Raw genomic sequence first — 47,020 nt, 5'->3', positions numbered from 1 at the left:
CTTGCATGTATTAGGCACGCCGCCAGCGTTCATCCTGAGCCAGGATCAAACTCTCATTAAAATAATTGTTTGTCTTAAACTCATTCTGTCACTGACAGATTTATTGTTTTTTATTGTTCAGTTACTATAACTTTCGTTATAGCGCCCTGCACATTGGTTCGTCTTGTTCAGTTTTCAAAGGTCTTTGTCGCTCTCGCGCGACAACTATATTAGTATATCATGACCTACCCTTACTGTCAACACTTTTTCTCAAAAAAATTTATTTTTTTGAAAGTTTTTTTGAAATAAAAAAATAGAGAGGGAATCCTCTCTATTTATATTCTTGTCTGTATTTGTTTTCTTCAGCTTTGTTAGCCCATACATAATGACCTGGTTTAATTTCAACCATTTGTGGTTTATCTTCAGAGTAATCATGTTGTTCTGGATCGTAGATTTTTAGAACTTTTTTACGTTCTAGAATTGGATCTGGAATTGGGACTGCTGAAAGTAGGGATTGGGTGTATGGATGGATTGGGTGATTAAATAGCTCTTCAGTTTCTGCTACTTCTACAATAACCCCTTTATAGATAACTGCAATACGGTCAGAAATGAAGCGCACAACTGACAAGTCATGGGCGATAAAGAGATAGGTCAAGCCTAATTCTCTTTGGAATTTTTTCAAAAGGTTCAAGACCTGTGCACGTACTGAAACGTCAAGGGCTGAGATTGGTTCATCCGCAATGACAAATTCTGGTTCCATGACAAGAGCACGGGCAATACCGATCCGTTGACGTTGACCACCTGAGAATTCGTGAGGATAACGTGTCAAATGTTCTGCTAGAAGCCCAACTTCATGCATAATATTTTTTACTTTTTCCTGACGTTCTTCTTCGCTGTTAAACAAATGGTGGTTGATCAAACCTTCGGAGATAATATAATCAACTGTAGCACGTTCATTCAAACTTGCTGCTGGGTCTTGGAAGATCATTTGAATTTTACGGATCAACTCTGATTTTTCACTATGAGAGTTTTTTCCGTTGATCTTGCGACCGTCATAAATAATTTCTCCAGCACTTGTATCATTCAGACCGATGATCGCACGTCCAATTGTTGTCTTCCCACTTCCTGATTCACCAACAAGAGAGAAAGTTTCTCCCTTATTAATGAAAAAGTTGGCGTTCTTTACAGCAACGAATTTTTTACTTCCTTCACCGAAGGAAATTTCTAAATCTTTAATTTCAACTAATTTTTCAGTCATTTCCTTCCTCCTATTCTGTAATGTGAGTGAAGCCCATTTTTGAGCCAATCTTTTCGTGAAGGTTTTCGATTACTTCTGGTTTATGAACTGTTGGTGCATCTGGATGGAGCAACCATGTCTTAGCCCAGTGAGTATCGGTTACTTTGAAAGCAGGTGCCTCTTCTTCAAAATCAATCTGCATCGCATAGTCTGAACGAAGTGCAAAAGCATCTCCTTTAATCGGAGCATACAATGAAGGCGGAGTTCCTGGAATAGAGTAAAGATCACCATCTGAGGTTGACAATTGAGGCAAGCTTGAAAGCAAGCTCCATGTGTAGGGATGTTTTGGATCGTAGAAAATTTCTTCTACTTTACCAAACTCAACAATTTCTCCAGCATACATAACGGCTACTTTATCTGCAATACTTGCAACCACACCTAAGTCGTGGGTGATAAAGATAACTGTAAATTGGTATTCTTTTTGAAGGGATTTCAACAAATCAATGATTTGCGCTTGAATGGTTACGTCAAGGGCTGTTGTTGGTTCGTCACAGATTAAAATATCTGGACGGCAGGCCAAGGCGATGGCAATAACGATCCGTTGACGCATCCCACCTGAATATTGGAATGGATACTCATCAAAACGACGTTCAGCATCTGGAATTCCAACTTTCTCCATATAGTCCAAAGCCATTTCTTTGGCTTCTTTAGCTGTTTTCCCTTGGTGTTTGATAATGACTTCTGTAATTTGTGAACCAATTGTGTTGATTGGGTCCAAACTTGTCATTGGGTCTTGGAAAATTGTAGCGATCTTAGATCCACGAATATTTTCCCAATCTTTATTCGATTTCAAATCTGTCAATTCTTGACCACGGTATTTAATCGAACCTTGAGCAATACGGCCGTTATCTTCTAACATTCCGGTGAACGTTTTTGTCAAAACTGATTTCCCTGAACCTGACTCACCAACTAAGGCAAGAACTTCACCTTCTTCTAGCTCAAGCGATACGCCACGAATAGCTGTCAATACGCGATCGCGCACGTCAAATTCCACTACGATATCTTGAGCAGATAAAATAATATTGTTATTTGATGTCATATCTACTCCTCCTATCTATGTGTACGTGGGTCGCTGGCATCGGCCAAGTTTTGTCCGACGATAAAGAATGACAAGGATACTAAAATCAAAACGGTAAGCGGAATCCAGAATAGGTAGGCATTTGTAGTTACGTTTTGAGAATAGTCAGAAATCAACCGTCCCAAACTTGGAACTGTAATTGGAAGACCAAGTCCGAAGAAGGAAAGGAAAGCTTCGTAAGAAATAAAACTTGGTAACATTTGTGATGTTTGGGTCACGATAACAGATACCAATTGAGGTAAAATATTTTTCGTAACAATTTTCATTGTTGGTGTTCCTAATGTTCGGCTGGCAAGGTTGTACTCCAAATCACGGTAACGCATGATTTGGACACGAATGGTATAAGCAATTCCGATCCATCCTGTTAAGGACATGGCAAGAATTAAGTTCCAGAAACCAGATCCCATTGAGTAAGTCAAGACGATAACGATCAACATAAATGGAATGTTTGAAATAACGTTATAAACTTCCATCATGATACGGTCGATAGATTTTGAGATCCCCCAAATTCCACCAACGATAACTCCGACTACCACGTTAATAACAGTTGCGATGAAGGAAATGATAATTGAATTCCGAGCACCAAACCAAACTCCATCAAAGAGGGATTTACCGTTATTATCTGTACCAAAGAAAGCTTTGGCACTTGGTGGATTCAAACGTGCTGAAAAGTCATTTACCTTACTTACGTCGTTGTAATCAAAATTTGAAAACATAGGATAGACAAAACTCATCAAGAGAATCCCAATCAAAATAGCAAGCATAATGATAGTGGTTCTTTTTTTCAAGAATTGTCTGAATACAGATTTCCAGTATGAATACGCTGGAGCATCGATTACTTCAGAGGCAAAGTCATCGCGTTTTACAAACTGAAATTTATTTTTATCGATTGTAGCCATTATTTGCCTCCTTTCGTATTCGTTAATTTAATCCGTGGATCAAGCACTGTCATCAAGATATCACCTAACATGGCAGCAAAGATACCAAGTGATGTGAAGATGAAGACAAGTCCGATGACCATGGTGTTGTTTGATGCCTTAATAGAGTCAATCAACATTTTACCCATACCTGGGAAAGCGAAGACTGTTTCAGTAAGTGTCGCACCTGAGATAACTCCAATGATAGAACCTGGAATACCAGATACCAATGGAACCATCGCATTTTTGAAGATGTGTTTTCTTGAGATCTCACGTTCTGACAATCCTTTTGAACGAGCAAAACGGACGAAATCTTGCGAATGGATATCGATCATGTAACGACGAATCCAAACTGCGATAAATGGCGCACTCAACAAACCAAGAATCAGAGACGGCAATACATATGAACGCCAGTCCTGTGCTCCAAGTACTGGGAATGAGTCTGGAAGTCCAACAAATGAACCTGCTAGACGCACAATGTAAACAAGGGCAATAGTTGGAAGAGACATCATAAATGTCAAGGTTGCTGTTGAGATGCTATCAAACCATGAGTTCTTGAACAGAGCCATGTAAGACCCTAATGGGATCGCAATCAAGTAGGCAATCGCAATACCAATCAAACCAATGATTGAAGAAGATGCAATCATGGATGGATTCTCATAGTTGCTCAACGTTGCTGTATAGGCATCCCCTTTACCAAATCGACTGATATCTTGTGAGTCTGCCTTACTTGGTGATTTGTAGGTACGTGAGTAGATATCGATGGAAGATGTCTTTTTACCTGTTGGGAAGTTCACTTCACTCTTCTTAGTGGTTCCTTGTCCTTGGGTAATAACTTGAAGAACAGGGGTATTTGAATAAGTTGGATATGAATTTCCAAGGTTTAAGGTCACAAAGTTTTGGTGTACATATGGGAATTGACCATTAAAGTACAAGAGGTATTTGTGTTTCGTACCAGAACCTACTACTGACCAACCAATAGATGGATCATTTTCAATTCGGATATAGCGTTTGAGGTTTGGATTTGAGGCATCTTTCACCCAACCTGGATGATCAAATTGAATCAAATTCGCATAGAAACTGATGACACGTTCAAAAACCGGAATTTCACGCACCGCATAGAAAGACTTACTTTCTGGGAAACGTTTCAACTGCCAACCATGACCTAATTTGTTAATGTATTCTTTATAGATCTTTTCATTAGCAGTCGTCGCATCAACTGTTACAGAAGAATCTTCTTTACTTGCTTTTTGTTGCAAGCTCTTTGAATCCATGTATTCCAAATAACCCATGCGATCGTAGACAGTATTTTCGTAGTTGATCTTCGAATCTTTTGTCTTCGCTACTTTATTGTAGTTGGGGTCATTTTTAAAGATGAGATTTCTCGGTGTTAGCGTATAGATAATCATGTAGGTTAATGTCGTGACGAGAAAGATCGACACTAACGAACGCAAAATACGCATAAAAACATATTTTTTCATATTTCATTCCTTTAATGTCCAAAAGAACTTTCTCCCCTAGAAGAGAAAGTTCTAATGAAAAGCAATAATTTAATTATTTAACGTGTTTTTCAAGATCTTGTTGAGCTTTTTTGTTTGACTCAGCTTTTTCTTTTTGCCATTTTTCACGTGCTTGTTCGTATTGTTTCTTAGTAACAGGTTCATCTTGAACTTCTACATATTTGAAGTATGCTGATCCTTTGTTACCAGCTTGAGCTGAAGCACCAGAGAATGGTACCACTTTAGAGATAACAGTTGCTGCTCCTGATGATGACATTGTAGGTACTACAATTGCGCTATCTGTCAACCAAGCTTGAGCTGCTGCATATTTTTCATAACGTTTCACAACATCTTGTGTTTCGTTGTTTGCATCGTCAAGAAGTTTTGCAAACTCATCCAAACCTACAGCTTTAGCTGATGGGTTATCTACACCACCTGCAAAACCAAGGTAAACTTTTGTTTGATCTTCTGAAGATGGTTGAAGCGTATCAAGGTAAGTTGATGGATCTTGATAGTCTGGGTTCCAACCGACCATACCTTGAAGATCCCAATCTGCATCTGCTGCTGATGGTACGTTCAAAGTAAGGTTCATTACTTCATCTTGGTCCATCATTTGAAGGTCAACAACGACATTGTCTTTACCAAGAGTATCTTCCACTGTTTGTTTCAATGATTGCATACGTGTAACTACACTTGTTGCATTTTGAATAACAGGAACGTCAATATGAATTGGGAATTGAACGCCGTCTTTTTGAAGTTCAGCTTTGGCTTTTTCAAGTTGTGCTTTGGCTTTATCTTTGTTGTAAAGACCATCTTGACCATCTGCAAGGTTGATACCCTTCCATTGGTCTCCATAAGTAGTCAACTTATCTGCAACTACATTTCCGAAGTCTTTTCCATCTACTTGTACGAATGCAGGTGCAACATATGTATTACGGATAGCTGGTTTAGCAAATTCTTTACCATTGACTTGTGCTGAGTAGTTTTCACGGTTCAAGGCAAAAGTGATGGCTTGACGGAAATCTTTGTTCAAGATTGCTTTCTTAGTAGAAGATTTTTCAGCATCTGATTTCTTAGCAGTGTGTTTGTAAGATTGACGATCGATGTTGAAACCAAGGATTGCTACACCTGAACCAGCTGGTGTGTTATAGATATTGTCCTTGTATTTTTTCTCTACTGTTGCAAAGTTTGAGCTTGATGGGAAAAGACGAGCAGCTGTATAAGCTCCATCAGAGAAACCACGTGCCAATGAATCTTGGTCTGATCCATCGTAATAAGTAAGTTTTACTTCCTTGACGTGAACGTTTTTCTTATCCCAGTAGTTGTCATTCTTTTCAAATACAACAGATGATTTTGATGTAATAGATTTAAGAAGGAAAGGTCCGTTTGCAAGTACTGATTTCACATCGTTTGGTTGACCAAAATCATCTCCCTTACTCTTCAAGAACTCTGTGCTAATTGGGAACAAGATTCCGTTTGTTGTTTTAGAGTTCCAGAAGGTTTCAGGTTTGTTCAATGTATATTGAAGTGTGTAATCATCAACCGCTTTGACACCAACTTGGCTGAAGTCTGTAGTTTTTCCTTGCACATAATCATCCAAGCCTTTGATTGAGCCTTGAACTAGTGGAAGTTCTTCTGATTTTTTATCAGCAGCGTGTTTCAAACCAGTCACGAAGTCTTTGGCAGTCACTTCACCGCGTTCTTCACCATCTGCATCGTACCATTTAACACCCTTACGAATCTTGTAGGTATAAGTCAAACCATCTTTTGAAACAGACCAATCTTCCGCAAGTGATGGCACAAGATTTCCATACTTGTCATTTTCCATCAAACCGTCTACGATGTTTGTAGTGAGATCTTGAGTGGCAGATTTAGAAGACACAGTATAGTCCAAAGTTGTTGGATCAGTAGTGTAGACATAACCATAGTTTTTGTCTTCGCCTGAGCTTGCTTTGCTAGTATTTGAACTAGAACATGCAGCTAACAATCCAGCTGCAAGGAGTGTTACTCCGGCAACTGCAAATACTTTACCTTTTTTCATAGGAATTCTCCAATAGTTTTTTTAGATTTGTTTAAGATTATATCACAAGTAGAAAAAAAAGTAAACTAAATTTTCTGAATATTCGATTTATCACTATTCAAAAACCTTGCTATGACTGACTTTTTAGGCTAATTGATGATTTTACAATTTTCCATTAATCATTTGTATGATACAATAGAGAGGACTAAGCAACGAGGAAACAACTGTGAAAAAATTATTTCTTTCTTTTTTAACTTTTATCTTGCTGTTATGCAGTTTACCTTATCAAGTCGTTCTAGCAGATGAACTAGATCTTCCTGCTCAAAGTGCTATTGCTGTTGAAGCTGATACAGGTAAAATCCTATATGAAAAGGATTCAGAGAAAAAGCGAGATGTGGGGGGACTTTCTACACTCTTGACCACTTATCTGATTTTCGAAGCCATTCATGAAAAAAAACTTTCTCTGAAAGATCCTATCAAACTGTCTGAGAAAGCTCTGGCCTTAAATGATATCGAAGGTGCTGGTACTCTTCCTATGGAAGCGAACCAATATACGGTTGAACAGTTATTGACGGCTCTTTTAGTTGGAAATTCTAGCACTGCTGCCTTGGCTTTAGCTGAGAAAGTGGGTGGCTCTGAGAAAAGCTTCGTTGAAAAAATGAAGCAGAAACTTGCTGAATGGGGCATTCAATCTCCTCATTTAATCAATGCTACCGGATTAAATACTCAAACCATCAGCGGAGATCCTGACGGGAAAGAAGACGAAAATCAATTGAGTGCTTATGATATTGCTGTTATTGCTAAGCACTTACTCCAGGATTTCCCTGAAGTGACCAAATATACTTCAAAACCCACTGCTCTTTTTTCAAACACGCAGATTGAAAACCCCAACCTGATGCTAGAAGGCATGCCGAATTACCGTTCAGGCGTTGACGGCCTTCGGGTCAGCAACTCTACCAAAGGTGGTATTACCTTTGCTGCATCAACGACGCAAAATGGCATCCATATGATCACGGTTGTCCTAGGAGTGGAGGCCGTTGACGGTGATCCCTATGCACGCTTTGTGGCTACTTCTTCTCTGATGAACTACGTGGTAAGAACCTTTGTTTCTTCCATTGTCGTCAAAGAAGGAGATCCTTACGGGAAAAGTAAGGCAAGTGTTATGGATGGGAAGTCGGAGACTGTTTTAGCTGTTGCAAAAAAAGACTTCTATATCGTCGAAAAACAAGGCAGTCAAGCAGAACCAAAAATTCAATTCAAGAGCACTCAAGAATCATTCAAGGCACCTGTCAAATCAGGCACCACTCTTGGAAAATTACACTATACTGATCCAGATAAAATCGGGCGAGGCTATCTAGAAGATCAGGAGCCAACGGTCGATATGGTAGCGGGAAGAACCATTGAGAAAAGCTTTTTCTTAAAGGTTTGGTGGAATGAATTTGTTCGTTATGTCAACGAAAAGCTATAAGTAAAAAAACACAATGGAGTCAAATCCATTGTGTTTTTTGATTGACAAAAATGAATTACCCTACAGAGCCTTCCATTTCGTAGCTAATGAGTCGGTTTAACTCAACCGCATATTCCATTGGAAGTTCTTTCGTAAAGGGCTCTACAAATCCCATGACAATCATTTCTGTCGCTTCTGATTCAGACAGTCCACGACTCATCAAATAATAAAGTTGCTCTTCTGAGATTTTTGAAACCTTAGCTTCGTGCTCCAAAGCAACTTGTGAGTTGTGGATTTCATTAAATGGAATTGTATCTGATGCAGATAAATCATCCATAATAATGGTGTCACACTCGATGTGAGAAACTGATTTCTTGGAATTTTTGTTAAAGGTTACTTGTCCACGGTAGTCTACCTTTCCGCCACCTTTCGCAATAGATTTCGATACGATAGATGAGCTGGTATGAGGGGCATTGTGGATCATTTTGGCACCTGTATCTTGGTGTTGCCCTGCATTCGCAAAGGCAATGGACAACATGGTACCACGCGCTCCTTCTCCATCTAGATAAACAGATGGGTACTTCATAGTTGTCTTGGCACCTAGGTTTCCGTCGATCCACTCAACTGTGGCATCTTTTTGAGCCTTGGCCCGCTTGGTTACCAAGTTGTAGACATTGTCTGACCAGTTTTGGATGGTCGTATAGCGCATGTAAGCACCATCCAAGGCAAAGATCTCGACAATCGCTGCATGGAGGCTATTACTTGAGTAGGTCGGTGCTGTACAGCCTTCTACATAGTGAACACTTGCTCCCTCGTCCACGATAATCAAAGTGCGTTCAAACTGACCAGTATTTTCATTGTTGATACGGAAGTATGTTTGAAGGGGGACGTCTACTTTTACGCCTTTTGGTACATAAATGAAGGTCCCACCAGACCAGACCGCTGAGTTGAGGGCAGCCAATTTGTTGTCCGTTGGTGGTACTAACTTCGCAAAATACTGTTTGAAAAGGTCTGGATATTCTTTTAGGGCAGAATCCGTATCGGTAAAGATAATCCCCAACTTTTCAAACTCTTCTTTCATATTGTGGTAAACCACTTCTGATTCATACTGAGCAGAAGCTCCCGCTAGGTAAGCACGTTCTGCTTCAGGAATCCCGATACGCTCAAAGGTTTCCTTGATTTTCTCTGGAACTTCGTCCCATGAACGGGCAGGTTTATCCGAAGGTTTTTGATAATAGATCAAATCATCAAAGTCAATCTCTGATAGATCGGCTCCCCAGGTTTGCATGGGCATCTTTTTGAAGGTTTCAAAAGATTTCAAACGGAATTCGAGCATCCATTCTGGTTCATTTTTTGCTGCAGACAATTCACGAATAACCGCTTCATTCAATCCCTTCCCGGTAGAGAGAATGGGTTGAACGTCATCGTGAAATCCAAATTTATATTCACCGAGATCAATTGGTTTCGGTTCGACTCTTTCTTCAGCCATAATTTCCTTTCTTTCTCTGTTTCTTCTTTTAATTATTTGCTACGTTCGATCGCTTTTTTAAGAGCATTCCAGGAGAGGGTCGCACATTTAATCCGTTGTGGAAATTTTGAGACTCCAGATAAAAAGGCTGCGTCTCCTAATTCCCCTTGGCGAGGATCTGACTTCCCTTGGACCATTTCTGAAAAGACCTGCGCCAATTCTTCGACTTCCTCTTTTGTTTTTCCCATTACAGCATCCGTCATCATACTAGCTGAAGCGGTTGAGATCGTACATCCTGAATTAACAAAGGCGATATCTTCCACCCTGTCATTCTCGTCAAATTTCACACTTAACTGGATCACATCTCCACAAGTTGGATTGTTGAGTTGGATCTGATCAACATCTTCAATCTGGCCCTGATGGTGAGGGTGTTTTGAATGGTCAGCTACGACCGCCATGTACAGCGAATCTAATTTAGAAAGTGCCATTGAAAAACTCCTTTGCTTTGACCAATGCCTCAATTAATTTATCACAGTCCGCTTTGGTGTTGTAGATATAAAAACTTGCTCTCGTTGTCGCTGGGACTTGTAGGTATTGAAGAAGCGGTTGTGCACAGTGGTGACCTGCACGAACGGCAATCCCTTCATAATCTAGTGCTGTTGCTAAGTCATGCGGATGGAGATCTCCTAGATTGAAGGAAATGACGCCAGAACGTTGGGCTAAGTCTTGGGAACCATAGATGGTCAAACCTTCGATCGCCTGTAATTTTGGAAACACATAGGCAATCAATTCATGCTCATGCGCTTCTACCTGGTCCATACCCAGCTCTTCTAAGTAATCGATTGCTGCACCAAGACCGATTGCACCAGCCATATTGGGGGTTCCAGCTTCAAATTTCCAAGGTAATTCCTTCCAAGAGGCAGATTGTTCGTAAACAAAGTCAATCATCTCGCCCCCAAACTCGATCGGAGACATTTGCTCTAAGATATCTTCCTTCCCATAGAGGACACCAATCCCTGTTGGTGCAGCCATCTTATGGCCAGAAAAAGCAAAGAAATCCGCATCTAAGCCTTGTACATCAATGGCCATATGAGGGGTTGATTGAGCCCCATCTACGACCATGATCGCTCCAACTTCATGAGCTAATCGAGCAATTTCCTTGATCGGATTGACCACCCCTAAGACATTCGAAGCATGGGTGATGGAGACAAATTTTGTCTTCTCACTAAGCTTGCTCTTTAAGTCCTGCATATCCAGCAAGCCATCTTTTAGATAGACATAGACCAGTTTTGCTCCTGTCTTCTTGCAGGCTTGTTGCCAAGGAATGATGTTGGAGTGATGTTCCATGATGGAAATCAGGACTTCATCCCCTTCCTTTAGGACTTCTTCTGCATAGCGGGCTACCCAGTTGAGTCCAGTCGTTGTCCCTCTTGTAAAGAGCACCTCCTTGGTTGATGAAGCATTGATAAATTTTCTGACTTTCTCACGCGCTGCCTCATAGGCTGCTGTCGCTCGTTCAGCCAAAGTATGGACTCCACGATGAACATTGGCGTTATCTTGCAAATAATAGTGATTAACGGCTTCAAGAACACGGTTAGGTTTTTGCGTCGTCGCTGCATTATCTAGATAAACCAAAGGCTCATCGTGAACTAGTTGATCGAGAATGGGAAAGTCTTGAGCAATCGTATTTTTATCTAGCATTGTTTCTCCTTAGCGTTGAGATAACTTTTCTTCAATGGTGGCAATCATTTCATCACGTACTTCTTTAACTGGGATTTCAACAATCACAGATCCCAAGAAACCACGCACCACTAAGCGTTCTGCTGTGTGTTGATCCAGACCACGACTCATGAGGTAATACATATCTTCTGGGTCCACTTGACCGATCGATGCAGCATGGCCAGCTGTGACATCATTTTCATCAATCAAGAGGATTGGGTTGGCATCTGAACGAGCTTGATCCGATAACATTAAGACACGGCTTTCTTGCTGAGCATCTGCTCCTTTAGCCCCCTTGATAATATGACCAATTCCGTTGAAGGTCAAGGTTCCTTTTTCAAGAATAACCCCGTGTTGCAAGATATTTCCGATCGAGTTGCAACCAAAGTTGGTCACGCGGGTGTCAATTCCTTGAACCTGACGACCGCTTGATAAAGCAACGACTTTCAAATCTGCATGACTTCCGTTTCCAACCAAGTCACTGTCAAAGTCTGCAACCACGTTACCTTCGTTCATAACACCGATAGCCCAATCAATGCTGGCATCCTGACCTAGTTTCCCACGTCGACTGATGTAAGCTGTGACATTTTCACCCAGACGGTCAATCGCCGCAAATTTCACTTGGGCACCGGAGCGGGCGATCACCTCAACCGTCACATTCGCAGTTGCTGTTGCTGAGCCTTCACCTTTTGATTCTAGGCGTTCCAAATAGCTAAACTTGCTGTTTTTGCCTGCGATAATCAAAATGTGCTTATTAAAAGGTACATCACTGTCGCTATCCTGGTAGAAAATACCTTCGATGGGTTCTGAAATTTCGACGTTATCTGGAACATATAGCACAGCCCCACTATTAAAATAAGCCGTGTGGTATGCTGCTAGTTTATCATCGTCGTATTTAACCGAAGACATAAAGTAGTCTTCCACTACCTGAGGAATTTCTTCTAGGGCAGTATGGAAATCTGTAAAAAGAACTCCTTGGTCTGCCAAGGCTTGTGGCACCTGTTCAAATACAGTTTGAGTTCCAACTTGGACCAATTTTAAGTTTGAATCGAGGGCTGTAAAATCGGGAACATTGGCAGAAGCCTCGCTTTCTGTGATCGTCCCATCTCCAAGATTCCAGCGGTGAAATTTGACGCGTTCAATGGCTGGCAATTCCAACTGATCGATCTTGTCAAAAGCTTTTTTTCGTAAATCTTGCAGCCAGCTTGGCTCAGCATGCAGTTCCGAAAAGAGGGTAATATTTTCAATACTCATTTTTTTCTCCTAATAAAGATACTATCTGTTTGATTTTATGACAACATTAGATCACTTGTCATCAGGTTATAGTTCTTCTTTATAGTCGTAACCGAGTTCTTCTGCGAGTTGGGCATAGCCTTCACGTTCCAAGCGTGCAGCCAATTCTGGTCCACCTGAAAGCACAACACGACCTTCCATCATCACATGAACGACGTCAGGAGTAATATAGTTCAACAAACGTTGGTAGTGGGTGATGATCATCGCTCCAAAACCTTCACCCCGCATCGCATTAACCCCTTTAGATACGACCTTAAGAGCATCAATATCCAAACCAGAATCAATTTCATCCAAAAGAGCAAATGTTGGCTCCAACATCAATAATTGAAGGATTTCATTCCGTTTTTTCTCACCACCAGAGAATCCTTCATTGAGGTAGCGTTCTGCCATTTCTTCTTTCATGTTGAGCAGTTCCATCTTTTCATCCAATTTTTTGATGAAATCACGAATAGAGATCTTCTCGTCCTCTTCTTTACCAGCATTCATGGCTGCACGTAAAAATTCTGCATTGGTAATTCCTGGGATTTCTGAAGGGTATTGCATGGCAAGGAACAAGCCCATCCGTGCACGTTCGTCCACTTCCAATTCTAAGATGTTGACACCATCAAACAGAATCTCCCCTTTGGTTACTTCATAATTTGGGTTTCCCATAATGGCAGCTGACAGAGTAGATTTCCCTGTTCCGTTTGGTCCCATGATGGCTGCGATCTCACCAGTTTTTAGGGTCAGGTTTACACCTTTTAAAATTTCTTTGCCTTCAATTTCAACGTGAAGGTCTTTAATTTCTAATGTCGACATTGCATTCCCTTTCTTTTTACTTTGAAGTCTAGAAGGTTCTCAAAGCATCGATTCCTTCATCACAAAGTATTTTTTTACCTTTCAAGTATATCAAAAAAAAGCCTAAATGGCTTTTCTTTTGATTAGAACTATTCTTATTTAGTTTTTTCTTTTCGTTTTTGACGAACTTCCTCCCGGTAGGAAGAATTCCCTATATAGCGCAGAACATTTAACAAAGGACTATGATGTGGCCCTAAAACCCCAATCAATTCTGCTAACAACTCTACTCCAAACAAGAGCCCGATCACAAGTAGGACACCTCCAATGCGACTCGAGATGTTGAGCAAGAGAGAAATCAAGGAGAAAATCATCGAAATCCCATAGATCACAAGTACAGTTCCCCGATGTGTCAAGCCCAGAGAAAGAAGTCGGTGGTGCAAGTGATTGCGATCCGGTTTATAAAATTTTTGACCAGATAGGGTCCGACGGATAATGGCTAAAAAGGTATCTGTAATCGGTACTCCGAGGATAATCATTGGTGTGACTACCGCAACAGCTGTCGCATTTTTCAAACCTTGCAAGGACAAGACAGAAATCATGAATCCGATAAACAAGGCACCGGTGTCTCCTAGATAGAGAATGGCTGGATGGTAGTTAAAGGGAAAGAAACCTGCGATGGACGCAACCAAGACAAAAATGGTCATGGTCAGAAAGAGATTGGGGACTGGTAGAAAGAAATAGGACACAATCCCCATTGTCACTAGGGAAATAATAGAGACCCCACTCACCAAGCCATCTAATCCATCAATCAGATTGACTGCATTGGTAATGGCAACAATCCAAATCACTGTCAAAAGATACGATAGCCATGGTTCAAAATGAAGTAAGGGACCACCGAACGGAATCTTGAAATCATTCAGCCGAAAATCTGTCAAAAACCAGACCAGACTCGCTGCCAGCAGGATACCGATCATCTTTTTCTTGGCTGACAACTCTTTTACATCATCGATCAAGCCTGTAAGAGCGATAATCCATCCCGCTCCTACGACCGGCAAGGTATAGGATAGGTAACTTTTGATTGGTGCGGTGGTGGATGTCAGCATAGGAATAAACACGAGAGTCGCAATTGAAAAAGCAATCACGATAGCCAGTCCACCCGCGCTTGGCATGGGCTTGGTATTGATCCGACGCGCATTCGGATAATCTACGGCATCAATCTTAAAGGAGAACAAGCGAACCAAGGGCGTCAATACCAAGGCAATCATAAAAGTCCCAATCAGCACCAGAACAAATTGCAAGGAAAAGGACATCATAAGCTAGCAACTTTCTTCAAATTCTCAATCGCACCAGACACCATTAGTAAGTGGCCGTGTTCCTGCAGAACGGCTCGTGTCACTTCTGAATCATCTGCATACTCCCGAATGATGGCCAGTAACCAGGTCGGATATTGAGTTGGTTGATCCTCTGTATCGATCAAGACGGTTAAATAATAATCGGATCCCATTTTGTATAATTCAGAGGTATCCACTGGAAAACTGACCATTTTTGAAAAGGCAACTGCTTGCTGGATATTTGAAAAACGCAAAATGTAATAAATATACTGACTTACTGGTGCTTCAGATGTAGGAGCTTGTTCTTGATTGTCACGTAACTCTTCTTGTTCCAAATGGTGAATAGCTTCTGCATCCCCTTTTGTCTTATCAGAGATCGTTTTTTCCAAGGTTTTGATAAATTCATCTGGCGTCATGCGCGACAACTCTTCCATATCAGGAAGATCTGACAAATCCTCAAAATCCAATTGTTGATCAATTTTTGATTTGGTAACAAAAACATCCAATTTATCTGGTTTTGGTGTCACACGAAAACTCAGCATCCCGCTATCCAGGAAGCTTTCTGGCATTTCGAGCTCATCCAAAATGGCATAGAAAAATTCTTCTGTTTTTTCTTGTGGGACAAGAAAATCAGCAATTTCCATTCCGCGTTCTTCTAAGTCTTCTAGTTGGATCGTGATCTTAATTGTTGAATCACTAATTTGCTTCATCTTCATAGCATAACCTCATACTTCTAGTCTTACTATTATACTAAAAAAATGGATAGAATTCAAAAAAAGGATGCATAGAAAAGAGGTCGGGACAAAAGTCTCCAACCTCAATAAACAATTTGATAGAGTTCAACCGTTCTCTTAGAAAATTACACGGAAGAGACCATACAATAACAAGATGGAACCAAGAACAATACGGTATTTCCCAAAGACGGTGAAATCATGGTTTTTCACATAATCTGTCAAGAAGCGGATGGCGTACATGCTGACTACGAAGGCCACTCCCATCGCTACCAGTAGAATAAAGAGTTGCCCTAGTGCAAGTGAATGCCCGCTAAGAGCGAATTTCCCAACCTTTAAGAGACTAGCCCCAAACATAGCCGGGATACCCAGATAAAAGGTAAACTCTGTCACCACTGGACGGCTAACACCATTGATCAAGCCCCCTACAATCGTAGCACCTGAACGGCTTGTACCTGGAAATAGCGATAAGACTTGGAAAAGTCCGATATAAAGAGCGGTTCGATAAGGTAGCTTATGCAATTCCGTCACTGCAGGTTCGACTTGTTCCCGTCTTTCCAAATAGATAAAGGCAATCCCGTAGGTGATCAACATAATTGCAACGGAAATCGAATTGTGAAAATGCGCCTCAAACCAATCATCTAATTTAAAAACAAAGACAAGAGGGAGGGTTGCAACTGCAACTTTCGCCCATAATTGCCAGGTCCGACGTACTTCTAGTGGAGATTTACCTGGTTTGAAGGGGTATAATTTATCAAAATAAATTACCACAACCGCTAGGATCGCACCCAATTGAATTACAACATTGAACATCTCCATAAAGGCTGGATCTTGGTTTTTAAACTGCACAAAATCCTGTAGTAGAATCAAGTGACCTGTACTTGAGATCGGTAGCCATTCTGTAATCCCCTCGACAATTCCAAAAAGGATCGCCTTGATTAATTCGATCAGAAACATCTTTTTCTCCTAAACTTACATTTGCTCTATTATATCATAAATCTATGGACTGGACCAGGCCTTCTAAACTAGAAGGGAAAGAGCTACCAAGACCATTCTTAGTGCTACTTAGAAGGCACCAAAGCCTCCTCCGCCTCCTCCGCCAGAGAAACCTCCTCCACTACCAGAGGAAACTGTGAAATGACTAGCTGTCGATGCTGTCGATCCATAAGTAGACATGGCATGACTTGAGTGGGTCACATCATGATAGAACGGGGTGTAAACGAAGGCGTTTAAGGCTTGATTTTCTAAATGAATATTCCGAAGCTTCATGACCTTTGTGACCTGATCAGCTACACCATACAAGGCCGCATAGACCAATAAGCGATTCCATAGGACCAGAGACTGCAACTCTGCATCGTTGAGGTGGGCAATCTCTTTCAACATCCGACCAAAACTATCCCAGTAATAGCGTTGCTCAGCACCCGCAAGATTGACAACACCATCTCGTAGGCAGGCTTTAAAGACACCATTGAAGCGCACTGGCATAAACCAAAGTGTGAGGATCCCTATCAAACAAGGAACAGAGAACCAACCCATCCCAAAGATGGCAAAGATTTCTGCTCCAAGGGCGATAAACCAAGCAGCCCAACCAAAGAAGAGACTTCGTCTAGCTTGCGCTTCTTCTTTTGCTTCTAAAGGGCGATAGTAGCTTGGCAAATGGAGATCTTCCACCTTGCGATGAACATCTCGGGCCACTTGGTTGACAGCCGTATCAAAACGAGCCTGAGCCTTACTTCCTAGTGAACGAATCGCATCTTGATCTGCTTTTTTGGCATGTTTGTATACATCATCACTGAATTCATAATTCTCAAAGAGACGGTTAACAGGACAGGAAACTTGATCCCCAAAAGCCATATTCATAAAGGAGCGTTCAAAATCATCCACATGTCCATGAGACTTTCTGGTCAAAACGACTTCATTTCCTTGTTGCTCATAGACAATCACTCCACGATCCATCAGATCCAGCAAAGTAGCTTGAAGCATTTTTTCAAATGTGAATACTGGCGGAGTCGCCTTCTCTTTATTGGTTGGGGAAGCCTCGTCTAATTCGGCTGAATAAACAACCGAGCTCATAACAAGAGGTGCAATATCCTGTGGAATCTCATAAAGACGAGTATTGGTCGGATAGGTCACACCAGGCCAAATCATTTTTTTGAACCGATTGCGGCCCAAGAGAGCAAGAAGCCAGAGTGCAATAATGAAGGCTGGCAAGATCCAGTTCCAAAACATGCGTGTCCAGTATTTTTCCTGTTCAATTTTAGCTTGGTTCTTGTGAAATTCATCCAATTTGGTTAATCCTGTATTTCGACCAGAATCATACAAAGTAGTTAGATCTGACTTCAACCAGTAACCATACAACTCCACAGCCTTTCCTTTGCCTAGGTTATAGAAAGTGGCAGAATAGATTCCATCTTCTTTCTTTACAGTCACATCCGGTCCCATAAAGGCTGTATGGATATACAGTTCCGATTGGGCATTAGCTGGTGCAAACTTAGGAATAACACGAAATTGAACCTCGTCCACCTTCTGATCACCATCTGTGATCGGTTTCCAGTTCAACTCCAAGATATCCTTGTGTGAATAGAGGAGATTTTTTAATTTCCATGTAACTTTAATTTTGACAGTATCTGTCGCTACACCACTGTTATAAATTTTCACTCGGTAGCCATCACCTAGATTCGTAATCTCAGGTTCTCTTTGAAGCTCACGACCTTCCACCTCAACCTTTGGCGGTATCTCAATCGCAAAGCCTTGTGGCATGTTCCCTGCCGTTCCTAGGCTAACATACTGCCCTCTATAAGAATCTTTGAAATAATAAACCAGTTCTTCCTCATAGGTGGCGTCGTCCCAGGTATCCAAGGTCAAGGTTCCACCATAGTAAAGTACATCATAAGATGGGCTAGATGCATGGACATTCTGACTGACAAAAAGGCAGGCCAGAAAGGCGAAAAAAACATACAAATACTTTTTCATTTGATCACGCTCCTTTGTATTATTATAGCATTTTTTAAATAAAAAGAGGACCATGTTTGAAATGCAGCCTATTTTACTGTACAATAGGAGAAGTTAAAATAAGGAAGAGGAGAAAAAATGAAAAAAACATTATTCGCGCTCTTAACAGGGCTTTTCATTTGCCTGGGGATCACACAGGTTGCTCATGCAGATGACTATTTACGAATCGGAATGGAAGCAGCCTACGCTCCTTTCAACTGGACCCAAGAAGATGATGCAAATGGAGCTGTTAAAATTGACGGTACTAATCAATATGCCAATGGGTACGATGTCCAAATCGCCAAAAAAGTTGCTGAGGAGTTAGGTAAAAAACCTCTGATCGTAAAAACATCTTGGAACGGTTTAATTCCAGCCCTCACTTCTGGTAAAATCGATATGATTATCGCTGGGATGAGTCCAACCGCTGAACGTAAAAAAGAGGTCGCCTTCTCCAAGAGCTACTATACCAGTGAACCGGTCATGCTCGTTCGTAAAGATGGAAAATATGCAAATGCTACTAGCCTAGATGACTTTAAGGATGCAAAGGTAACCTCTCAACAAGGGGTCTACCTCTATTCTCTCATTTCCCAACTCAAGGGTGCGAAACAAGAAACTGCAATGGGTGATTTTGCCCAGATGCGTCAAGCTTTAGAATCGGGTGTTATTGATGCCTATGTTTCTGAACGTCCCGAAGCCCTAACCGCCGAGTCCGCTAATTCTAAATTTAAGATGATTCAATTCAAAAAAGGATTTGAAGTTGGGGAAGAAGATGCGACCATCGCTATCGGGATGAAGAAGGGTGACACTAGAATTGACCAAGTCAATGCCGCACTAGCTAAGATTTCGTCTGAAGACCAAGTCAAACTCATGGATGATATGATTAAGAAGCAACCAGCTTCCAGTGATGCTAGTGATGATAAGCAGACATTCTTTAGCCAAATGATGAAGATTTTAAAGGATAATGGCCCACAGTTCTTACGGGGAACTGGAATGACCCTCTTAATCTCCATGACAGGTACCATTGCTGGGTTGATTATCGGTTTGTTAATCGGTGTCTTCCGGACAGCTCCGAAGGCTAAAAATAAATTCCTTGCTGGATGCCAAACTGCCTTTGGTTGGTTCCTCAATGTCTACATTGAAATTTTCCGTGGAACTCCGATGATCGTTCAATCAATGGTCATTTTCTACGGTTCCGCCCAAGCCTTCAACATTTCCTTGGATCGTACCTGGGCCGCCATCTTTATCGTATCAATCAATACCGGAGCATATATGAGTGAGATTGTTCGTGGTGGGATCTTAGCAGTGGATCCAGGTCAGTTTGAAGCAGCGACTGCTCTAGGAATGACCCATGGACAAACCATGCGCAAGGTCGTCCTTCCACAGGTTGTTCGCAATATCTTACCAGCAACAGGGAATGAATTTGTTATTAACATCAAGGATACATCTGTTTTGAATGTTATCTCTGTAGTTGAACTGTACTTTACAGGAAATACGATCGCAACCCAAAACTATCAATACTTCCCAACCTTTACGATCATCGCTGTGATTTACTTCGTTCTCACCTTTACCATCACACGAATTCTTCGCTACATCGAACGTCGCTTAGATTCTGATACTTATACTACAGGTGCCAATCAAATGCAAGTCAATGAGGTGAAATAATGGCAGAAAAAATTCTTGAAATTCAACATTTAAAAAAATCTTATGGTCAAAATGAAGTCTTGAAAGATATTTCCCTTACGGTTGAAAAAGGAGAGGTGATCTCCATCATCGGGAGCTCTGGTAGCGGAAAATCAACCTTCCTTCGCTCCATCAATCTTCTAGAGACTCCTACTGCTGGAGAGATTCTCTATCGTGGACAAAATGTTCTTGATCCTGAGTATGATCTTACCCACTACCGCGAGAAATTAGGGATGGTTTTCCAAAGCTTTAATCTCTTCGAAAATTTAAACGTCTTGGAAAATACGATCGTTGCACAAACGACCGTCCTCAAGCGCGATCGTGAAACTGCAGAGAAAGTTGCAAAGGAAAACCTTGAAAAAGTTGGTATGGGATCTCAATATTGGGCTGCCCGTCCGAAACAACTTTCAGGTGGTCAAAAGCAACGGGTCGCCATCGCTCGTGCCCTCTCAATGGATCCTGATGCCATTCTCTTCGATGAACCAACTTCTGCCCTAGACCCAGAAATGGTTGGGGAAGTCTTGAAAATCATGCAGGACCTTGCAAAAGAAGGACTTACCATGATTGTCGTCACCCACGAAATGGAATTTGCCCGCGATGTCTCTAGCCGGGTCATCTTCATGGACAAGGGTGTCATCGCTGAGCAAGGAGATCCAAAAGAAATCTTTAGCAATCCAAAAGAAGAACGGACCAAGGAATTCCTTCAACGCTTCTTACATTAATCTCTTGAAACAGTTTGCTTACCAGTATGGAAGCAAGCTGTTTTTTTGTACCGCTTCTGCTTTTGAGGCATAGAAAAAAACCAGAGAGCAAACTCTCTGGTTTTCAATTGGAACAACAAATTAATCTTCGAATTTTTGATGATTTTTGTCATAAAAATCAATCAATCCAAGTGCAGTTTCAAACGAGATATTCTTCACTTTTGCACGTCCTTGAGCCAAGGCAATGATAGACATTTCACGGGCATTTGTTTCTTTGCTGATACGATACCCTGTAATTTTCTTATCGCGTACCCATCCAACAACTGATTCTACTTTTTCAAAGTTCGATTTAGCCATGATCTTTCTCCTATATTATTATTTCCAATACTAATATAAATTGTTTTGCACATTTTGTCAACTAAAATCGCTGAAAATACGAACCTTTTTTAAAAAATGATAAAAAGTTTACTTTGCTTTCAAGGCGGATAATATTTGTGTACGAATGTTTTCGACACCATCTGGGTTTGCTGGTAGGAAAATCGTATTATTCCCTTCTTTATCTGCAAAATTATTTAAGGTATCTAAGTACTGGTTGGTTAAGAGAATTGACATGATTTGTTCTTCGGTCAAGTCTACATTCGCGCCTTTTAACTCTTTAATAGAGTCTGCCAATCCATCGACAATGGCCTTCCGTTGCTCGGCAATACCAACCCCGTGCAAACGGTCTTTTTCCGCCTCAGCTTCGGCAGCAGTAACGATCTTGATCTTGTCTGCTTCTGCCAATTCCTGAGCTGCCACGCGTTTTCTTTGCGCCGCATTGATCTCGTTCATGGATTGTTTCACTTCGGCATCTGGCTCAACTTTGGTGATCAAGGTTTTTACAATAATATATCCATAAGTTGACATCTCTTCTGCCACTTGTTTTTGAACTTCAAGAGCGATTTCATCTTTTTTCTCAAATAATTCATCCAAGGTCAACTTAGGCACAGAAGAACGAAGAGCATCTTCAATGTATGATTTAATCTGTGATTCTGGACGCATCAACTTGTAGTAGGCATCCTTTACGTTGCTTTCGTTCACTCGGTATTGCGTCGCCACATTCATGGTAACGAATACGTTATCCTGAGTTTTTGTTTCAACCACGATCTCGCTCTGCAAGACGCGCAATTGAACTCGCGCTGCAATTTTATCGATACCAAAAGGCGCTCGCATATGAATGCCACTATCGCTAATTTTTTGATAACGTCCGAAACGCTCGATGATGGCAACAGATTGTTGCTTGACCACATATAGTGAGCTGATCACAATGAATCCTGCAACCATTAGCAAGAATAAAATAAAGATAAAAAATCCAGGCATAAAAAGTTCCTCCTTTTAATTTACGCATATCATATCACAAGTCTTCATAAAAAAGCAATATATTCCATAAAAATATATTGCTTAAATAGTTGATTGTTTCTGTATGATACTCAGACCAGCATATTATAGAGAGTTTCATTTCCGTTCAAGTTAATGAAAGACGGATCAAAACGCTCAATACGATTGACCAAACCTGCATAGTCATGCTTATTGGCTAAAGTAACCCCAATCAAGACAGGGCCTGTTCCTTTACTAGCACGCTTGATGTATTCAAAACGTGTAATATCATCATTTGGCCCTAAGATATCATTTACAAATTCTCGAAGGGCCCCTGGTCGTTGTGGGAAGTTGACGATAAAGTAGTGTTTTACGCCATCGTAGATCAAGGCACGCTCTTCCATTTCAGGCATGCGGTTAATGTCATTATTCCCACCTGAGATAATACAACAAATGGTTTTCCCCTTGATGTATTCGCGCAAGATTTCAAGGGATGCTACACTGGCCGCTCCTGCTGGTTCAGCTACGATCCCTTGTTTGGAATAAAGATCAATCAAAGTCTCTGAAATCAAGCCTTCATCGACCCCAACCAAAGTTTCCACATGTTGACGGGTCACTTCATAAGTCAATTGTCCCACTTTTTGCACAGCAATCCCGTCTGCAAACTTATCGATTTCTGGCAATTTGACGGGACCACCTGCTTCAAAAGCAGCCTTCATGGAGCGCGCTCCTTCGGCCTCTACCCCAATGACTTCAATCCGAGGATCCGTTTCTTTGATATAGGTAGAAACACCTGAAATGAGGCCTCCTCCACCTACAGGAACAAGGACAGCATCAAAGGAAATCGATTCTTTTCGAGCTTCCTCAAGAATTTCATAGGCCACTGTTCCTTGGCCAGCCTGTACGTGTGGATCATCAAACGGGTCAATAAAGGTCCGTTTTTCTGCAAGAGTAAATTCTTGAGCTGCCTTAGCTGACGCGTCAAAGGTATCCCCGACCAACTTAATCGTTACATAGTCCCCACCAAAGAATCGGACTTGGCCGATCTTTTGTTGAGGTGTTGTAATCGGCATGAAGATGGTTGCTGGAATCTTCATTTCATTACAAGTATAAGCAACTCCTTGCGCATGGTTTCCCGCAGAAGCACACACTACCCCACGCTCACGCTCTTCTTTTGAGAGTTGAGAAATTGCAAAATACGCTCCACGAATCTTGAACGAACGAACACGTTGGGCGTTTTCTTTTTTCAAATAAATCTTTGCCCCATATTTTTCAGATAAATAGTGGTCGTATTCAAGGGGCGTATTGACAACGACTCCACTTAATATTTTATGGGCCTTGGCCACATCTTTTGCTGTTATCATTTCTTACCTCTGTTGCTGTGTATTGATCAAAAAAGCAAGCTAGGGTGTCCCAACTTGCTTAGTCTTCTACAGACAATTAGTTGTAGATTTTGAAGGCGTCATCGTCGTTTTGACCAACGAATGGCATTGCTTTACGCAATTCAGCACCAACTTTTTCAATTTCAAGTTCTTCAGCTTGTTTGCGGAAGGCTTTCAAACGTGGGAAACCAGCATCGTGGTCTTCAACGAATTCACGCGCAAATTTACCTGATTGGATATCAGCAAGGGCAGCTTTCATGTTTTCTTTTACTTCTGGACCGATAACACGTGGACCAGTTACAAAATCACCAAATTCTGCAGTATTTGAACATGATTGACGCATTTTCTTGAAGCCACCTTCGTAGATCAAGTCAACGATCAATTTCATTTCGTGAAGGACTTCGAAGTAAGCCAATTCAGGTGCATAACCAGCTTCTGTCAAAACTTCAAATCCAGCTTCGATCAAGCTTGTCAAACCACCCATAAGAACGGCTTGTTCACCAAACAAATCTTCTTCTGTTTCTTCTTTGAAGGTTGTTGAAAGAAGACCAACACGTGCTGAACCAACACCTTTTGCCCAGTCCATTGCGATGTCTTTCGCGTTACCAGTAGCATCTTGGTAAACAGCGTAAAGTGCTGGTACACCAAATCCTTCAGTGTAAGTACGACGTACCAAGTGACCTGGTCCTTTTGGTGCAACCATGAAGACATCTACGTCTTCAGGAGCTTTGATGTAACCAAAGTGGATATTGAAACCATGGGCAAAACCAAGAGCTTTACCAGCGCTCAAGTTTGGAGCGATTTCATCTTTGTAGATATCTTTTTGGATTTCGTCTGGTGCCAAGATCATGATGATATCAGCCAATTTAGTTGCTTCTGCAACTGGGTAAGCTTCAAATCCATCTTCTTTTGCTTTATCGAATGATTTACCAGGACGCACACCGATGATGACATCGTGACCTGAATCACGCAAGTTTTGTGCGTGAGCATGACCTTGTGAACCATAACCGATTACGGCGATTTTTTTACCATCAAGTGCTGGTACTTTAACGTCTTTTTCGTATTCCATTTGAACTGCCATAAGTAAAATCTCTTTTCTATTTTATTATTTGCCTTTTTAAGGCGGGGTTAACAATGTTAAGGTGAGAATTAATCTCGAGTAAATCCGGTTGCACCGGTGCGGGCGATGTTTTTAATCCCATAAGGTCGAATAACACGAATGAGGGCTTCGCTCTTTTCTGCATTTCCCGTCATTTGAACGGTGATAGAGCTTGGGGCCACATCGACCACGGTCGCACGGAAAGGTTGAATAATGGCCAAGATTTCCGCCCGCTTCTCAGCAGGTGCAGAAACTTTCACCAGGATCACTTCGCGCTCCAAGTGTGGTTTATCTGTGATATCACGAATGCGAATCACATCAATCTGGCGGTTGAGCTGTTTGATGATTTGCTCTACTTCATCATGCGAAGCAACATCAATGATAATAGTAATCCGCGATACATTAGGGTTTTCTGTTGCGCCAACAGAGATACTTTCGATATTGACTTGACGTCTCGACAAGACTCCAGTAAAGCGGTTCAGAACACCTGATCGGTTTTGAAGTTTGGCTGTTAACATTCTACGCATTAAACTTCACCCCCAACATCTCATGATTACTCTTACCAGCTGGTACCATCGGCAAGACATGCTCTTTCCGAGAAATGTCTACTTCGATGAACATTGGTACATCTTCTGTGATGACTTCCAAATCCTTCTCCAGAGTTTCAGGATTATCAAATTTATAATTCTTGATCCCGTAAGCTTGCGCCATCAATTGGAAATCCGGAAGGCTATCAAAGACTGACTCTGACGTCCGACCATCATAGAAGGCTTCTTGCCATTGACGGACCATCCCAAGCGAGTGGTTGTTGAGCATAACGACCTTGATCGGAACCTTATAAATATTTAAGATCGCCAATTCTTGGTTGGTCATTTGGAAACCACCATCTCCGACAAAGAGAACAACTTCTTTATCTGGATTGGCAATTTTCGCTCCGATAGCTGCAGGAACACCGAATCCCATCGTTCCTAGACCACCAGATGTTACCAATTGGCGCTCATTTTGGTAAGGATAGTATTGAGCCGCCCACATTTGGTGTTGTCCAACGTCTGTGACGACAATAGCGTCACCCTTGGTCAACTCTCCAATGCGTTCGATCACAGCTTGTGGCTGAACAACCCGTTCTTTCTTGTCGTAAGAACGGACCCGGTTCTTATCTTGGGTCACCTTCTCGATCCATTTTTCTGTATTGTTATGAACCGTTGGCTCTGCTAGTAACTGCTGCAAGGCCTTCTTCGCATCGCCGACAACTGGAATGTCAACAGCAATGATTTTGCCAATCTCTGCAGGATCAATATCAATGTGGGCAACCTTAGCATTCTTAGCGAAAGTTTTTGGATTACCTGTTAAACGGTCATCAAATCGACAACCAACACTAATCATGAAATCCGTCTCTGTCATGGCGATATTAGCCGCGAAGGATCCGTGCATCCCTCCCATCCCTAGGAAAAGAGGATGACTGGTCGCAATCGTTCCTTGACCTAACAGACTGGTCACTACTGGAATCTGATAGCGCTCTGCTAGAGCAATCAACTCTTTTGCAGCTCCAGCGTAACTTACCCCACCACCAGCAAGAAGAACTGGTTTTTTAGCCTTACTCAATTGCTTCAAAATCTTTTTGATCTGCAATTCATTAGGTTCAATGGTAGGCTGGTAGCTTGGAAGCTTCACACTTGGTTCATAGATAAAATCTGTCTCTAAAGCAGACACATCCTTTGGAAGGTCAATTACCACAGGGCCAGGGCGGCCAGTCGTCGCAATATGGACAGCTTCTGTGATAATTCGTGGAATATCTGCCGTCTCACGTACTTGATAGTTGTACTTGGTGATGGGCATGGTAATTCCCACGATATCCGCTTCTTGAAAGGCGTCTTTCCCGATCCCAGCACGATTGACTTGACCAGTGAAGACTAATAAGGGAACGCTATCGCTCATGGCATCTGCAATCCCTGTAATGGCATTTGTAGCCCCCGGTCCACTAGTGACGACTGCGACACCCAGCTTTCCAGTTGATTTGGCGTAGCCTTCAGCCTCATGCAAGCATCCTTGTTCATGACGACCCAAGATATGCTGGATACCCTCAAAGCTATAGATGGCATCGTATAAAGGCAAAACCGCTCCACCAGGATAACCAAAAATCGTGTCAATGCCCAAATCACGCAGGGTTTCAAGAACGAGCTCTGAACCGGTTTTTGCAGTTTCTAAGGTAATTTTCTCCATGTCTCTCCTTTCCAGTACTTTATATATCAAATTAGCATGCTACTATCATACCATTTTTAGAAAATATTTCAAGGAAAAATAGTAAATTTTCTGAATTTTCTATCCAAATCCGAAGAATGAGAGTTTTTCTAAAAATGCTACGTCTATCACAAAAAAAGTCTCTAGGAAATCCTAGAAACTTTTCTTCCTTATAACCAACCCTTTTCTTGGGCAATTTTTGCTGCCTCCGTCCGATTTTCCGCATCCAACTTGGTTAGTATGGCTGACATATAATTGCGGATGGTCCCGTTTGAGAGGAATAAGCGATCAGCAATTTCTTGGTTAGAAGCCCCTTTTGCGACTTCTTTTAAAACTGCCTTTTCTTGAGGGCTTAGAGGATTGGGATGGGTCAAGATCCCTTCCATTAATTCAGGCGAATATTCTTTTTGCCCTGCTAAAACTGCATGAAGAGTCGCCATCAAATCCGTAATGCGGCGTTCTTTTAAGACATAGGCATCGACTCCAGCCTTGAGAGCCCGCTCGAAATAGCCCGGTCGCTTAAAGGTGGTAACGATGACGACCTTGAGCTGGGGTTGTTGACTTTTGGCCCATTCCAACACTTCTAGCCCTGTTTTGATGGGCATCTCAATATCTAAGATAGCAATATCGACTGGATGGGTTTCGAGTAAGCGAATAGCTTCTTGCCCGTCTCCAGCCTGCAAGACTTCTTCTACATCCTCTTGCAAAAGCAAGAGCTGACAGAGGGCATCGCGTAACATACTTTGGTCTTCAGCAACTAATAAGCGCATCTTATTTCCTTTCTTGATAAGGGATCCGTATTTCTATCCGGGTCGGCTTGTGTTGATGACTGATCTCCAGCTCTCCTCCCAATAAGGCAATCCGTTCGCGGATCGAGTGCAGATCCTTATCGGAAACTTTACTAAAGCCGATGCCATTGTCTTCTGCAACCATTTCTACACCTGTCTCGGTGGAGCAATAAGAGAGAAAGGCCTGCGTCGCTTTGGCATGTTTGATCATATTAGTGGCTAATTCCAGAGATACCATGGCCAGAGCAGATTCCAGGATCGGCGAGATGCTAGCTGTATCGAGCTCATTCTGAATCTCCACTTTGACTTGCGCCACTTCTAGCATTTGCTGGACAGTTTCTAGCTCTCTTGTCAGGGTTCGCTGCTTCAAGTTCTCCACAATCTCTCGGACTTGGTGCATGGACTCTTGACTGATAGCTTGAATCTCTTGCACCTGCTCCTGCGCCTTCTCAACCTGACCCAATGCTAAGAATTGATCAGCTAAGTCTGCCTTGACACTGAGCATGGCAAAGGTGTGTCCTAGACTGTCATGCAGATCACGGCCAATCCGATGGCGCTCGTTTTCTGCCAGCAAGAGATTGATCTGGGCATTTTGCTTGGCATGGTCAGCTTTCAACTCTTCCACCATCCGAATCCGAATCATGCCGTAGGTCATGGCATGGGTAAAAAAGAAAATAATGATTAAAAATACCCATTCATACTCCATCGCACTCTGTTTGAAAAAGATGGCCCCAAAAAGCAGGAATTGCGATAGAAAAACTGTCCAAAGATAGGGAGAGCGAAAATTGCGAATCTCAAAGTGATAGACCAATAGGTTGCTGATGAAGAAATAAAACCAAAAATAGTTGGCGTTAATAAAAAGAGTATTTCCTGCTACATAGGCTAGGAGGTATAGCCAACAAATCCAGGTCAGCTTTTTGTTTTCAGTAATCAAGACTCCTAGATAGGAAGCAATAAACAAGAGGGCTAAAAAGAAGTGCCAGTAGGGGACCTCCCCTAATAAAATAGAGATAAAGGGAAAGCCCATAAAGACTAGGCTAGCGTAAAACATATAATGGATACGCTTGAGTTTTTCAATCATGAACGAACCTCAGAATGACGACGATAAACAATGACAAGGGTAAACAAGACCAGGGTAAACAAGGTTAAATAGACACTAGCGAGAACATTGATCTGCCCCTTGTTTAAAAAGGTCTTGATCAGCTCCATCAATTGATAGGTTGGTAGGCATTTGCCGATGGCTTGCATCCATTCTGGAAAGAGACTAATCGGCATCCATAGTCCACCCATGACAGCCAGTCCCATGTAAAGGAGATTACCCACAACAGACATCAATTGACTAGAAGGAAGCAAGGTCAAAACCAGACCGAGAGCCACAAACGCTAGGCTTCCTAGGATGAGAATAAAGGCCGACAAAATCCAATCTTGTAGGGACATATTCACATGGCGCACCACATGACCCACGGTAAAGACAACTCCAATCGATAGGAGAAAATCGACAAAGAGACCCACAACCTTTATTAGATAATATTCTACCATAGATACGGGGGTATGGCGCAAGACTTTTTGCCAATTATTGAGTCGATCGGTTTCAAGAACGGTTGGAAAAGAAAAGATAGCCGTAGACATCATAGAAAATGCCGTCATAGAAAGGAGATAATCCCTCATAAAGTGAGCGGGTGCCCCTGGTGTGTCCTGGTACATCCCTGAAAAGAAGAGATAAAAGGCCGTGGGCATCCCAATTGATAACAAGTAATAAATGGCTTGGCGTCTAGTCAAATGCCACTCAACCACGCCGAGAGCTTTCATGCGTTTCATCTTCTCTACCTACTTCCTTTGTATTTTCAAAAATAGAATCCAATAAACTTCGATTGGTTACTTCGATTTCTTGGATCGAACATCCTTCTTCTTGCAAGCGAGTCCACAAACTATTGGCATCACGTGTCACAATCTGAAGAGCATCGGGTTTAATGATTACTTCACTAACACCTTCCATCTCTGCCACTAGAGCTTGGTAACGCAAAGGCAGGGTGAAATGTTTTTCAACTTCTTCGCTTCTCATAGCGAGAGGCGTCGTATCCCGAAGCAAATGCCCCTGATGCAAGACCAAAATTCGATCAGCCGTGTGCTCTACTTCCTCGATGTAATGCGAAGAATAGACAATGGTCACACCTTCTTCCTTTAAATGCCCAACGATCTCCCAAAAGCGTTGGCGAGTGGATGTATCCATTCCAGCAGTTGGCTCGTCCAAAAACAAAAGACTCGGACGACCAATCAAGGTCAACACAAAGGATAGGAGACGCTTTTGCCCACCAGATAACTTACTGGCCAATTGCTTTTTTTGTTCCAGACTGAATCGCAATAGATCATCAATTTCTTCTCCAGTTAAGGGGTTGGGATAAATAGAGCGAAAGAAGTTGATCAGTTCCTGCACGGTTAGCTTTTGCACAATGGCATTCTCTTGAGGGAGATAGGACACACTAGCCTTTAACTGAGGATGACCAGGAGCCTTCCCCTCTACTTCAATGATCCCAGACGTCGCTTTCATATCTCCCAGAAGACAGTTCATCAAGGTTGTTTTCCCAGCTCCGTTTGGCCCGATCAAGGCCAGACAATCCCCCCGTTCAACCGCAAAAGAAAGATCTTCTAGGATCACCTTTCCTTTGATACTTTTGTTCAAGTTCTCTACTCTAATGACACTCATGAGACTCTCCTTTCAACCAGATTTGACCAGCTGGAATGATGACAAAGACGACCAAGGTCACTCCCCAAACTGTTTGGAAAAACCAGCTAGGAAAATGGGCAGAAAACCAGCCTGTCATCATCTCAGTTACCCAAAGGAGCAAACACACAACAGCTACTAATCCAATTTCAAGTTTCTTTTTCATTGCTCCATCTCCTTTTTAACAGCCTTGACCATTTTTAGACCTTCTTGGACCGCCCAGCTCATGATGCCAATCCCAGCAAACAATTCCCAAGGGAAATGGTAATAGAGACTATCATCCTTTGAAAAGATTAAATAGACGACCATCCCCACCACTGTTAACGTAAATACTTTATAGAACCATTGTTTCATTTTTCCTTACCTCTTACTTTCTGACTATATTCTAGCGAAAGGAATTACAGGCCACTAGATGATTTTGTCACTGGCTCACATGACAAAAGTCACTAAAAAAAGCCAAGTGACTTCACTCGACTTTTTCTATTCTTCTTACTGACCTTCTTCTTTCATGCCATGCAGTTTCAAGGCCTTGACCAAGGCATCTGCCTTCATGTTTTTCAAATCATTGAGACCAGCATCTTTGAAGTAAGAAATTTCTTCAAGAGACTTGGCGTCAATTTGGTTGAGGTCAATCACACTGGTTGAGAGCAATTTTTTCTCTGGTGTGACTGTGTATTCCAAACTAAAACCGGGAACGGTTTTTAGCTTCTTATAGTCTTCATTTTGCTCCAGCAAAGCTTGAATGGCTGCTGTGAGCTCTTCAGGTGACTTTTCTGCTGCGATGGTCCCAAGTTGTTGGGGCAGATCGGCCGTCACTTCGATACGAAGGTTTTCAACCTTATCTCCCTTAGATTTGATGATATCCCGGTGTTTTGTTCCATTGATATCTCCTACTAAGGTTGTGGTTTTTTCTTCATTTTTTACTTCTTTTTTAACAGAGGAACTGCTAGATGAGCTAGCGGTTGTAGTTTTCTTTGTTTGGGATTGCGAACAACCAGTCAATACCAAAATGGCTAGCCCAAGGGTTACAAAAAATTTCTTCATTTTTATAACTCTCCTTTCACATACTGATACCAGTATAACATATCGCATCTTTCTTGTCTAAAAACTCCACTTCTCAAACCATTTCCCCCTCTTTTCAAGCTCTTCAATTTGAATAAAAATCTGATGAATATGAGACTTTTTGCAGAAACCCCTTTTTCTCACGAATAAAGCCTCAGTGGAGGGTTCACTTCCGTCTAAAATCCTCCAAATCACGCCGATTTCATAAGGAATCTCCTCGTTTTTCTATATACAAAAAAAGGTTCCGAAAGGAACCTTCTGTTCAATTATTCTACACTAAACAAGTATGGGTAGACCGGTTGGCCACCTTGGTGGATTTCCACTTCTACATCTTCATACTTCTCAGCAAGGGCTTGGGCCAATTCATTTGCCAACTCCTCACTTCCGTCTTCACCGACATAGATGGTCACAATTTCACTGTCTTCATCCAACATATGAGCGAATGTTTCTTCCAAGGTTTCCATCATATCTGGATTTGAAACAACGATTTTGCCATCGACCATTCCAAGATTATCATTTTCATGGATTTCAAGCCCATCAATAGTGGTATCGCGAACCGCTGTTGTCACACTACCAGACACAACATCGCCCAATGAAGCGCTCATGCGTTCGTAGTTTTCTTCGATCGACTTGCTTTCATCAAAGGCAAGAAGACTAGTCAATCCTTGAGGGATGGTCTTGGTCTCAACAACTGCTGCAGGTTGATCAATCACTTCTGCTGCAGATTGAGCAGCCATCAAGATATTTTTGTTGTTTGGCAAGATAATAATGTTGCGTGCATTCAACTCTTCAACCGCTTTGACAAAGTCTTCTGTTGATGGGTTCATGGTTTGACCACCAGAGATGATGTAATCCACTCCTTGCGCTTTAAAGATATCAGCCAATCCGTCACCCGCAACGACTGCGATGATGGCATATTCTTTTTCTTCAACTGGCTTCGCTTGGCGCTCTTCTTTTTCAACTTGCGCTTCGTGTTGGTTGCGCATGTTGTCGACTTTGACCTTGACCAAGCTTCCGTACTTAAGACCTTCTTGCATGACAAGACCTGGATCTTCTGTATGGACGTGAACTTTGACAATCTCATCGTCATTCACCACCAATAGGGAATCCCCAAGGTTGTTCAAATAGTTACGGAATTCATCGTAATCGAAGTCTTTGACATAGGTTGGACCTTGTTTCAAAGCGACCATGATTTCTGTACAGTAACCAAACTTGATGTCTTCAGTAGCCACATGACCAGCAACTGACTTGTGGTGCTCTGCATTGATCATTTCTGACATGGTTGCAGGTGTTGCTTGGAACTCTTCAGAAGCAATGAATTCACCTGTCAAGGCTGACAAGAATCCTTCATAGATGAAGACCAACCCTTGACCACCAGAGTCTACCACGCCAACTTCTTTCAAGACTGGCAACATATCTGGAGTCTTCGCAAGAGCTGTTTTAGCTCCTTCAAGAGCTGCACGCATGACTTCTACTGCATCGTTGGTAGATTCTGCTTTTTTCTTGGCCCCGATAGCTGCCCCACGAGAAACCGTCAAAATGGTTCCTTCAACCGGCTTCATAACGGCTTTATAAGCAACTTCTACACCAGACTGGAAGGCTGCTGCAAGTGCTGCTCCATCCAATTCTTCTTTGTCTTTGACACTTTGAGAAAATCCGCGGAACAATTGAGAAGTGATGACTCCTGAGTTCCCACGCGCACCCATCAAGAGACCTTTAGCGAAGATCCCTGCCGCTTCTCCAACAGTTGATGCAGAACGGTCAGATACTTCTTTGGCCCCATTTTCGATGGTCATTCCCATATTAGTCCCTGTATCTCCATCTGGTACAGGAAAGACGTTCAAAGAGTTTACATATTCCGCTTGTTTATTTAAGCGCGTAGCCCCCGCTTGAACCATTTCTTGAAATAAACTTGTAGTAATATTAGCCACGATTATTCTCCCACAATCTTGATATTTTGAATATAGACATTCACAGTATCCGTAGTGATTCCAAGTTGATTTTCCAAACTAAATTTCACACGTTCTTGAATATTTTTTGAGACTTCGCTAATCTTTGTTCCATAGCTCAAAACAGTGTAAACATCAACTGCGATAGTTCCTGCTTCCGTTGTTTTGACAACAACACCTTTAGAGAAGTTTTCTTTCCCTAGGAGGGCTTGGAAATTATCTTTGATCGCATTTTTGCTGGCCATTCCAACCACACCGAAGATCTCAGTAGCGGCACCGCCTACAACAGTTGCGATAACCTCATCAGTCAATTCAATTTGACCGTCCTTTGTATTGATTTTTACTGTCATAATTTCTACCTCAAAAGTATTTTATATTCTATTTTACCATAAAAGAGGTCAACTGTAAAAGGGTAGGGACTATTCTTCTCCCGCTGTGACAGCTGTCTCTAGAGAAAAAGAAAAGAACCTCTATGAGGTTCTATATTCTTTATTAAACGCGTTCTACTTTACCAGATTTCAATGCACGAGCTGAAGCCCAAACTTTTTTAGGTTTACCATCGATAAGGACAGTTACTTTTTGAAGGTTTGGTTTTACGGCACGTTTTGTTTGGTTCATAGCGTGTGAACGGTTGTTACCTGATACAGTCTTACGACCTGTGAAATAACATACTTTAGCCATTTCTGTGTTTCCTCCTATTAGATCTAATATAACGGATGTGCTAGCACCACATACCGTACTATATTACCAAAAAAAATCTCTCTTGGCAAGCTTTTGGCCAAAGTTTTTCATTTCAGACTTAAGAAAACGAATTCGCTCCGACATAGATAATTTCCAGATTTCCTAAGGAAACATCGCCCGTAATGTAGAAATCCTTGCTTGTCAGAGCACTTGGATTTTCCTGATGTTGGATCGCTGAGAGGGAATTATCCACATTTACATGGACACGCCAATCACTTGGTACATAGAGACTCAAACTTCCAAGGGAAACATCGACAACAAACTGAGCAGATGGACCCTCGATGCGGCAATTGTCAAAATAAACCGATGCTTCTCCCATACTCACATCTGCACTTCCGCGGGTAAAGTGTTGGTCATTGAGATATTTTGTCACTGTTGAAAAAGTGACATCAATGTCATTGCCATCCGACTTACTCATGGACCCAGCAGAATAGGAAGCTAGGCGGGCTTTTGTTTTCTTAGAGGGTTTAAACAAAATGTTGAGCCCAATCACAGCGAGAATTGAGGAAAGGATGACAACTGAATTTGAAACTGGGAGGAAATGGTATTGCCCATTGAGACAAAAGAGGGCTAAAAGTCCATAGATGAAGCCCCAACCAAAATGGCGTTTTAAGAAACTAGAGAGGGACAGAACGGCAAGCAAGGTAACCCAAGCTAAGGTCCAGATGCTGATGTCCCATTTTACAAAATAGCCCTGTAAAAGGATTAAGGCTGCTAAAAGGATTAAGAATACTCCAATTAATTTTTTTCTCATGATATTACCTCATTTCATTTAGTCGTTCTTTTAAGAGTTGATAGTAGCGTCTAGATACGTGAACCTGCTTATGGGTCTGGTAGAAATTGACCGTGCTGGTCCCTGAAAAAGACTTTTCTAGAGAATAGATCTGCTTTGCGTTGACAATGGTGGATTTGGAAATTCGACAAAAGGCGATGGGAAGTAGCTCCTCCAACTCATAGAGCTTCTGTTTGACCTCATAGGCCTCGTCCTTGGTGTGTCCAAAAATCTTCTCCCCGTCCGTCTCAAAAAAGAGGATAGATGCCAAATCCAGAAAATACTCACTTCGATCCTTGTAGAAGGCCAAAGGAGCGACCTTTTGTTCTAGGATTCTCTCTTGCAGCTGGGTCAATTCCGGGGTCAAGCGCGGAGCTCGAATCAAGATCTCAGGCTCATCCGTTGATGGATCCAATTCGATTCTAACTTTCATAAAACTCCTTTCCCAACGTTTTGATAGTACCATTATAACAGCTGTTGAAAACAAAACAAGGGCTTTTCAGTAAGTGGCACGTTTTCCCCATCAAGAGGTAGTTTTTGAGAAGTAAAGAGGCTGGGACAAAAGTCCTAGCCTCTCAATTGTCTTTGGATTGTCGGGCAAGACGCAGTGGTTGAGTGGGCTCTACTACGCTGATTTCATCAGCTTTTACAGCCCTACTCAACTGTGCGGAGGTGGGACGACGAAATCGAATTCTAACGAATTACCGATTTCTGTCCCACTCTCTTTCTTTATTTGTTGCTATTCTTATCCGGTAAAAGAAAACTAAGACCCACGCAAGCAAGGACACCCGCTGTGATCACTAAGCCATTTGAAACCGGCAAGAGATCGTAGATCGCGTTTGCAATCATCAGAGCAATTAAAGCACAGATGACACTTGCCTTGTAGTCCTGTTTCAACAGATTTTCAAGCGTAAAGAAAGCAAATAAGAGAACGGGGAATAAAGGCCAGATATTCACATCGATCTTTGGAAAGCCAACCATTCCCATTGTGACAACCGCAAGAGCTGCCAGAATAAATCCAAGTCCAAGTAATTTTTTCATCATCGTATACCTCGTTTTTATTAATTGGAAGTATTGCTTCCTTTGATGATTCTATGATAGCAAAGAGCCCCTATGGAGACAAGGACTTTTGACTAAGCGGTCAAAAATGGCGCCTATGCGGTCAAAAAAAGAGCGAGACAGAACGAATCGGTTATCACCATCATTCGTCGTCTCGCTCCTTCAAAGCCGTTTCTTCCTATGCCGATTGCAGGGATCGAACCTGTGACCTACGCGTTACGAGTGCGTTGCTCTACCAACTGAGCTAAATCGGCGATTACCTTCTTAGTATAGCACTCTGAGAATAGATGTCAAGAAATTTTCATCTCCATTAGAAAAAGCCTTTCCTGAGACAAGGCTTTGAGATTCTTCCTATTACGAACCCGCACTTTCGTAGGCATCTAAGCCCTTGTCCCATAGTTTCAAAGAAATAACAAAGAAGACAAGGGAAATTAGAATCAAACCACCAATGTTAAAGAGCCCATCCTTGTCCTGCAAGAAATAACTGGCAGGATAGTAAGCCGTAAAGGCGAAAGGTACAATAAAGCTAATTAACCAACGAAGGAGCGAATTGTAAATAGAAATAGGATACTTGGCAAAATCATTAAACATATAGAAAATGTAAATCATGGCACCTGACTGCTTGGTCCAAAAAGCGATGCTAGCTGTCGCGATTTTTAAAGAAGTATAAATCAAGGTCGCAAAAGGAATACAGACTAGAAAAATCAGGAATTTTGGAAGAGTCCAAGAGATGCTAGTTACTGTTGTTCCTAATAGAATGCCACCGACCAAGAGTTCACCCAAGGCATCAATCTGAAAGGTCTCAACCAGAATATGAAATAGGGGATTGATAGGACGAGTCAGATACTTGTCAAACTCCCCTTTTCGAACTAGTCGTTGACCTAAAGCCCAGAGATTGTCAAAAAAGAGATGATCTAGTCCCTTTGGAATTAAGGAAAATCCATAGATAAAGGCAATTTCTTGAAAAGTCCAACCTTCTAGGGAGGGAATGTGTTGAAAGATGACATTGAGAAACAAGAGGTTCAGGCCTTGAGTCAGAAAGACTCCCAACACACCAACCACAAAATCTACCTTGTATTCCATGATTTGCTTGATGTACTGTCTGATAAAAATCAGATGCATGCGTTGATATTTTTTCATACTAACCTCCCTGAATGGTGATAAATGACTGGACTCGTTTCCAAATCAACTGAGACAAGCCCACCATCACTATAAGCCAGAAAAGCTGAAGCAAAAGTGCTTGAAGAATCTGACTAGCATCGTATTTCCCAACAATAATCATGACCGGAGTGTAAATTAAGGATGAGAAAGGTAAGAAGGACAGAATATCTGAAATGACCTTTGGAAAGAAAGCCAAGGGAATCAAACTCCCAGACATAAAGGCCACTATGGAAGTCTTAAGTAGGTTGGAACCCCAAAGATTTTTAAATACAAAGGCTGAAAATCCAAAGCAGATATTAAAGAAAAAGTTAATCAGATAAGCCAGAGTTAAGCTAAAGAGATAAAGGACAGTTAATCCCAGCACCTCTAGAATACCTTGCCCAGATAAGATTTTTATCAAAACAATGACACTTAAAAATGGCAGGCCAACAGAGATAAAAATCAACCACTTGGAGCCAAGTTCGGTGAAAAGGTAAGAGGCCGCAAAATGCACTGGTCTCAGCAAGCGCATGATAATGGAGCCATCCTTGACCTCCTCCCCAATCATAAAGGAGCTATCAGACCTGGTCAACAGATTGGTCACAAAACTCATGATGATGTAGAGAGTGATATCTGCCATACTGAAGCCCTGAATCAAAGGCTCCTGAGAGGAGTCAAAGACTGCCTTCCAGAGATAAAAGGCCACAAAAGCCCCCATGACATCACCAATCCGATAGAGAATAAAGTTGACTCGATAGGTAATCAACTCCTGAATCCCCGCATTGATAAAGGGTTTATAACGTCTCCACAATTTGACCATCTTAGAGCTCCTTTCGGTAGAAGCGACGGATAATATCTTCAATATTCGTATCTACCATCTTCAAATCACGGACCTCAAAATCAGATAAGGTTTGCTTGATAATATCGGCCGACTGGTAGCGGGAACTATCGAATTCAATATTGAGAGTATTTCCTTGTCTATCAATGGACATATCAGGCAAGCCCTCATAATGAGAGAGGAGATGATTTTGACCTGGCGTCAGGTCAAAGGAGAGAGTCTTCATCTTTCCAAAGGTCTCCTTGAGCTGGCTAACCGTTCCATCAAAAATCTCTTGCCCCTTATCAATCATAAAAATCCGATCACAGAGTTGCTCAATATCACTCAAATCATGAGTAGTCAAGAGAATAGTTGTCTCTTCCTCCTGATTAATCTGGGTAATGGCCCGACGAATGTTGTCCTTGACCGACACATCCAAACCAATAGTCGGTTCATCTAAAAAGAGAACTTTGGGATTGTGAAGCAAGGAAGCCGCAATATCCGCCCGCATCCGTTGACCTAGTGAAAGAGTCCGCACAGGATCCTTGATAAATTCCTTCAAATCCAAAACTTCATTCAAAAAGTCCATACGCTTATGGAAAAGCGAGTCCGGTACATCATAGATCTCTTTCAAAACCGTGTAGGTCTCTTGCAGAGCCAAATCCCACCATAACTGGGTGCGTTGTCCGAAAACGACTCCAATATCCTTGACATAATCTTGGCGATTATCCTGCGGAATCTTGCCGTTAATCCGACAAAAACCAGATGTCGGTTTTAAAATCCCTGTCAGCATTTTGATGGTGGTTGACTTCCCAGCACCATTTGCCCCGATAAATCCTAAAATCTGCCCTTTTGGAACTTCAAAAGTTAAATCCTTGACCGCTTCAAAGGTCTGCTTTTCAGGATGAATAAAGGAGCGCAAGGCTCCCTTTAAACCCGGCTCCTTAACTGTCTTCACAAAATTTTTCCGAAGATGTTGCACTTCTATCATTGCCATATCTATCTCCCTATCGTAAGAAGCAACATTGTATTTTTGACCACAAATATTCTAAATCCTTACTTTCTACACTTTCTAAATATTATTACAGAAGGCTTTATACCAACCTATTATAATCCAATAAAAAAAGGAATGCAAGCGTTTGCTTATTGATTATGAAATGAGAAATTTTTCTCTTAAAATAATACTTTTAAGCAAAAATTCTGGTTTCATCGTTTCCTTAAAATACCAAAAAAACTGCCTTCTTTTTCAACATAAGGAAAGAAAGCCCTAATAACACCCTTTTATAGTGCAAATGTCTACGGAAAACAAGTGTTAATTTATATCGAAAATTTTTATCCCTAAGAAAAGATAAAAAGGTGATGCTGCATCACCTCCCTCTACCAAGTTAAGTCTTCAATCATGCTTCTTACTTGTGAATCAAGAGTCTTATCCTTCTTCAGTTCTCCAACCAAAGTCTGAATCTGCCGGACTAGATTTGGATCATTGTCATTATAGCATCGATGAAGCATCCAGATGTTATGCACAGTTGGACTTTTTAGAACTGACTCCATCAATAATTCCTCATAGCCTTGATGATAAAATCGCTCCACAAAGTGAACCAACTCACCTGGAGCTCCAAAATCTACTTCTGGATGCTTGGAAATAAAGTCTAAGACGGGGTCAACCAAATCAAAGGGTTGAGGGTAAGCCTCCATGGCATCTACAATCTCGTCTGCCAACTCAAATTCTTGGTCTTCAGTAATTGCATCATGCAAAGCAACTAACATATCATCTTTAGTAAGCATCTGATTCTCCTTTTCAACTTTTCCATATCATTATTCGTTTTTGAACTTCTTCTTCACTCATCAAACCTTGTTCGTAAGTAGTTTTCCAACTCCTTTTGGGATAAATCACTAGGAAGTTCAAACACATACTCATAACCTTCATCACAAAAGGAAACTTTCTCTTCAGGTGGAAACCATTTCCGAAGCCAGATGATATAGGAGGCATAATCTTGTAACCTGTTCGTTGAATCAAAGTAATCAATCACAAAAACATTTTTCTTGCTACTCAGTGAACTTTCCAAAGTAAGCTGAGGACTTTGATAATCCCAAGAAAGCGAGTAAGCTTTTTCAGGATTCGTCCTTTCTCTGATCAAAATACCTGGAAATTTTTCTCTCAAAGCAGTACAAAAGGCTTGTAAATCTAGGAATATGGGGTCTTTACTCTCAATAAAGACAAAATCAGCAGTACTCATCAGTCTCTCTCCTTCTTTTTAAAACTGAAAACAGACCTTAACCATCAATGGCAAAATTCTCCAGACTCTCAAATGCCTGCCCCTGATAGTCAAAAGAAAAGATATGAATATCATCAAAAGTTTGATCGCAGAAAGTAACGGTTTGTCTTTCTGGCTCGATGATGGGTTTACCCAATTTTTCAGTAGCTTCTTCATCTGTGAAATACCCATAAAATTCTTGTAAATGAGGCAGTATAAATGCAAGAATACGGTAAAGATTTTTATGGTAATTGGCTGCAAGCAACTGAGCTTCCATCTCAAAGTTTCCACTTGGTTTTTCTTCCCAAGCTACAAGAACATCATCTACTTCATGTAGGTAGGCTTGCAAGGACTGATCGAATATCATGGCTATTTTTCCTTCAATTCTATTTGTAATAACAGAAAATAAAATCACATAGATTGAACTAAATGATTACCTAGATGTAACTTTCATAATTCTTTTCACACTCTTATCTTTGTCAACTAGAAAGCAATCTGGAAAAGTCATCTGTCCCCATTTTTTATAATCAAAACTTGAATCAAAATGATTGATTAAGATTCCTAGCAAATTTCCATGAGAACTCAGTAAAATGGTTTTATCTGAGTACCTTTCTTCCAAGTCCTCAAATAAATCTAAAATTCTATTTAATGCTTCTCGATTGGACTCTCCTCCAATAAGAGATTTATCTGGATTTTGCCATAAATATTGAATTGTTTTTTCAAACTCAGTATCTTCAATAAATCTTGAGGATAATTTTCGCTCTCGTAACCGATTATCAAGAACTATTTTATCAAATTGAATTGGCGAGCTATTAATCGTTTCAAATGCTCGTTTATAAGGACTAGAAAAATAATAATCAATATTAAAAGAATTCAAAAAATCTAACTGATTAAGAGATGAAAATCCTTTTTCTGACAAAGTTCTATTAAAATCATCACTTGAAAATCTTGAATGAGCATGTCTAAGTAAAATATAAGAATTATTCATAAGTCATTACCTTTCAATTATTATCATCAGTCTCAATGGATTTTTAAGCCCTCAATTATTCTCTAAAAATTCTTTAATGCGAGAAACAATAGCATCGCTTTGATAATGATAGAGGTCGTGAGGCGCATCCATATAGTCGACTTGAACATTAGACTGGTCGCTTGCAAATCTCTCTGCATAAAGTTGCCACTCTGATTGGCTAAAGGTCGTGCCTTCACCGTTAGAAACCAGGAGTAAGGCTGGAATTTTCGGATTAATGCTAGATGGAACTTTCTTGGCATTTTCCTTTGCCAAACGCGATTCATGAAACATAGCTTGTGACATCAACTGCTTATAAGCTAGAAGTTTATATTGTTTTCGTTCACTTTCGATCAGAGTTTGATTTTTTATATATAAGGACTCAGGAAAGTAGCGTAATAAGCCAATCTTGCTGCTCCAATATGCCACAGTGAGCAAGGTCTGATTCTCCTTTAAATCTTCATAACTTGATGGCAATGCCCAATCTAAACCAATCAAAGCTTTCACTTCATCAGGAAACTTCTCCTGCCAAGCAAGACTCTCTAAACTAGCCATAGAATGCGAAATAATCACATAAGGACCTGAAACATGAGCTTGCGCCAAAGCTTGACGGGTCTCAGAAAGGACCTCCATCACATCTCTTGAACGATCACTATCTTCACTAAAACCATATCCTGCTCGCTCCACGACAACAACCTTGTATTTTTTGGATAGGGGATCTGATAGATTCTTAAAGTCTAGGATAGGAGAGGCGATACCTGCACCGGAAAGAAAAACGATTGTTTGAGGTCCTTCTCCTTTAACAGAGACATTCATTCGATGTCCATTGACTGTAACTTGTTTACCAATGGGTGTGAGAAGCTTACTTTCATTTCGTAAACTAAATTGATGAAAAACAAATGTAGCACCTAAAAAGATCAGGAGAAAGCCACAAACGATCCAGCTCCACAGTTTGAATTTTTTCATAGGCATATTGTACAAAAATTAACCCCTGGAAGCAACCTTTCCCAAACAAAAAAACAAGATCCACATGGGACCTTGCTTTCCTGTTTTTAATTAAGCTTTGCCTTCTGAACCGAATACGTCGATACGTTCTTCAACAGCTGCAGTAATTGCTTCGAAACCTGGTTTCAAGAATTTACGTGGGTCGAAGAGTTTCTTCTTGTCGTATTCTGCTTCGTTTGCATCGTATTCACGTACGAATTGACGAGTAGCATTTGCAAATGCGATTTGGCATTCAGTGTTCACGTTAACTTTTGCAACACCAAGTTTGATAGCTGCTTGGATTTGATCATCAGGGATACCTGATCCACCGTGCAATACGATTGGGAATCCTGGAACAGCTTCAGTCAATTTTTGCAAGTGGTCAAGGTGAAGACCTTTCCAGTTTGCTGGGTAAGGACCGTGGATGTTACCGATACCTGCCGCCAAGAAGTCGATTCCTGTAGCAACCATTGCTTTAGCGTCTTCGATTGGTGCCAATTCACCGTCACCGATGATACCGTCTTCTTCACCACCGATAGTACCAACTTCAGCTTCTACTGAGATACCTTTAGCATGAGCTTTTTCAACGACATCTTTCGCCAATTTAAGGTTTTCTTCAACTGGAAGGTGTGAACCGTCAAACATGATTGAAGTGTAACCAGCTTCGATACATTCAAGAGCATCGTCGTAGTGACCATGGTCAAGGTGAATAGCAACTGGTACAGTAATACCCATTGATTCTACAAGGTTTTCAATAAGGGCTTTACATACTTTGTAACCACCCATGTATTTAGCAGCACCCATAGAAGTTTGGATAAGTACTGGAGCTTTCTTAGCTTCTGCTGCACGCAAGATAGCTTGAGTCCACTCAAGGTTGTTTGTGTTAAATCCACCAACTGCATAACCATTGTCACGAGCTGCTTGGACAAATTTTTCTGCTGAAACGATTGCCATTTGTTATAGGCCTCCTATAAATTTTTATGGGGTTAATCCCACTTACATTGTTTATTTTATCACTTTTTAGATGAAATTGCTAGTTTTTCCTGTGTCTTTAAGCGCTTTCTTACGATAAATAGGGTGGAATCTCCTAACTCCTAAGACTTTCATCCTAGCAAATAAGGAAAAGAGAGTGGGACAAAAGTCCTAGCCTCTCAATTATTTTTGGATTGTCGAGCAAGACGCAGTGGTTGAGTGGGCTCTACTACGCTGATTTCATCAGCTTTTACAGCCCTACTCAACTGTGCGGAGGTGGGACGTCGAAATCGAATTCTAACGAATTACCGATTTCTGTCCCACTCTCAATTCTCTTCTTTAAAATTTTTTAGTGAAAGGAGAAAGGCAATCCCGCAAATCACAAGGAATACCGCTGCAACCCATTGAGAATAGAAATAAGCAGCAAATAATTGACTGTCGGTGAACATTTTTCCAAGAAGCCCGTTTACCAATCTAAAAAGAAAAGGAAAGGTGTCAGGTACAGCAAGAAATATCGCAACAAGTAGAATAAAGCCTGCCATCAAGAAAAGATTGGGAATCCACTTTTTAATCCTTTTCTCTTTTCTGAGCAAACACTTAGAAGCAATCGCTGCTAGAAAAACGAGGACATTCCATATGTTTAAGGCAATAAAATATCTAAAAGTATCCTTGTATGCGCCTATCGCCATAGCTAAAATCATGATAGGACCGAAAAAATTAATGGCACTTCCCAATAGTGCAAAGAGGCCATCGACCAAAACCAGATACTTCTTCTTCATTTTCTCACCTCATCTCACACCTATTCTACCACAAAGAAATTTGAAAACAAAAAAAGATAGCCAAAGCTATCTTGATCCGATGCGGAGAGAGGGACTTGAACCCTCACGACCTAAAGCGGTCACAGGATCCTTAGTCCTGCGCGTCTGCCAATTCCGCCATCCCCGCGATTGAGTACTTTACTAGTATATCAATCAACAACTTTTTTGTCAAGATTTTTTTCAAACTTTTTTCAGGGTTTGTCATTTTTTCACAAAAAGGGATCAGGTTTCTCGACCTGATCCCTTGATTCTTATTTGCTATCGTGGTTTTCAACTGCCGCTGTGATAAAGGCTGTGTAAAGTCCTTCTGGGCGGTTTGGACGGCTTGACAATTCTGGGTGGTATTGGCAAGCGACAAAGAATTTGTTTTCTGGGATTTCAACGATTTCGACCAAACGGTTGTCTGGTGAAACGCCTGAGAAGACAAATCCTGCTTCTTCGAACTGTTCACGGAAAGCATTGTTAAACTCATAACGGTGACGGTGGCGACGTTGCACCACTTCTTGATTGTCATAGGCAGCTGCTGCTTTTGAGCCTCGTTTGAGTTTAGATGGGTAAAGACCGAGACGGAGCGTTCCTCCCATGTCTTCCACATCGATCTGGTCCCGCATGATATCGATAATCGGATACTTAGTTCCTGGATCCAATTCGGACGAATTAGCTCCTTCTAAGCCTAAAACGTGACGAGCAAATTCGATACAGGTTAACTGCATACCCAAGCAGACACCCAACATTGGGACGTCCTGTTCACGCGCATACTTGATGGCTTGAATTTTTCCTTCTGTTCCCCGTTGACCAAAACCACCTGGGACGATGATTCCATCCGCATCTCCAAGGAGTTCTGCCACATTTTCAGCTGTCACATCATTGGCATTGACCCAATTAATCTTGACTTCTGCATCATTGGCATACCCTGAGTGCTTCAAGGCCTCAACGACAGAAATGTAGGCATCTTGCAATTCTACGTATTTTCCAACCAAGGAAATCTTGACCTGTTTCTTGAGGTTCATGACCTTGTCGACCATCGCAGACCATTCTGTCATATCTGCTGCAGGAACATCCAATTTCAAATGGTCACAAACGATTTGGTCCATATTTTGTGCTTGCAAGTTCAATGGGATTTGGTACAAATGTTCCACATCCAGTGATTCGATGACAGCTTCTGGTGCGACATCACAGAATTGAGCCAACTTGTTCTTAATTCCTTGACCAGCTGGTTTTTCTGTACGGATGACCAACATATTTGGTTGAATCCCAAGACCACGCAATTCTTTCACAGAGTGTTGCGTCGGCTTGGTTTTCATTTCTCCCGCAGCCTTTAAGTAAGGAAGAAGGGTGGTGTGGATGTACATAACATTTTCAGCACCAACATCTGCCTTCATTTGACGAAGAGCTTCAAGGAATGGAAGGGACTCAATGTCTCCAACTGTTCCCCCGACTTCTGTGATGATGACATCTGAATCCGTCGTCGTCGCTGCTCGTTTGATCTTTTCTTTCAAAGCATCTGTGATATGAGGAATAACCTGTACAGTCGCGCCCAAGTATTCTCCACGACGTTCCTTTCGAAGGACTTCGCTATAAATTTTCCCTGTTGTCACATTTGAGTACTTATTCAAATTGATATCAATGAAGCGTTCATAGTGACCAAGGTCCAAGTCTGTCTCTGCGCCATCGTCTGTGACAAATACTTCCCCGTGTTGGTAAGGACTCATCGTCCCTGGGTCAATATTGATATAAGGGTCAAATTTTTGGATGGTCACTTTCAATCCACGATTTTTGAGCAAGCGACCAAGACTTGCTGCGACAATCCCTTTCCCGATGGATGATACGACACCACCCGTGACAAAAATATATTTTGTTGACATGTGCTTTCCTCTTCTTCTAATGTTGTAGAGGCCATTCCTCTTTGCAGAAAAAACAAAAATAGCTCCCTAATCCTTAGGGAGCTCCGACCTCAAAATGAGGTGCCCGAACAATATCTTACCGCAAATGGTCTACTTTGTCAAATTGAAAATTTCATGAAAATAATTTTCGCTGTTTACACGACCTTTTCCACTCCATTTTGTGTGACGAGAAATTTCTCAAATTGAAGCTGAGGCATGCAAAGAGCAAGGTCCTTGTGGATTCGTTCTAGCGCTTCTAAACGCATCTCGACTGACGTCTCGGTATTTCCTTGGATGACAAAGAGGGCGTTTTGCGTAGTCTCCTCAAATTTGTAATGGTCACTATCGCGTACATCCAACCAAGCCAGAACTCCTTTTTGATCCCGGTAGACAGGATCTGTCGGTGCTACATGCTTTTCGCTAGAAAGGATGGGGAAGAAGAGATCTTCTCTTTGACTCACTGTAAATTCAATCGGTCCCTCAATCTTATCTAGGTCATGTCCTCCAATTGCGAGAAAGGACTTCAGAGATTCGACATTATAGATATCGATGATGCTATTGATCTGAGGAAGAGCTCCTCGATGCTGGATGTTTCGGATAAGAGCTAGGACTGTTGGGGGATTTTTCTTGATGCTACGCCCTACTTTTTGCAAGAGGTCTGTATACCCTTTGATGACAGGAGATGCCACTACTTCTTCTGTCTGACACTGGAGCGCCCATTGTTCAAGCTCTTTCTTCTTTTCAAGAAAAGAAGGGGGCAGGACTGCTTGGGGATCCACATTTCTAGCAATTCCGACCACAACCGTATCAATACCAAGAGCTACTAAACTTTGATCTAAACGAAAGTCCATCTGAACACCTCCTATTTAGGAATCCTTACACGTTTATCATACTCCATTTCGCCACTTTTTTCAATGCAAACAAAAAGAGAGTGGGACAGAAATCGGTAATTCGTTAGAATTCGATTTCGTCGTCCCACCTCCGCACAGTTGAGTAGGGCTGTAAAAGCTGATGAAATCAGCGTAGTAGAGCCCACTCAACCACTGCGT

At 41.5% G+C, this 47,020-nt stretch carries 48 protein-coding genes, 2 tRNA genes and 1 rRNA gene; 3 read left to right on the top strand and 48 right to left on the bottom strand.

Annotation, left to right across the window (positions count from 1 at the left end):
- The 6 genes from PCY11_RS10065 to PCY11_RS10040 all read right to left on the bottom strand — a co-directional run.
- Positions 1–61 (bottom strand): 16S ribosomal RNA (locus PCY11_RS10065); the annotation flags it as partial.
- Positions 62–310: 249 nt separating this feature from the next.
- A complete protein-coding gene (locus tag PCY11_RS10060; RefSeq protein WP_003010296.1) occupies positions 311–1,237 on the bottom strand; it encodes an ATP-binding cassette domain-containing protein in 927 nt (308 codons plus the stop codon).
- A gap of 10 nt (positions 1,238–1,247) precedes the next feature.
- Complete coding sequence (locus PCY11_RS10055; protein WP_003010293.1) at positions 1,248–2,315, bottom strand: ABC transporter ATP-binding protein; 1,068 nt, start codon at positions 2,313–2,315, stop codon at positions 1,248–1,250.
- 11 nt (positions 2,316–2,326) lie between these two features.
- Positions 2,327–3,253: an oligopeptide ABC transporter permease OppC gene (gene oppC, locus PCY11_RS10050; protein WP_301362733.1), complete on the bottom strand. Its 927-nt coding sequence runs from the start codon at positions 3,251–3,253 to the stop codon at positions 2,327–2,329.
- The gene (locus tag PCY11_RS10045) at positions 3,253–4,752 is read right to left on the bottom strand and encodes an ABC transporter permease (protein ID WP_021154493.1); all 1,500 of its coding nucleotides are present in this window, start codon (positions 4,750–4,752) and stop codon (positions 3,253–3,255) included. The genes oppC and PCY11_RS10045 overlap by 1 nt, the downstream gene beginning before the upstream one ends.
- Before the next feature lie 73 nt (positions 4,753–4,825).
- A complete protein-coding gene (locus tag PCY11_RS10040) occupies positions 4,826–6,811 on the bottom strand; it encodes a peptide ABC transporter substrate-binding protein (RefSeq protein WP_201090000.1) in 1,986 nt (661 codons plus the stop codon).
- A gap of 205 nt (positions 6,812–7,016) precedes the next feature.
- Between PCY11_RS10040 and PCY11_RS10035 the strand changes: the two genes are divergently transcribed.
- Positions 7,017–8,258 (top strand): serine hydrolase, encoded by a 1,242-nt coding sequence (locus tag PCY11_RS10035; protein WP_070845740.1) that lies wholly within the window; start codon positions 7,017–7,019, stop codon positions 8,256–8,258.
- 55 nt (positions 8,259–8,313) lie between these two features.
- Here the strand turns inward: PCY11_RS10035 and sufB are convergent, their stop codons facing one another.
- The 9 genes from sufB to PCY11_RS09990 form a co-directional block, all read right to left on the bottom strand.
- Entirely contained in the window at positions 8,314–9,726 is a 1,413-nt protein-coding gene (sufB, locus tag PCY11_RS10030) for a Fe-S cluster assembly protein SufB (RefSeq protein ID WP_003010279.1), read from the bottom strand.
- A gap of 32 nt (positions 9,727–9,758) precedes the next feature.
- A complete protein-coding gene (gene sufU, locus PCY11_RS10025) occupies positions 9,759–10,193 on the bottom strand; it encodes a Fe-S cluster assembly sulfur transfer protein SufU (RefSeq protein ID WP_070845742.1) in 435 nt (144 codons plus the stop codon).
- Positions 10,180–11,406 (bottom strand): cysteine desulfurase, encoded by a 1,227-nt coding sequence (locus PCY11_RS10020; RefSeq protein WP_070845744.1) that lies wholly within the window; start codon positions 11,404–11,406, stop codon positions 10,180–10,182. The genes sufU and PCY11_RS10020 overlap by 14 nt, the downstream gene beginning before the upstream one ends.
- Before the next feature lie 9 nt (positions 11,407–11,415).
- Positions 11,416–12,678 carry a Fe-S cluster assembly protein SufD gene (gene sufD, locus PCY11_RS10015; RefSeq protein ID WP_003004052.1) on the bottom strand — a complete coding sequence of 421 codons (1,263 nt, stop codon included), beginning with the start codon at positions 12,676–12,678 and terminating at the stop codon, positions 11,416–11,418.
- A gap of 66 nt (positions 12,679–12,744) precedes the next feature.
- Positions 12,745–13,515 (bottom strand): Fe-S cluster assembly ATPase SufC, encoded by a 771-nt coding sequence (gene sufC, locus PCY11_RS10010; protein WP_003004238.1) that lies wholly within the window; start codon positions 13,513–13,515, stop codon positions 12,745–12,747.
- A 134-nt stretch (positions 13,516–13,649) separates the two neighbouring features.
- Entirely contained in the window at positions 13,650–14,807 is a 1,158-nt protein-coding gene (locus PCY11_RS10005; protein WP_049485793.1) for a glycosyltransferase family 4 protein, read from the bottom strand.
- Positions 14,804–15,541, bottom strand: a complete 738-nt coding sequence (gene mecA / locus PCY11_RS10000; protein WP_049475089.1) for an adaptor protein MecA — start codon at positions 15,539–15,541, stop codon at positions 14,804–14,806. The genes PCY11_RS10005 and mecA overlap by 4 nt, the downstream gene beginning before the upstream one ends.
- 135 nt (positions 15,542–15,676) lie before the next feature.
- Positions 15,677–16,513: an undecaprenyl-diphosphate phosphatase gene (locus PCY11_RS09995; RefSeq protein WP_049475090.1), complete on the bottom strand. Its 837-nt coding sequence runs from the start codon at positions 16,511–16,513 to the stop codon at positions 15,677–15,679.
- 108 nt (positions 16,514–16,621) lie between these two features.
- Positions 16,622–18,529: a DUF2207 domain-containing protein gene (locus PCY11_RS09990; protein ID WP_049505895.1), complete on the bottom strand. Its 1,908-nt coding sequence runs from the start codon at positions 18,527–18,529 to the stop codon at positions 16,622–16,624.
- 117 nt (positions 18,530–18,646) lie between these two features.
- On the opposite strand from PCY11_RS09990, the gene PCY11_RS09985 reads away from it, so the two are divergent.
- A complete protein-coding gene (locus tag PCY11_RS09985; protein WP_049505896.1) occupies positions 18,647–20,209 on the top strand; it encodes an ABC transporter substrate-binding protein/permease in 1,563 nt (520 codons plus the stop codon).
- Positions 20,209–20,949: an amino acid ABC transporter ATP-binding protein gene (locus tag PCY11_RS09980; RefSeq protein ID WP_003010256.1), complete on the top strand. Its 741-nt coding sequence runs from the start codon at positions 20,209–20,211 to the stop codon at positions 20,947–20,949. Before PCY11_RS09985 ends, PCY11_RS09980 begins: the two co-directional genes overlap by 1 nt.
- Positions 20,950–21,069: 120 nt before the next feature.
- Here PCY11_RS09980 and PCY11_RS09975 read toward each other — a convergent pair whose 3' ends face one another.
- The 33 genes from PCY11_RS09975 to PCY11_RS09815 all read right to left on the bottom strand — a co-directional run bounded on the left by PCY11_RS09975 (position 21,070) and on the right by PCY11_RS09815 (position 46,822).
- The gene (locus PCY11_RS09975) at positions 21,070–21,285 is read right to left on the bottom strand and encodes a hypothetical protein (RefSeq protein WP_003004771.1); all 216 of its coding nucleotides are present in this window, start codon (positions 21,283–21,285) and stop codon (positions 21,070–21,072) included.
- 108 nt (positions 21,286–21,393) lie between these two features.
- On the bottom strand, positions 21,394–22,287 hold the full coding sequence (locus PCY11_RS09970; protein WP_003010253.1) for an SPFH domain-containing protein: 894 nt from the start codon (positions 22,285–22,287) through the stop codon (positions 21,394–21,396).
- Positions 22,288–22,397: 110 nt separating this feature from the next.
- On the bottom strand, positions 22,398–23,648 hold the full coding sequence (gene ilvA / locus PCY11_RS09965) for a threonine ammonia-lyase IlvA (RefSeq protein WP_125826528.1): 1,251 nt from the start codon (positions 23,646–23,648) through the stop codon (positions 22,398–22,400).
- A gap of 76 nt (positions 23,649–23,724) precedes the next feature.
- Positions 23,725–24,747, bottom strand: a complete 1,023-nt coding sequence (gene ilvC, locus PCY11_RS09960; protein ID WP_003004157.1) for a ketol-acid reductoisomerase — start codon at positions 24,745–24,747, stop codon at positions 23,725–23,727.
- 68 nt (positions 24,748–24,815) lie between these two features.
- The gene (gene ilvN / locus PCY11_RS09955) at positions 24,816–25,292 is read right to left on the bottom strand and encodes an acetolactate synthase small subunit (protein ID WP_023919316.1); all 477 of its coding nucleotides are present in this window, start codon (positions 25,290–25,292) and stop codon (positions 24,816–24,818) included.
- On the bottom strand, positions 25,285–26,985 hold the full coding sequence (locus PCY11_RS09950) for an acetolactate synthase large subunit (protein ID WP_003004603.1): 1,701 nt from the start codon (positions 26,983–26,985) through the stop codon (positions 25,285–25,287). The genes ilvN and PCY11_RS09950 overlap by 8 nt, the downstream gene beginning before the upstream one ends.
- Before the next feature lie 188 nt (positions 26,986–27,173).
- A complete protein-coding gene (locus PCY11_RS09945; RefSeq protein WP_301362732.1) occupies positions 27,174–27,773 on the bottom strand; it encodes a response regulator transcription factor in 600 nt (199 codons plus the stop codon).
- Between the two features lies 1 nt (position 27,774).
- Entirely contained in the window at positions 27,775–28,872 is a 1,098-nt protein-coding gene (locus PCY11_RS09940; protein WP_301362731.1) for a sensor histidine kinase, read from the bottom strand.
- Positions 28,869–29,609 carry an ABC transporter permease gene (locus tag PCY11_RS09935; protein ID WP_201087675.1) on the bottom strand — a complete coding sequence of 247 codons (741 nt, stop codon included), beginning with the start codon at positions 29,607–29,609 and terminating at the stop codon, positions 28,869–28,871. The genes PCY11_RS09940 and PCY11_RS09935 overlap by 4 nt, the downstream gene beginning before the upstream one ends.
- Entirely contained in the window at positions 29,578–30,495 is a 918-nt protein-coding gene (locus PCY11_RS09930; RefSeq protein ID WP_301362730.1) for an ABC transporter ATP-binding protein, read from the bottom strand. The genes PCY11_RS09935 and PCY11_RS09930 overlap by 32 nt, the downstream gene beginning before the upstream one ends.
- Positions 30,482–30,679 (bottom strand): hypothetical protein, encoded by a 198-nt coding sequence (locus PCY11_RS09925; RefSeq protein ID WP_049505906.1) that lies wholly within the window; start codon positions 30,677–30,679, stop codon positions 30,482–30,484. Before PCY11_RS09925 ends, PCY11_RS09930 begins: the two co-directional genes overlap by 14 nt.
- Positions 30,676–30,867, bottom strand: coding sequence for a hypothetical protein (locus tag PCY11_RS09920; RefSeq protein ID WP_023027681.1), 192 nt, complete (start codon positions 30,865–30,867; stop codon positions 30,676–30,678). The genes PCY11_RS09925 and PCY11_RS09920 overlap by 4 nt, the downstream gene beginning before the upstream one ends.
- Positions 30,868–31,002: 135 nt before the next feature.
- Positions 31,003–31,557, bottom strand: a complete 555-nt coding sequence (locus tag PCY11_RS09915; RefSeq protein WP_023919327.1) for an SP0191 family lipoprotein — start codon at positions 31,555–31,557, stop codon at positions 31,003–31,005.
- Positions 31,558–31,841: 284 nt separating this feature from the next.
- Positions 31,842–33,506 carry a DAK2 domain-containing protein gene (locus PCY11_RS09910; RefSeq protein WP_013904691.1) on the bottom strand — a complete coding sequence of 555 codons (1,665 nt, stop codon included), beginning with the start codon at positions 33,504–33,506 and terminating at the stop codon, positions 31,842–31,844.
- 2 nt (positions 33,507–33,508) lie between these two features.
- Positions 33,509–33,874: an Asp23/Gls24 family envelope stress response protein gene (locus tag PCY11_RS09905; RefSeq protein WP_003004393.1), complete on the bottom strand. Its 366-nt coding sequence runs from the start codon at positions 33,872–33,874 to the stop codon at positions 33,509–33,511.
- Positions 33,875–34,016: 142 nt separating this feature from the next.
- Positions 34,017–34,205, bottom strand: coding sequence for a 50S ribosomal protein L28 (rpmB, locus tag PCY11_RS09900; protein ID WP_001140948.1), 189 nt, complete (start codon positions 34,203–34,205; stop codon positions 34,017–34,019).
- Positions 34,206–34,323: 118 nt separating this feature from the next.
- Positions 34,324–35,019, bottom strand: a complete 696-nt coding sequence (locus tag PCY11_RS09895) for a hypothetical protein (RefSeq protein ID WP_013904689.1) — start codon at positions 35,017–35,019, stop codon at positions 34,324–34,326.
- A gap of 4 nt (positions 35,020–35,023) precedes the next feature.
- Entirely contained in the window at positions 35,024–35,470 is a 447-nt protein-coding gene (locus PCY11_RS09890; protein WP_049505908.1) for a LytTR family DNA-binding domain-containing protein, read from the bottom strand.
- A 296-nt stretch (positions 35,471–35,766) separates the two neighbouring features.
- Positions 35,767–36,078 carry a hypothetical protein gene (locus PCY11_RS09885; protein ID WP_049506410.1) on the bottom strand — a complete coding sequence of 104 codons (312 nt, stop codon included), beginning with the start codon at positions 36,076–36,078 and terminating at the stop codon, positions 35,767–35,769.
- A 199-nt stretch (positions 36,079–36,277) separates the two neighbouring features.
- A tRNA-Thr gene (locus tag PCY11_RS09880) sits at positions 36,278–36,350 on the bottom strand.
- A 100-nt stretch (positions 36,351–36,450) separates the two neighbouring features.
- Positions 36,451–37,236 (bottom strand): ABC transporter permease, encoded by a 786-nt coding sequence (locus PCY11_RS09875; RefSeq protein ID WP_049506409.1) that lies wholly within the window; start codon positions 37,234–37,236, stop codon positions 36,451–36,453.
- Between the two features lies 1 nt (position 37,237).
- On the bottom strand, positions 37,238–38,056 hold the full coding sequence (locus PCY11_RS09870; protein ID WP_049506408.1) for an ABC-2 family transporter protein: 819 nt from the start codon (positions 38,054–38,056) through the stop codon (positions 37,238–37,240).
- A gap of 1 nt (position 38,057) precedes the next feature.
- The gene (locus PCY11_RS09865) at positions 38,058–39,050 is read right to left on the bottom strand and encodes an ATP-binding cassette domain-containing protein (RefSeq protein WP_049506407.1); all 993 of its coding nucleotides are present in this window, start codon (positions 39,048–39,050) and stop codon (positions 38,058–38,060) included.
- 380 nt (positions 39,051–39,430) lie between these two features.
- A complete protein-coding gene (locus PCY11_RS09860; RefSeq protein ID WP_014712923.1) occupies positions 39,431–39,838 on the bottom strand; it encodes a hypothetical protein in 408 nt (135 codons plus the stop codon).
- 53 nt (positions 39,839–39,891) lie between these two features.
- The gene (locus PCY11_RS09855) at positions 39,892–40,290 is read right to left on the bottom strand and encodes a hypothetical protein (protein ID WP_021154464.1); all 399 of its coding nucleotides are present in this window, start codon (positions 40,288–40,290) and stop codon (positions 39,892–39,894) included.
- A 37-nt stretch (positions 40,291–40,327) separates the two neighbouring features.
- The gene (locus PCY11_RS09850; protein ID WP_024055414.1) at positions 40,328–40,675 is read right to left on the bottom strand and encodes a hypothetical protein; all 348 of its coding nucleotides are present in this window, start codon (positions 40,673–40,675) and stop codon (positions 40,328–40,330) included.
- Between the two features lie 66 nt (positions 40,676–40,741).
- Entirely contained in the window at positions 40,742–41,296 is a 555-nt protein-coding gene (locus PCY11_RS09845; RefSeq protein WP_024055415.1) for a histidine phosphatase family protein, read from the bottom strand.
- A gap of 51 nt (positions 41,297–41,347) precedes the next feature.
- Positions 41,348–42,286, bottom strand: a complete 939-nt coding sequence (locus PCY11_RS09840) for an alpha/beta fold hydrolase (RefSeq protein ID WP_049506405.1) — start codon at positions 42,284–42,286, stop codon at positions 41,348–41,350.
- A gap of 84 nt (positions 42,287–42,370) precedes the next feature.
- On the bottom strand, positions 42,371–43,252 hold the full coding sequence (locus PCY11_RS09835; protein WP_003004573.1) for a class II fructose-bisphosphate aldolase: 882 nt from the start codon (positions 43,250–43,252) through the stop codon (positions 42,371–42,373).
- 344 nt (positions 43,253–43,596) lie between these two features.
- On the bottom strand, positions 43,597–44,049 hold the full coding sequence (locus PCY11_RS09830; protein WP_024056238.1) for a hypothetical protein: 453 nt from the start codon (positions 44,047–44,049) through the stop codon (positions 43,597–43,599).
- Between the two features lie 80 nt (positions 44,050–44,129).
- Positions 44,130–44,215 (bottom strand) — tRNA-Leu (locus tag PCY11_RS09825).
- A 124-nt stretch (positions 44,216–44,339) separates the two neighbouring features.
- Positions 44,340–45,953, bottom strand: coding sequence for a CTP synthase (locus PCY11_RS09820; RefSeq protein WP_023919338.1), 1,614 nt, complete (start codon positions 45,951–45,953; stop codon positions 44,340–44,342).
- Positions 45,954–46,126: 173 nt separating this feature from the next.
- Complete coding sequence (locus tag PCY11_RS09815) at positions 46,127–46,822, bottom strand: B3/4 domain-containing protein (RefSeq protein WP_301362729.1); 696 nt, start codon at positions 46,820–46,822, stop codon at positions 46,127–46,129.
- Positions 46,823–47,020: the final 198 nt, after the last annotated feature.

The sequence above is a fragment of the Streptococcus sp. SP8 genome, assembly GCF_030440045.1.
GTDB classification, from domain to species: domain Bacteria; phylum Bacillota; class Bacilli; order Lactobacillales; family Streptococcaceae; genus Streptococcus; species Streptococcus parasanguinis_I.
The sequence above is the reverse complement of the archived record's forward strand: the minus strand, read 5'-3'. Positions and strand labels throughout refer to the sequence as shown.

What these genes read in the sequence shown, in the direction of transcription:
- PCY11_RS10060 (WP_003010296.1), bottom strand. Translation starts at nt 1,237, where the DNA reads ATGACTGAAAAATTAGTTGAAATTAAAGATTTAGAAATTTCCTTCGGT.
- PCY11_RS10055 (WP_003010293.1), bottom strand. Translation starts at nt 2,315, where the DNA reads ATGACATCAAATAACAATATTATTTTATCTGCTCAAGATATCGTAGTG.
- oppC (WP_301362733.1), bottom strand. Translation starts at nt 3,253, where the DNA reads ATGGCTACAATCGATAAAAATAAATTTCAGTTTGTAAAACGCGATGAC.
- PCY11_RS10045 (WP_021154493.1), bottom strand. Translation starts at nt 4,752, where the DNA reads ATGAAAAAATATGTTTTTATGCGTATTTTGCGTTCGTTAGTGTCGATC.
- PCY11_RS10040 (WP_201090000.1), bottom strand. Translation starts at nt 6,811, where the DNA reads ATGAAAAAAGGTAAAGTATTTGCAGTTGCCGGAGTAACACTCCTTGCA.
- sufB (WP_003010279.1), bottom strand. Translation starts at nt 9,726, where the DNA reads ATGGCTGAAGAAAGAGTCGAACCGAAACCAATTGATCTCGGTGAATAT.
- sufU (WP_070845742.1), bottom strand. Translation starts at nt 10,193, where the DNA reads ATGGCACTTTCTAAATTAGATTCGCTGTACATGGCGGTCGTAGCTGAC.
- PCY11_RS10020 (WP_070845744.1), bottom strand. Translation starts at nt 11,406, where the DNA reads ATGCTAGATAAAAATACGATTGCTCAAGACTTTCCCATTCTCGATCAA.
- sufD (WP_003004052.1), bottom strand. Translation starts at nt 12,678, where the DNA reads ATGAGTATTGAAAATATTACCCTCTTTTCGGAACTGCATGCTGAGCCA.
- sufC (WP_003004238.1), bottom strand. Translation starts at nt 13,515, where the DNA reads ATGTCGACATTAGAAATTAAAGACCTTCACGTTGAAATTGAAGGCAAA.
- PCY11_RS10005 (WP_049485793.1), bottom strand. Translation starts at nt 14,807, where the DNA reads ATGATGTCCTTTTCCTTGCAATTTGTTCTGGTGCTGATTGGGACTTTT.
- mecA (WP_049475089.1), bottom strand. Translation starts at nt 15,541, where the DNA reads ATGAAGATGAAGCAAATTAGTGATTCAACAATTAAGATCACGATCCAA.
- PCY11_RS09995 (WP_049475090.1), bottom strand. Translation starts at nt 16,513, where the DNA reads ATGTTTCTGATCGAATTAATCAAGGCGATCCTTTTTGGAATTGTCGAG.
- PCY11_RS09990 (WP_049505895.1), bottom strand. Translation starts at nt 18,529, where the DNA reads ATGAAAAAGTATTTGTATGTTTTTTTCGCCTTTCTGGCCTGCCTTTTT.
- PCY11_RS09985 (WP_049505896.1), top strand. Translation starts at nt 18,647, where the DNA reads ATGAAAAAAACATTATTCGCGCTCTTAACAGGGCTTTTCATTTGCCTG.
- PCY11_RS09980 (WP_003010256.1), top strand. Translation starts at nt 20,209, where the DNA reads ATGGCAGAAAAAATTCTTGAAATTCAACATTTAAAAAAATCTTATGGT.
- PCY11_RS09975 (WP_003004771.1), bottom strand. Translation starts at nt 21,285, where the DNA reads ATGGCTAAATCGAACTTTGAAAAAGTAGAATCAGTTGTTGGATGGGTA.
- PCY11_RS09970 (WP_003010253.1), bottom strand. Translation starts at nt 22,287, where the DNA reads ATGCCTGGATTTTTTATCTTTATTTTATTCTTGCTAATGGTTGCAGGA.
- ilvA (WP_125826528.1), bottom strand. Translation starts at nt 23,648, where the DNA reads ATGATAACAGCAAAAGATGTGGCCAAGGCCCATAAAATATTAAGTGGA.
- ilvC (WP_003004157.1), bottom strand. Translation starts at nt 24,747, where the DNA reads ATGGCAGTTCAAATGGAATACGAAAAAGACGTTAAAGTACCAGCACTT.
- ilvN (WP_023919316.1), bottom strand. Translation starts at nt 25,292, where the DNA reads ATGCGTAGAATGTTAACAGCCAAACTTCAAAACCGATCAGGTGTTCTG.
- PCY11_RS09950 (WP_003004603.1), bottom strand. Translation starts at nt 26,985, where the DNA reads ATGGAGAAAATTACCTTAGAAACTGCAAAAACCGGTTCAGAGCTCGTT.
- PCY11_RS09945 (WP_301362732.1), bottom strand. Translation starts at nt 27,773, where the DNA reads ATGCGCTTATTAGTTGCTGAAGACCAAAGTATGTTACGCGATGCCCTC.
- PCY11_RS09940 (WP_301362731.1), bottom strand. Translation starts at nt 28,872, where the DNA reads ATGATTGAAAAACTCAAGCGTATCCATTATATGTTTTACGCTAGCCTA.
- PCY11_RS09935 (WP_201087675.1), bottom strand. Translation starts at nt 29,609, where the DNA reads ATGAAACGCATGAAAGCTCTCGGCGTGGTTGAGTGGCATTTGACTAGA.
- PCY11_RS09930 (WP_301362730.1), bottom strand. Translation starts at nt 30,495, where the DNA reads ATGAGTGTCATTAGAGTAGAGAACTTGAACAAAAGTATCAAAGGAAAG.
- PCY11_RS09925 (WP_049505906.1), bottom strand. Translation starts at nt 30,679, where the DNA reads ATGAAAAAGAAACTTGAAATTGGATTAGTAGCTGTTGTGTGTTTGCTC.
- PCY11_RS09920 (WP_023027681.1), bottom strand. Translation starts at nt 30,867, where the DNA reads ATGAAACAATGGTTCTATAAAGTATTTACGTTAACAGTGGTGGGGATG.
- PCY11_RS09915 (WP_023919327.1), bottom strand. Translation starts at nt 31,557, where the DNA reads ATGAAGAAATTTTTTGTAACCCTTGGGCTAGCCATTTTGGTATTGACT.
- PCY11_RS09905 (WP_003004393.1), bottom strand. Translation starts at nt 33,874, where the DNA reads ATGACAGTAAAAATCAATACAAAGGACGGTCAAATTGAATTGACTGAT.
- rpmB (WP_001140948.1), bottom strand. Translation starts at nt 34,205, where the DNA reads ATGGCTAAAGTATGTTATTTCACAGGTCGTAAGACTGTATCAGGTAAC.
- PCY11_RS09895 (WP_013904689.1), bottom strand. Translation starts at nt 35,019, where the DNA reads ATGAGAAAAAAATTAATTGGAGTATTCTTAATCCTTTTAGCAGCCTTA.
- PCY11_RS09890 (WP_049505908.1), bottom strand. Translation starts at nt 35,470, where the DNA reads ATGAAAGTTAGAATCGAATTGGATCCATCAACGGATGAGCCTGAGATC.
- PCY11_RS09885 (WP_049506410.1), bottom strand. Translation starts at nt 36,078, where the DNA reads ATGAAAAAATTACTTGGACTTGGATTTATTCTGGCAGCTCTTGCGGTT.
- PCY11_RS09875 (WP_049506409.1), bottom strand. Translation starts at nt 37,236, where the DNA reads ATGAAAAAATATCAACGCATGCATCTGATTTTTATCAGACAGTACATC.
- PCY11_RS09870 (WP_049506408.1), bottom strand. Translation starts at nt 38,056, where the DNA reads ATGGTCAAATTGTGGAGACGTTATAAACCCTTTATCAATGCGGGGATT.
- PCY11_RS09865 (WP_049506407.1), bottom strand. Translation starts at nt 39,050, where the DNA reads ATGGCAATGATAGAAGTGCAACATCTTCGGAAAAATTTTGTGAAGACA.
- PCY11_RS09860 (WP_014712923.1), bottom strand. Translation starts at nt 39,838, where the DNA reads ATGCTTACTAAAGATGATATGTTAGTTGCTTTGCATGATGCAATTACT.
- PCY11_RS09855 (WP_021154464.1), bottom strand. Translation starts at nt 40,290, where the DNA reads ATGAGTACTGCTGATTTTGTCTTTATTGAGAGTAAAGACCCCATATTC.
- PCY11_RS09850 (WP_024055414.1), bottom strand. Translation starts at nt 40,675, where the DNA reads ATGATATTCGATCAGTCCTTGCAAGCCTACCTACATGAAGTAGATGAT.
- PCY11_RS09845 (WP_024055415.1), bottom strand. Translation starts at nt 41,296, where the DNA reads ATGAATAATTCTTATATTTTACTTAGACATGCTCATTCAAGATTTTCA.
- PCY11_RS09840 (WP_049506405.1), bottom strand. Translation starts at nt 42,286, where the DNA reads ATGCCTATGAAAAAATTCAAACTGTGGAGCTGGATCGTTTGTGGCTTT.
- PCY11_RS09835 (WP_003004573.1), bottom strand. Translation starts at nt 43,252, where the DNA reads ATGGCAATCGTTTCAGCAGAAAAATTTGTCCAAGCAGCTCGTGACAAT.
- PCY11_RS09830 (WP_024056238.1), bottom strand. Translation starts at nt 44,049, where the DNA reads ATGAAGAAGAAGTATCTGGTTTTGGTCGATGGCCTCTTTGCACTATTG.
- PCY11_RS09820 (WP_023919338.1), bottom strand. Translation starts at nt 45,953, where the DNA reads ATGTCAACAAAATATATTTTTGTCACGGGTGGTGTCGTATCATCCATC.
- PCY11_RS09815 (WP_301362729.1), bottom strand. Translation starts at nt 46,822, where the DNA reads ATGGACTTTCGTTTAGATCAAAGTTTAGTAGCTCTTGGTATTGATACG.